Here is a 57,671-nt window from a genome sequence, read left to right as displayed (position 1 = left end):
GAGGCGGACGCGGCGCTGGTGCGGGCCGTCGACCGGGTGAACGGGTCGGGTCCCGACGCGGCGGCGTTCTGCAGGAAGACCTCGCCGCCACCGGAGCCGGCGGAGCCGCCCCCGCCGGGGCTGTTCGTGAGGACGACGGCCAGGGCGGCGGCCGCCACCGCGACGGCGGTGACCGAGGCGACCTTCGGGACGGAACGCCACCAGGGGCGCTTGCCGGCGCCGCCGTTCCCGGGAGCGCCGGAACCGCCGCCCGCAGGGCCGCCGCCTCCGGAACCACCGCCTCCGCCGGACGAGCCGCCACCGCCCGAGCCGCCCCCCGAACCACCGGTGGGCGGTCCGGGCGGCGGTGGGGGACCGGCGGTACCGGGGCGTGTGCTCGGGCCCGAGAGGGGGCCGGAGGGGGGACCTGCGGGAGGAACCGACGGGGGGCCGGACGGCGGGTGGGAAGTCACTTTTTTCCCTTTCTTCCGTTCCGGGCCCATTGTGTGCGCCGAACGGTGCCCTCACGCAAGCGGAGGCCACCGTCCGCGCACGGACGGCTGTCAGCGGTCCTGCGGCCGACCGCCCCCCGTACTAGCGTGGGCAGGGTGAGCAGTCGGCTCCCCACCTCGACGCGGCCCGCCGCGACCCCCACCGGGCTCCTCGCCCGCATCGGCCTCCAGGCCCTGGCGGCCGTGGTCGCCGGGTACCTCGCGATGGGCCTCACGGCCGGCCTCGGCCTCTGGGCCGCGGGCGCGGCCGACCTCCCCGGCGGTTTCGCCGCCGTCCTCGCGGCGGTCGTCGTCATGGCCGCGGGCGGCAAGGTCGAACTCTCCGGCGACGCCGGAGCCCTCGCCGGAACCCAGGCCGAACTGACCGCCATGCCCCTCACCGTCACCCTGGTGGGCGCACTGGTCACCGGCTTCTGCTTCCTGTTCCCCCTGCGCCACCACGCCGTGACCGGCACCCGCGAACTCCTGCTGCGCGCCGCGAGCACCGTCGTGCTCTGGCTGGCGGGCCTCGCGGGCCTCTCCGCGCTCGCCCGGCACGACTTCCCGATCACCCTGGGCGGCGGGGAGCGGGAGGGATCGTCCCTCGAAGACCTCTTCGGCGAGCTGCTCGACGCCGTGAACCCCACCGTCGGATTCCGCACCGATCTCGGACCCACCCTGTTCTACGGCCTCCTGTGGATCCTCGGCGTCCTTCTCGTCGCCCTGCTGGTCTCCCGCAGGACCCCGCTGCCGCCCCGGCTGGTCCGCTACCAGGAACCCGTCCGCCCCGCGGCCCACGCGATGCTCCTCCTGGTGCTCGCGTACGTGGCCGTGGGCCTGGTCATCGGCCTGGTCGTGGCGGCGACCAAGGGGCACGCCGCCGAGACGCTCGCCGTCATGCTGCTCGGCCTGCCCAACGTCGCCTGGCTCGCCCTCGGCGTGGGCATCGGCGGCTCCTGGGAGGGCCGCGTCGAGGGGCCGTTCGGGCTGCCCATGCCGCAGGTCCTCGACGCCGTCCTGCGTCAGGGCGGCGGCACGGGCGACACCCCCGACCTCTCGACGATCGACCTGGGTTCCCTCGCCGCGCAGGACGGAAGGGCCTGGTGGCTGCTGCCCGTCGCCGCCGTCCTGGTTCTCGCCGCCGCCTTCGTCGCGGCGGTCCGGTCCCCGGCCAGGATCCGGCTCTGGCAGCACGCCCTGCACCTGGGGGTGGCGTTCGCGCTGACCATGCTGGTCGTCGCCCCCGTCACCCTGGTCGAGGCCCGCTTCGGCCTCTCGATCCTCGGCATCGGCGACCTCGACTCGCTCGGCGGCGAGGTCGTCCTGCGCCCGCACATCTGGAAGACGGCCGGCTTCGCCCTCCTCTGGGGCGTGTTCTTCGGCTTCCTCGGCGGGCTCCTCGCCTCCCGGGTGCACCGGAGGGGCGAGGTCGACGCACCACCGTCACCGACACCGCCGCCTCCGCCCGGCGCGTAGCCGTCCGGCCCGAGCGGGGAACCCGTCACAGCGCGCGGAAGACCGGCCGCGCCCACGCGGGCGGGTCCGGCGGCGGGCCGAGCGGCTCGGGCGCCTTCGCCACCACGGGCCCGGTAGCGGCGTCGCCCGTGGCCAGGGCGGTACGCAGTGCGGCGACGAACTCCAGGCAGGTGTCGTACCGCTCGTCGGGCGTCTTCGCCAGCGCCTTCGCGAACACCGTGTCCGCCGCCTCCGGCAGTCCAGGACGCACCTCGGACAGCGGGGGCGGCGGATCGTACTGCTGCGCCCACAGCACCGCCCAGTCGGTGTCACGGCGGAACGGCGGCGCCCCCACCAGGGTCTCGAACACCACGCACGCCAGGCTGTACACGTCGCAGCGGCCGTCCACCGGCTTCCCGGAGATCTGCTCAGGCGCCACGTAGTCGAGGGTGCCGACGAACTCGCCCACCGTGGTGAAGCCCGTGAGCGACAGCGACTTCTTCGTCAGCCCGAAGTCCGTGAGGTACACGTGCTCCGGATGGTCGCGGTCGGTGCCCTCGGCGACCAGGATGTTGCCGGGCTTCACGTCCCGGTGCACCAGGTCGTGCGCGTGTGCGGCGTCCAGGGCCGAGGCGATCTGTACGGCGATCCGCCCGGCCTTCACGGGCGGAAGCGGCCCCTCGCGGTCGAGCAGGGCCACCAGGTCCTGCCCCGCCACGTACCGCATGGCGATGTACAGCACGCCCTCCGTCTCGCCCGCCTCGAAGACCGGCACGATGTGGGGGTGGTCGATCGAGGCGGCGACCCGCGACTCGTGCGCGAAGCGCTTGCGGAAGGTGTCGTTGCGGGCCAGTTCGGGGGCGAGGAGCTTGAGCGCCACCGTCCGGTCGAGCCGCAGGTCCCGCGCCCGGTACACGACCGCCATGCCGCCGCGGCCGATCTCGCCCTCCACCCGGTAGCCCGCGATCTCCTTGCCGAGGAGTCCCGAGGGACGGCCCGCGGGGAGGTCGGCGTCGGCGCCGTCGTGCGGCCCGCCGGCCATCAGTCCTCACCGGCCTCGTCGGGGGGCCGCTCCACGATCTGCGTCGGCGGCGGCCCGGTGGCGGGCGGGTCGCCGATCAGCACCACCTGGGTCGGCTCGTGCACGGGGGCGGGCGGGCCGACGGGTTCCTCGGACGGCGCGGCGACGACGGTGGGCGAGGGAGTGGCAGTGGGGGAGGGGGACGGGGACGGTGCGGGGCCCCCGCCCGGGGCCCCGGCGAGCGAGGGCGCGGCGGAGGCGGCGTACGTACTCAGGCCCACGCCGTCGCAGTACACCCAGCGCTCGTGCTCCGCGTCGTACAGCCACACAGACTCGCCGTCGACGACCATGCCCACCCGCAGGCCACGGGTCCGCAGCCGGAACGCCTCGCTGTCGAGGCGGCCCGCCCCCAGCTCCTCGGCGGCGCGCCGGTAGCGGCCGAGGGCGTCCTCGGCGCGGGCGATCAGCGGGCGGGGATCGGCGGTCCTGGTGAGCGGCCCGCCCGCCGCCGGAGGGTCGTCGGGGACGGAGACGAGGAGCCGGGCGTCGACCCACGCCCCCCAGCCGTTGGAGCACAGGATCCGCCCCCAGTCGCCGGCCCGCTCCTCGAGCCGCACCGGAAGGAACGCGTCGAGCGGCACCGTCGGCAGCGCCGGGTCCGGCGCCTCCCAGGCGGCGAGACCGGCACGCGGTACGACGTGGGTGGGCCGGAAGTCCGGCACGTACTGGGGTACGGGGACGGTCACGGGCCTACCTCCGCATGACGACCGGCTCGTGGCGGCGCAGCAGCCGGGCCACGAGCAGACCGAGGACGAGACAGAGCAGCACCATCATGCCCATGTCGAACAGCCAGGCCTCCGCCGTGTGCCGCATCAGCGGATCAGTCGTCTTGTCGCTCGGCGCGACCTTGCCGATGTCGATCGTCGCGCCCATCGCCGCGAACGCCCAGCGCGACGGAACCAGCCAGGCCAGCTGTTCCAGGACCGGGGTGCCGCGCACGGTCAGGAGCGCCCCGCAGAACACCACCTGCACGATGGCGAGGAGGACGAGCAGCGGCATCGTCACCTCCTCCTTGCGGACGAGCGCGGAGACGAGGAGACCGAGCATCATCGCCGTGAAGGAGAGCAGCGCCACGGCGAGCGTGATCTCCACGAGTGGTGGAAGCAGCACGCCCTTGCCGTCGGGCACGTTCAGCGGCACGCCGATCAGGGCCACCAGGGTCAGGACGACCGCCTGCACCACGGTGATGACGCCGAGGACGACGACCTTGGAGGCGAGGTACGCGGAGCGGGACAGACCCACGGCTCTCTCGCGCCGGTAGATCGTGCGCTCCTTGACCAGCTCGCGCACGGCGTTCGCCGCGCCCGTGAGGACTCCGCCCACACAGAGGATGAGCAGGACGTTCAGGGTCGACTCGGGGTTGAGGCTGCCCTCGGACAGGGCTCGTGCCATCGCCCCCATCACGAACGGCAACGCGATCATGATGGCGAGGAAGGTGCGGTCGGCGGAGAGCGCCGCCGCGTACCGCCGGACGAGGGTGCGCAGCTGGGAACCCCAGCTCTGCGCCTTCGGGGGCGGGGCGGGTTCCGGCGGCGGGGCGGCCCCGGGGACGGGTACGTTCGGGCGGGCCGTGGCGTCCGTGATGTACCGGCGGTGGAAGCGGGAGGTTCCGAACTGGCCGGCCCAGTCGCGGTCCCGGTCGTTCTCGAAGGCCTCGAAGGCCTCGGGCCACTGCGCGAACCCGAAGAAGCCGAGGGCGTCCGCGGGCGGCCCGTAGTAGGCGACCCGGCCGCCCGGCGCGAGCACGAGCAGCCGGTCGCACACGTCGAGGCTGAGCACGCTGTGCGTGACCACGACGACGGTCCGCCCGTCGTCCGCGAGCCCGCGCAGCATGTGCATCACCGAACGGTCCATGCCCGGGTCGAGACCGGAGGTCGGCTCGTCGAGGAAGAGGAGCGACGGCTTGGTGAGGAGTTCGAGGGCGACGCTCACCCGCTTGCGCTGGCCGCCGGAGAGGCTGTGGATCGGCTGTTCCACGCGCTCCACGAGCCCCAGCTCGCGGATCACCTCGTCCACCCGGGCCCGCCGCTCGGCCGGCACGGTGTCCTCGGGGAAGCGCAGCTCGGCGGCGTAGCCGAGGGCGCGGCGCACGGTGAGCTGGAGGTGCAGGATGTCGTCCTGCGGGACGAGTCCGATGCGCTGGCGCAGCTCGGCGTAGTCCCGGTACAGGTCGCGGCCGTCGTAGAGCACGGTGCCCCGGTCGGCGGGTCGCTGGCCGGTGAGCGCGTTGAGGAGCGTCGACTTCCCTGCGCCGGAGGGCCCGACGACCGCGAGCAGGCACTTCTCGCCCACCGGGAAGGACACCTCGTCGAGGAGCGTGCGGTGTCCGTGGTCGACGGTGACGGCGAGCTGCTGGACGTCGAGGGAGACCTCGCCGGTGTCGGTGAACTCGACGAGCTGCCCGCCGATCAGGCAGAACGCGCAGCGGCCGATGCCGACGATGTCGTCGGGCGTCACGCGGGCGTCGACGACGGGGACGCCGTTGAGGAAGGTGCCGTTGTGACTGCCGAGGTCATGGATCCAGTACGTGCCGTCGGGCTGGGCCCGCAGCTCGGCGTGGCGCCGCGAGACGACGAGATCGGAGACGACGACGTCGTTCTCGGGAGCGCGGCCGATCTTGATGCTGTGCGCGGGCAGCGGCCGCACGGAGGTCGGCTGCCGGAAAGTGCCGGTGGCGGCGGGGTGCGAGACGGAGGGCGGCCGGAGAGGCGGGGACCCGGCCGGGGACGACGGTGCCGGCTCCGGCACGTGCAGGGGCTCGGGTACGTCCGGCGGTTCCGGTACGTGGTGCTGGGCCTCCGCCACGTCCAGGGGCTCGGGCACGTCCGGCGGTTTCGTTACCTGCAGGGGCTCGGGTACGTCCGGCGGTTTCGGTACGACAACGGGCTCGGGTCCGTCCGAGGGGGCTGGTTCCGCGCGCTCCGCGCGATCCGCCCGCTCCGCCGGTTCTGCTCGATCCATCCGATCTGCTTGGTCCATCCGGTCGGCTCGGTCCGTCCGATCGGCTCGCTCCGTCCGGCTCACGGACGAGAACACCGCGCGCGGCCCGTCCTCCGGATGCCCGAACCGAACGACCGTCCCCGGGCCCACCTCCCGCCGGCCCGCCACCCGCACGCCGTCCGCGAAGGTGCCGTTCGTGCTGCCCTCGTCCCCCAGCGTCCAGTGGCCCCCGGCGGCGCTGAGCACCGCGTGGTGCCAGGACGCACGCGCGTCCGCGAGCACGAAGTCCCCGGTCGGGTCCCGCCCGACGCGGTAGACGCGGCTCGGGTCCATGAGTGTCACGTCCCCGTCGATCTCGAGGACCAGTTCAGGCGCCGCGGGCGCGACGGGTCGCTCTCCCATGCGTGAATTTTATCCGCCGGTGCTCATCCCTGCCCGGGATGGAGCCGCCGGTAGGGTGGGCGTCCGCCGCAGGACGCGGCACCGGACGAGAGGCGAGGAGGAGGCAGCCGTGCCCAAAGGTGTCACCAGGCGGCGGCCCCGTACCCGTGCGGCGCTCCTGAAGGCCGCCCTGGAGGCCTTCGCCGAGCACGGCTTCCACGCGACGACGATCGAGCAGATCTGCGAGCGCGCCAGTTACACCCGGGGCGCGTACTACTCGAACTTCGCCAGCAAGGAGGAGCTCTTCCTCGCGCTCTTCGACGAGCACAGCGACCGGACCGTGCGGCGGCTCGCCGAGGCGATCGACGCGCTGACGCCGGAGGAGTACACCCTGACCCGGCTCGCGGAGCTCGCCGCCCACGTCGACCCGGACGAGCGCGACTGGTACCTGGTCACCACCGAGTTCACCCTGCACGCCATCCGGGACCCGCAGGCCGCCTGGGTCCTGGCGCGCCACGACGAGCGGCTGCGGGCCGAGATCGCCCGCGGCCTCGCCCTCGTCCTGCGGCGGGCGGGGCGCGAACTGACCGTGGACGCGGACCGGTTCGCACGGCTCCTCATCGCCCTGCGCGAGGGCGGTCTCGCGCAGAGCTACGTCGAACCGGAGGCCCTGCCGCCCGGCAGCCTGGAGCGGCAGTTCCTCGTCCCGCTCCTGGAGGCGTCGACGCGGGAGATCCCCACCCCCTAGTCGGCCGGGTAGCGGCTAACTGCCGTAGTGGTAGCGGCAGGACGGGTCGCCGCAGGAGGCGGGTACCTCCCACCGGCCGCTGATGCGGTGCAGGAGGCCCTGATCCGCGGGCCGGGCGGGGAGGTTGCACACGATCTCGGTGGGGGAGTAGATCGGGCGCGCGTCGTCCTCGATGTGCTCGGGGTCGGTGTAGTGGAATTCCTCCCGGCGTTCCCAGGGCGGCGTGATGTGCGGCCGGTGGTCGAGGGGGTTGTCGTCGGCGAAGGAGGGGTGGAACCGCCACTGGGTGCCGAAGGCCCGGTTGTGGACCTCGCCGAGGTACCAGGCCGCGACCGCGACCAGGGGCGTGTCCATCACCTTGCGGGCCTGATCGGGGCTGTCGAACGCGTCCCGGACGAGCGCTTCGAGCCGGGGCAGGGAATCCACGGTGAAGTCCCACGGCCCACGGTCGGCGTGTTCCTCCGCCCAGGCGGGGAATCCGGTGCGCTGCTGTTCCAGCCACTGCTCCAGCACCCGGTTGTGGGCGCTGACGTGGTCTCGGGTCTTCTCTTCGCGCAGGTACTCGGCGTACTCGTCCTCGTCCATGTCGCGCGGGTCGGTCCACTCCATGCCCCGAGACTAGGCCAACCATGTGTGTGCGATGTAAAGATCCCGCGAGGCACGTGAGTTGTCGGTGCACCGTTAGTAACTCTGGCCTGAGCAGGCCGAGTTGTGGTCCTAGGGTGGGTGCTCCCGCAGCGGCGCCGAACTGACCACGGGGGCCCGTGGCGCCGCGCGAGGCAATCTGGCTGACCTGGGGCCCCCAGGGGGATCTCGTGACCCTACACATACGTTCTCGACGCCGCTGGTGGGCGCGGGCGGCGATCGCGCTGGCCTGCGCAGGCGCCGTCTCGCTGACCGGTCTGCCCGGCTGGGACCAGGCCGAGGCGAAGGCGAAACCTCCGCTGAAGCAGGGAAAGCGCTGCGACGAGGAGTACAAGGACTTCTACGACTTCTCCGACGTCGTGGAAGGCGGCCTGCCGTCCGACGGGTACATCCGGCCGGACGCGGACCTCGACGAGTACGACTACGTCAACGGGCAGAAGCAGTGGGACGGTCTGCGCGCGCCGACCCCTGACGAGCTCAAGGAGATCAGCGACAACCCGGACGACTACAAGAAGGGTGACGAGCGGCGGGTCTGGGCCTACTACAAGAAGGCGCAGAAGACCACCCAGTGGAAGGGGGTGCCGTTCGAGACGTACCGGGACGACTTCTACATCCCCAAGGGCGGCAACGACCCCCGCGGCAAGGCGTACATGGCCAAGCTCGTCCACGACTTCGGCCTGGTCGGCCCGGACTGGATCTGCGAGAAGGAGTTCGAGGTCATCGACCCGGACACCAAGGAACGCTACGTACGACGGGCGGACGCCTACAACCAGCGCACCGGTGAGATCGTCGAGGGCAAGTCGAACGACAAGCCCGACCCCACGCAGCGCCCCAAGGACAAGGCGCTCCTGAAGGATCCGAACCACAAGGACAAGAAGATCTCCTACGCCTACGGGCGGGAGACGAAGGGCGGCGCGAAGAACCACGACGCCGACCTTCGGAGGATCGCCCCGGACCGGGTCAAGAAGATCAGCTACAGGGCCTCCGCGGTGGAGAAGGCCCCGAGCGGCACGTCGAACAGCCCGACGCGACGTGTCGACCCGTACATGAACGCCAAGCCCGGCACCGGCACCGGTTCCAGGGGCGGCGGCAACGACATGATCCAGAAGTCGCCGGAGAACCCCAGGCAGCTCGCCGACCGGCTACAGCGCATGGGCCGGATCCCCGGCGTCTCCCAGATGCCCACCCCGGGCGGCATCGACTTCTCCACCCTGGAACTCCAGTACGTCGGCACGCCCGTCAAGGGCAAGGGCCTGGACTACTCCTTCGGCGCCAAGGAGGACCCCGACAACGACACGGTCGGCTGGGGCGGCAAGGCGAAGGCGCAGATGGCCTCGGACGCGTTCTTCACGTGGCTCGCGCTGACGCCGGACAAGTTCTGGGTGAACCTGAACCCGGACACCCCCGGCACGATCATGGACGACAAGTTCGCCTCCACGGACGCCGGCCGGGTGCTCCTTGAGGCCGACCTCCGGCTCAAGCACGACTTCTACAAGGCCATGGACCCCAAGACGGACCTCGGCAAGAACACCTGGGACAGCTTGTCCAAGGTCAACGGCTGGCCGTGCCTGACGTCGATGCGGAACTGGATCGAGCCGAAGCCGGCGCAGGTCCGCGAGCAGGACGGCGGGATCTACATCCTCGACGCGCCGCTCAAGCTCCAGTCCGAGTACGCCGAAGTCAACACCCCCGGCCCCGGCGGCGGCAGGCCCTGCCAGGACTCGCTGACCAAGGCGGAGATCGAGCACAACGAGCGGGTGTTCCGCAGCACGATCGTGCCCGAGGTCGAGAAGTGGATCAACGAGTACCCGCAGTACGCCGACCTGCGCCGCGTCTACAAGTCCCGGGTGGCGGCCGAGTTCGTCCGCCAGCAGGACGCCCGGCGGCCGACCGACTACCGCGCGCTCATCAACAGCAACGACGTGACGCGGTGGCCGATCCGCGCCCCGCACCAGGACTGGAAGAAGACCGACGTCTTCGACAAGTACGTCAAGGTCTTCAAGGAAGGCGAGTTCAAGTACGAACTCACCAAGGGTGAAGAGGTCTGGGTGATCAGCATCGGCGGCGTGGACCTGTCCAAGCAGCCCAAGCGCAACGTCACCCAGGCCGAGTTCCGCCTCCAGAACCGGCACCTGCCCCGACAGACCAAGACCTCGGTCAAGGCCCTGACCGAGGACACGGAGCGGGAGCGGCTGCTCCTCCTCGGCGGGAACTCCAACGGCCAGAAGGACGACGGCGGCAACACCCCGTCGCCGGACCCGACCGACCCGCCCAACCCGACCGATCCGCCGAACCCGACCGATCCGCCGTCGACGCCGGCCCCGGACCCCACCACCCCGGGCCCCGGTGACGGTACGACGGCCCCGCCGGCGAACAAGCCGGACCCGGACGGCGACCTCGCCGACACCGGCTCCGACACCCCCATCGCCCTGATCACCGGCATCGCCGTGGCGATCGTCGCCCTCGGCGGTGGCCTGATGTGGTGGATGCGCCGGCGCAGGACCGTCGGCGAGTAGCCTGAACAGGCGGACTACACGCCTGAGAGAAGGGCCCCGACCCGCACGCCTCGGCAGGGTCGGGGCCCTTCCGCGCTATCGTCCGCGCTCCTGTCCCTTTGCGGTACCGGGGTCAGTCGAAGAGGTCCGGGTCGGACGCGGTGATCTGATCCCACAACGGTCGCGCCTGGAACCAGCCGGCGAGGTGGCCGCCGACCTGGCCGCGGGTGAGCAGGGCCGTCTCGCGGTCGATGAGCTGCGGGGTGCCCGCCGCCATCGCGAGGAGCTGTGCCTGGCAGGACCGCTCCATGGTGACGAACCACCATACGGCCTCGGCGACCGAGTGGCCGACCGTGAGGAGGCCGTGGTTCTTGAGGATGACCGCCTTGTGGTCGCCGAGGGCCTTGGCGACGCGCTCGCCCTCCTCGGTCTCGTTCACCACGCCCCGGTAGTCGTCGTAGATCCCGTGGTCCTCGAAGAACGCGCACGCGTCCTGGGTGATCGGGTCGAGGGGGATGCCGAGGCTGGAGAACGCCTTGCCGTGCAGCGAGTGCGAGTGCGCGGCGGCGACCGCGTCCGGCCGGGCCGCGTGGACCCGGGAGTGGATGACGAACGCGGCCCGGTTCACGGGCCGGCGCCCTTCGATCACGGTCCCCTCGTGGTCCACCAGGATCAGGTCGGAGGCCTTGATCTGGCCGAAGCTCATCCCGAACGGGTTGACCCAGAAGGCGTTCGGATCACCGGGGTCGCGGACGGTGATGTGTCCCGCGACGCCCTCGGAGAAGCCGAGCCTCCCGAAGATCCGGAATCCGGCGGCGAGCTGCTCCTTGCGGTACCGGCGCTCCTCCTCGACGGAGCCGAAGGTGGGCGGCAGCGGCAGGACGACCCCCTCGGGCAGGGGCCCGACGGCGGCGGCGAGCGCGGGCGGCACGGTGTTCATGGCTGCTCCTCGGTGAGCGGGCGGGTGCCCTGGCGCGCCAAAAGATACAGAGACGCATCCGATACGACAACGGATCGGCGTCCATGGGTGCCACGACCGGCCGGCTGCGCTCCCGGGGATCGGGGTTGCGGCCCGGGGCGCGCGGTGGCTACGGTCGGCACGGCGTCCGCAGAAAGCGCTTTCCGCTCGCGCGATCCCCGATCCCCGACCCCCGATCCCCGATCTCCGATCTCCGATCTCCGATCCCCGTATCCCTCACCTGGAGTCCATCGCGTGCCCACCACCGACGTCCTCATCTACACCCGCACCACGGGCTACCGCCACGACTCGATCCCCGACGGCGCCGCCGCGCTCACGGAGCTGGCCGCGGAGCTGGGGTGGGCCGCCGAGGTCACCGAGGACCCGGGCGTCTTCACCCCCGAGCGGCTTGCCCGGTGCGCCGCCGTCGTGCTGATCTCCACGACCGGCACCGTCCTGACACCCGAGGGACGCGACGCCTTCGAGGCGTACCTGAGGGGAGGCGGCGCCCTCCTCGCCGTCCACGCGGCGGCCAACGCCGAGCCGGACTGGCCCTTCTACGGAGAGCTGCTCGGCACCCGCTTCGACGGCCACCCCGAGATCCAGCCGGGCCTGGTCCTCGTCGACGACCACGACCACCCGGCGACAGCCCCCCTCCCGGCCCGCTGGGCCTGGACCGACGAGTGGTACAACTTCACGTCCGACCCGCGGGCGAGCGGCGTACGGATCCTCGCCCGCGCCGACGAGACCACCTATCGCGGCGGCACCCACGGAGCCGACCACCCGCTCGTCTGGTGCCGCGAGGTGGACCGGGGCCGCTTCTTCTTCACCGCCCTCGGGCACGCCCCGGAGACGTACCGCGACCCGGTCTTCCGCGCGCACCTCTCCGGCGCCCTGACCTGGCTGACCGCCTGACCCACGCGTCTCCCCTCCCGGAACCGGTCACCCCACCGCCCCGCCCCTGTTGCGTTCCGCCGTGCTTCGCGCGGATGGTTGCAGACGGGGGCCGATGTCAGGAGGAGACAGGTCATGGGCATCGCCACCGTGAACCCCGCGACCGGCGAGACGCTGCGCACCTACGAGGCCCACGGGCCCGAGGAGGTCGAGCGGCGGATCGCCGCCGCGCACGAGGCGTTCCGCCAGTACCGTACGACCTCCTTCGCCGAGCGCGCCCGCCTCATGCGTGCCGCCGCCACGCTGCTCGACGAGGACACCGAGGACATCGCCCGCACCATGACCGTCGAGATGGGCAAGCCGATCGCGGCCGCCCGCGCGGAGGCCGGCAAGTGCGCCAAGGCCATGCGCTGGTACGCCGCGAACGCCGAGGAACTCCTCGCCGACGAGCACCCGGCCGAGAGCGACGTCCAGGACTCCGGCGCGGACGTGGCCCGCGTCCACTACCGGCCCCTCGGGCCGATCCTCGCCGTCATGCCCTGGAACTTCCCGCTCTGGCAGGTGATCCGCTTCGCCGCGCCCGCGCTCATGGCGGGCAACACGGGCCTCCTCAAGCACGCCTCCAACGTGCCGCGGACCGCGCTCTACCTCGGTGACCTCTTCCGCCGCGCCGGCTACCCCGAGGGCTGCTTCCAGGCGCTCCTCATCGGCTCCGGCGACGTCGAGGGCGTGCTGCGCGACCCCCGGGTGGTAGCCGCCACCCTCACCGGCAGCGAACCGGCGGGCCGGGCCGTCGCCGCCGTCGCGGGCGACGAGGTGAAGAAGACCGTCCTGGAGCTCGGCGGCAGCGACCCGTACATCGTCATGCCCTCCGCCGACGTCGTCGGCGCCGTGAAGACCGCCGTCACCGCGCGCGTACAGAACAACGGCCAGTCCTGCATCGCCGCGAAGCGGTTCATCGTCCACCGGGACGTGTACGACGACTTCTCCGAGCGCTTCACGGCCGCCATGAACGCCCTGACCGTCGGTGACCCCCTCGACGAGTCCACCGACGTCGGCCCCCTCGCCACCGAACGGGGCAGGGCGGACCTGGAGGAGCTCGTCGACGACGCGGTACGGCGGGGCGCCACGGTCCTGTGCGGCGGCCACCGTCCCGAGTCGCCGGAGCTGCGGAACGGCTGGTACTACCGGCCCACCGTCCTCACCGGCATCACGCCGCAGATGCGGATCCACCACGAGGAGGCCTTCGGGCCGGTCGCCACGGTCTATCCGGTCACCGACATCGAGGAGGCGGTGGCCGTCGCCAACGACTCCCCGTTCGGGCTCAGCTCCAACGTCTGGACCCGCTCCCCGGAGGAACTCGACTTCTTCGTACGGGACCTGGAGGCCGGCGGTGTCTTCGTCAACGGCATGACCGCCTCCCACCCGGCGCTGCCCTTCGGCGGTGTCAAGCGCTCGGGATACGGCCGCGAGCTCTCCGGCCACGGCATCCGCGAGTTCTGCAACGCGACGACGGTCTGGCAGCGCGCCTGACCCGGTCTCCTCGGGACCGTGCGTGCTTGACCCGGTCCCTCGGGACCGTGCGCGCCTGACCCGGTCTCCTCGGGAGCGTGCGCGCCTGACACCGGTCCCTCAGGACCTTGGCCGCCTGGTCCCGGGCCCTCAGGACCGTGCCCACTCCAGCAGCCGTTCCGCGGGCCAGGTGTTGATCACCCGGTCCTCCGGGACCCCGCACTCCTCGGCCCGCGCGCAGCCCAGGATCTGCCACTCCAGCTGACCCGGCGCGTGCGCGTCCGTGTCCACCGCGAAGTACGTGCCCGCCGCCACCGCGAGCCGCAGCAGCCGCCGGGGCGGATCGAGCCGCTCGGGGCGGCTGTTGATCTCGACGGCCGTCCCCGACTCCGCGCACGCGGCGAACACCCGTTCCGCGTCGAACTCGGACTCCGGCCGCAGACGTCCGCCCGCCACGAGCCGGCCCGTGCAGTGCCCGAGCACGTCCATCAGCGGGTCGCGCACCGCCCGTTCGAGCCGCCGGGTCATGGACCGCGCGTCCATCCTCAGCTTCGAGTGGACCGACCCGACCACCAGGTCGAGGCGGTCGAGCAGTTCGGGCTCCTGGTCCAGCGAGCCGTCCTCCAGGATGTCGCACTCGATCCCGGTCAGCAGACGGAACGGCGCCCACTCCTCGTTCAGCCGTGCCACCACGTCGAGCTGCTCCCGCAGCCGGTCCGGCGAGAGCCCCCGCGCCACCGTGAGCCGGGGCGAGTGGTCGGTGAGCACCGCCCACTCGTGGCCGAGCTCCGCCGCCGCCCGCCCCATGTCCTCGATCGTGGCGCCGCCGTCGGACCAGTCCGAGTGGAGGTGGCAGTCGCCGCGCAGCGCTGCCCGCAGCGCCTCACCGCCGCTCCCCGGCCCGCCGGAGCGCAGGGACTCCTGCAGCTCCGCCTCCAGCCGTGCCAGGTATTCCGGCACCTGCCCCGCCAGCGCCTCGCGCACCACCGCCGCCGTCTTGGGCCCGAGCCCCTTCACGGCCTCCAGGGTGCCGGCCCCGGCCCGCCGGGCCGCCTCGCCCTCCGGCAGGCCGGCGACCGCGGTGGCGGCCGTACGGAACGCCTTCGCCCGGTAGCCGGGCGCCTGCGCGCGCTCAAGGAGGAACGCGATCCGGTTCAGGGCGGCCACAGGGTCCATGACGTCCCTCCTCAGGAGCCGTTCGCCGTCGCGTCGGCCGGCACCGGCGCAGGGCCGATCTCGCACCACACCGCCTTGCCCTCGCCGCGCGGCTCGACCCCCCACCGGGTGGCCAGCGCGTCGAGCAGCAGCAGTCCCCGCCCCGAGGTGGCGGCCTCGCCCGGGGTACGCCGCCGGGGCCAGGCGCTCGACCGGTCCTGCACCGAGAGCCGTACCCGCCGCACGGGCTCGGGCAGCACCTCCAGGGTCAGCACCGCGCCGCCCTCGGTGTGCAGGAGCACGTTGACGAGCAGCTCGCCCGTCAGCAGTTCGGAGTCGTCGGCCAGTTCCGCCATACCCCAGTCCCGCAGCGCCTGCCCGACGGCCGCGCGCGCGTCCGAGAGGCCCTGCGGATCGGCCTGGTGGATGTACTGGTGGATGCGCGGCGCCCTCGGCGTGCCCGGGTCGGGGCTGCGCCGCAGCACGAGCAGCGCCACGTCGTCGCCCGAGCCCCAGCGCTCCCACAGCCGCTCGGAGAGGTGGTCGGCGAGCGCCTCCGCCTGCGGCGGGCCGCTCTTGATCGCCTCCGACAGCGCGGCGAGACCGGTCTCGATGTCCGAGCCGGGCTGCTCGACGAGCCCGTCCGTGCACAGGACGAGGGTCTCGCCCGGCACGAGGTCGAGCCGGGTCTCCGGGAACTCCTCGTCGCCGAACACCGTCGCGAGCCCCAGCGGCAGCCCGCCCCGCAGCTTGGGCTGCCCGACCCGGCCGTCGGTGTGCCGGATCAGCGGCCCCAGATGCCCGGCACGCACCGCGCGCAGCGTGCCGCTGCCGAGGTCCACCTGGGCGTACGTACAGGTGGCGAAGCGGTTGGTGTCCAGCTCGGCGAGGAACCGGGAGGCCCGTGCGAGGACCGTGGACGGGGCGTGCCCCTCGCCGGCGTACGCGCGCAGGGCGATCCGCAGCTGTCCCATGATGGCGGCGGCGTGGGTGTCGTGACCCTGGACGTCGCCGACGACGATCCCGACCCGGCCCCGGGGCAGCGGGATCACGTCGTACCAGTCGCCGCCGACCTGCCGGCCGCTCCAGGCCGCGTGGTAGCGCACGGCGATCTCGCCGCCGGTGATCGCCGGGATCCGGCGCGGCAGCATCGTCGCCTGGAGCCCGGTCGCGAGCTCCCGCTCCTCGTCGAAGAGGATCGCCCGCTGGAGCGACTGGGCGACGATCGCCGCGAGGCCGAGCGCGAGGTTGCGCTCGTCGGCGTTGAACGAGGTGCGGCCCCGGTAGAACAGGGCCATGCCGCCGAGGGAACGCGCCTGCGCGACCAGCGGCAGATAGCAGGCGGCCCGGAACTCGAGCCGCTCCAGGTACGGGGCGAGTTCGGGGAAGTCGCGCCCCAGTGACGGGAAGGACGAGACGAACCGGGGCCGCCCGCTCAGGACGGCCTCGGCCAGCGGCAGTCCCCGGTCGAGGCGGCGGATCCGGAGGTCGCTGAGCACGTCGAGGGACTCGCCGCTGAGCGCGATGATGTTGAGCGAGCCGTTCTCGACGAGTCCGAGGGCGAGCCCGTCGGCGCCGAGCCTGGCGAGCCCGCCGGGACCGGTCAGCGCGGCCGTCACGTCGTCCACGGTCACCGCGCGCGAGAGCGCCGTCGTCGTCCGCTCGACGATGTTCGTCTGGACCTCGCGCCGCCTCTCCAGCTCCTGGACGAAGGCGAAGCGCGTCACCTCGGCGGTCGTGTCCCGCACGACGCCGACGATCCGCCGCGCCCGTCCGTCGGGCGAGCGCAGGATCCGGGCCTGGACGTGCGTCCAATGGGGTTGCCCGTCGTCCTGCGGGATGGGGAAGTGCGCGGTGTACGAGACCTCCCCGCTGATGACGGCCTGCCGTACGACACCGTCGAGCGCGGCCCGCTCGTCGGGGTCGAGGCGTTCGACGAGCGTCAGCGGACGGCCGTCGAAGGCGTCAGGGGACACCCCGAAGACCAGCAGCCCGGACCGGTCGACATCGATGGTGCCCGTGTCGAGATCCCAGTCGAAGCTGCCGGTCCGGTTCATGGCGAGCCACTCGGCGGGCCCGATCTCGCCATTGCGCGTATGCCGGTCTTCAGCGGTCATCCCCACCATTGTCGAACCCGCACCCCGCCTACGCCATGGCGATGACACGGCGTGGCGCGAGTTCGCCGCGGCGGCGCGGGTGCCGCAGGGGGCACCGGGGCGGGTGGTGCGGATGATGCGGCGGGTGCAGAGACGAACACACGGACCGCGGACCGCCGCCTGCCATCGACGCAGGTGAGGGCGGCGGCTGCGGTACGCGGCCTCCTGAACGCCGGTCGCCCTCTGGGAGGAGTCGGCGCGGGGCGCCGCCGGACCCGCGAGCGTACCCACGACCGCCCCGCCGCTCGCCCCGGATGCGGTCCGGGTGCCCGGACACGAGAATGGCGAGTGCCGGAAGAACACGTAGGAGGCGGCATGAACGCTGAGCCCGACAAGACGTCCCTGGGGGACTTCCCGACGCCCGACCGGCTGCTGCACGCCGGTTCGGAGGGCGAGTTCACGGCGGAGGACCTGGTCCTCGCCTCGGGCCGTGACGTGAATCCGAAGAGCCTCGCCTGGGCGGAACGCCGCATGGCGGAGAAGGGTCGCGCCTCCATGGACGAGCTCCTGCCATAGGGCCGTCCTCAGAATCCGCTCAAGGGGATCCGCCCCGAGGAATCCCTGCTCGCTACCTGTCGGCCCCGGATCGGCACCCCCGACCCGGGGCCGCGGGCTGTCCGGAGCCGTCCCGGCCGTCCGGGGAGTCCCGCGCCTCCCCGAGGCTTCCGCATTTATGGAACACGTTCTACCGTGGCCGCCGTCGGGCGTCGCACCGCACCGAGGACGCCGCAGGACCCGCGCCACGGGAGGCCGCCATGCACCTCGAGTACACGCCCGCCCAGAACAGCCTGCGCGCCGAGCTGCGCACGTACTTCGCCGCGCTGATCCCGGACGACGTCCACACCCTCCCCCATAGCCTCAAGGGCATGGGAGGTGCCCCCATCGCGGACCCGGCGGCGCAGAAGCGCTTCTACCGGGAGACCGTGCGGCGCCTGGGCTCCGACGGCTGGCTGGGGGTCGGCTGGCCGGCCGAGTACGGGGGCCGCGGGCTGACCCCGATGGAGCAGTTCATCTTCTTCGACGAGGCCGCGCAGGCGGGCGTACCCCTGCCCCTCATGGCCCTGAACACGGTCGGTCCGACGATCATGCGGTACGGCACCGACGAGCAGAAGGCGTACTTCCTGCCCCGGATCCTCTCCGGTGAGATCGACTTCGCCATCGGCTACAGCGAGCCCGACGCGGGCACCGACCTCGCGGCGCTGAAGACCAGGGCGGTACGGGAGGGGGACGAGACCACCGGCACGTACACGGTGAACGGGCAGAAGATCTGGACGACGAACGGCGACACCGCCGACTGGGTGTGGCTCGCGGTCCGCACCGACCCGGACGCCCCGCCCCACAAGGGCATCACGATGCTCCTCGTCCCGACGAGCGACCCCGGCTACAGCTGCACGATCATCAACACCCTCGCCTCCCACGACACGACGGCCAGCTACTACGACGACGTCCGGGTCCCGGCCTCCCGCCGGGTCGGGGACGAGAACAAGGGCTGGCGCCTCATCACCAACCAGCTCAACCACGAGCGCGTCACCCTCGCCGCCCACGGCACGATGGCGATCCGCGCCCTCCACGACGTACAGCGCTGGGCCGCCGACACCCCGCTCGCCGACGGCCGCCGCGTGATCGACCTGCCCTGGGTCCGCCGCTACCTGGCCCGCACCCATGTTCGGCTCGACGCCATGAAGCTCCTCAACTGGCAGATGGTGAGCGCCGTCCAGCACGGCACCCTCACGCCCCAGGACGCCTCCGCCGTCAAGGTCTACGGCTCCGAGGCCCGCCGCGACGCGTACGCCGCCCTGATGGAGGTCGTCGCCGCGGCGGGCGCCCTCAAGGAGGGCTCGGCGGGCACGGTCCTCCACGGGGAACTGGAACGCGGCTACCGCTCGGCCGTCATCTTCACCTTCGGCGGCGGCAACAACGAGATCCAGCGCGAGATCATCTCCTGGATAGGCCTGGGCATGCCCCGCGTCCGCCGCTGAGGATGCGTGTGACCGGGCTCGCTAGTTGACACCAGGCCACGTTCACGACCTGCACTGATGCCAAGTAGCTTCAGTGGCCGGAGTCGCAGAATCAGTGAAATAGTTGGCACTTTGGTACAGCACAGGTTATGAGGACGTTTGTCGCCATAGCGGGGCCAGAGATCTCCGGCGGCGACAGCGGCCCGGCTGTTGGAGTGAGGGGCGCGGGTGAACGGGGAGCCGCTCGCCGAGTACCGCATCACGATCGGCGCCGCCCGCACAGTCCAGGCGGACGCGGTACGCGCGCAGCGGGAGAAGTGGCGTCTCACGGATATCCCCGTGGACACTGCCAACCGTCTCCAGGGCCGTGAGTTCGACATCACCCTCGTCTGGCACCCGCTCTCCGGCCGCCAGGCCGCCTCCACCTTCCTTCCGGAGACCGGCCGAGTGTGCGTCCTGCTCTCCCGCCGCTCTTTCGCCTGCATCGTCGTGGCCCGCGCCGGCATCACGGACCTCTTGGACCGGCATCCCCGCAGCAGCCCGGTCTACCTCGACGTACCTCCGAAGCCTGAGCGGTGGTGCGACATCACCAAGGTCGAGCCCTTTCCCCGGTTTCATTACCGACTCCCCCTTCAGCAGCGGACTCGTCTTCGACGACGCTCTCGTCCGTGAGATCTCCGAACGCCACTGCGCCGCCTGGCAAGCGCCGACATCGCCTCCGCCACAACCGAGGCAGTGAATATCTACGCCGACGCCGCCCGGTCGCTGGCCGAGACCGGGCGCTGCCGGGCCGTGATCTGTGCCCGCCCCGAGGAGCTCAACGACCGTGAAGACCACCCACCGTCATCGGAAAGCCCCGCCGAACACGAGGAAGAGCAAGTTGAGCGCAACAGCAGAGGGGACTTTCATGATCTGCTCAAAGCAGCCGCGCTCACGCAGTCAGCGCGGCTGCAACTGATACGCAAGGAGACGTGGACCGGGATCCCGGCCAGGAGCAGCGGGCAAGCCGTCCGGCCTCTGCAGGACGAGGCCACCAGAGCCTGGAACCTCCACACCGCCCTGTATTAGAAAGCCGGCGGGGCACCCTGGCGCATGCCACGTCACAGCTCAGACCTGGCCACCTGCTAGATCGCGTCAGTTTTTACCGCAGCGCGAGCGGGAACGAGCTGCACACCGCCGTCGCCCAGGTGTTCAACGAACGCGGCGACGGCGTCGTCGTCCGCGGCGGCACCGCGCAGATCTCCAAGAGCGACCGCCAGCCCCACCTGACGCTCGCCAATGCCCGGCAGCTGCTGCTGGACGCGCTGGCCGAATACCGCACCACCCACGGCCACCAACCCGCACGCATCGTCGTACACAAGACCTCGAACTTCACCACTGGTGAGATCGACGGCTTTTACGAGGCCGCCGACCTGCGCGACATCGACCACGTCGACCCGCTGTGGATCCAGCGGCGCGGCGCACCACACCTGCACCGCACCGGGCAACTCCCACCGCTGCGCGGCACCAGCGTCCAACTTGACCACCGATCCCTGCTTCGGTACACCTGCGGCTCAGTGCCGTACTTCCGGACCTACCCCGGCCTGTACGTCCCCCAGCCACTGCTGATCCGGCTGGCAACGCACGGCACAGATCTTCTGACCGCCGGCGCCGAGATCCTCGCGCTGACCAAGATGAACTGGAACAACGCCCAACTCGACGAACGTGACCCCCTCACCCTGCGCACCGCCTACGAGTCCGTTCCATCCTCAAACACGTCCCACTCAAGGCTCCCATCGCCACCCGCTACGCCTCTACATGTAGCGCTCAGGACGCCTCACATCTGAAGCGCCTCTTCACGCCGTCTCATTGAGGGGCACTCGCCGCCAAGTCGTTGAGGACAGCGTTGACCGTCGACCAGCACAGATCGGCCGTGTCGAAGTCTGCGCTGTGCTTGGCTCGCTTCTCTGCGAGAGGGTGGACCAGGTTGCGGTAGGTCCGGAGCAGCTCCGAGGCCATCTTCGCGTCCTGGTCGATCCACCCATTGGTGTGCGCGTGCTGGACCAGATCCTGTAACCCGGTGGCGCGTAGCGGCTTGGGAAGGGGCACACCTGCGGTCCTGACTTCGGCTGCGTGGACCAGGACGCCTTCGAGGAGGCTGCCGAGCATGATGACCGCGGACGTGTAGGCGCCGTGTTCTTGGCAGATGTGCGCCTCATCGAGGCGCAGTTGAACTGCGCGGGCCAGATCCGGGTCGGACACGATATCGGTGATGGCTACTTTGAGTGCCACCCGCTGTAGGCTGGGCGGCTCGTCGGGGTCGTACTCGACGAGCACGGGCTGGCCGTTGTGGTAGTCGATGCGGCTGCCTTCCAGCGCCAGGACTTCCTGGAGGCGTTCGAAGACAGGGACGTACTCGCTGGCCTGTTGCTGATACTCCCGACGGTCGGCCAGTCGCAGGACGACGCGTTCTATGTCACCGGCATCGTCCTCCTTCCGTTCACGCAGGAGGTCCAGGATCCAGCGCTGCCGTGGACTGCCGTCGTGGTCGGGGACATCTTCCCAGCCGGCCCGCCGGAGGAAGAGCGCCAGCTCCCATCCACGCCGTCGTTTCATGCCGGGCTCATCTCCGCAGATCATGGCGGCGAGTTCGTCGAGTGTGCTGTCGTCGAAGTTCTCCATGTCAGGCTGCCTCACTGTCGTCGTCGAGCTCGCCGTCGTAAGGGTCCAGGTCTTCGTCGTCGGGCTCGCCCTCGGCCAGTCCGGCCGGTGTCCATGCCGCATGAAGTTCGGTGTCATCCGAGAATGCGGCTGGCGTGGTGCGCGGGTGGATGCCCAGGTCGGTCAGGCGTTTCCACAAAGGGGCCAGGGCCTCTTCCGGTGAGAGCGCGAATGCGCTGCTGCGTACGCGCCAGAATGTCCAGCCGGCGCGGCGCAGTTCGCGTTCTCGCTCGGCGTCGTCGTGAATCTGCTGCCTGGTGGAGTGGTGGGGGCTTCCGTCGCATTCGACAGCGAGGCGCCCGTGGTCTCCGGTGACGACGAGGTCGATCTTTTTGCCGTTGACTTCCCACTGCGGCACCACGTCGTAGCCGCGTTCCTTGATGTGCAGGAAGACGCGCTGTTCGAAGAGCGAGTCGAAGGGGTTGCAGCGTTGGTCTGCGCTGACGTTGGTCGGCTGGTGGGCGTGGGTGTAGGGCGGGGGCGGGCTTTGCATGTAGGTGAGCAGGGAGTGTCGCAGGTCTTTGCTGCTGAGCTGGTCGGCGGTCATGGAGTGGAAGAGCCACATCTGGTCGCGGGCCCGGCTGGCGGCCACGTTGAAGCGTCGTTCGTGGTGGCGGCCGGTCGCGGCGATGACGTTGGCCCCGTCGACGACCATCGACAGCAGGATGACATCGCGTTGGTCACCTTGGAATTCTTCGGGGGTGCCGATCCGGATGTTGTGGCGTTCTCGGGCGGGCATGTCGATGCGCTGGTCAACGAGATCTTGTACGAGCCGGGTCTGGGCGCCTTGGCGCAGGATGATGACGCCCATGCTGCGGTCGGCGTAGGCGGGGTCCTGAGTGAGGCGGTGGAGCTGGTCGACGACAGCTTCTGCTTCTGGCCGGTTGATCAGCTTGTCCCTGCGTCCCTCGCAGTGACCCTCGGACACGTGGACCACTTTCAGCGGGGGAAGCCGGTCCGAGCCGTGCTGACGCAGCAGGACAAGCTGGTTGTCGGGGTAGAACTGCATCGAGGACCACTTGATGATCTCGGGCATGCAGCGGAAGTGCTCGGTGAGGCGGATCACCTCGGTGAAGCGAGATGAGAGCAGTTCATACAGGTTGGACTTGGGGTCGAAGCCTTCGCGCTGCCAGGGTTCGAGCGCAGCCATGCGTTCGTCGAAGATCTGGGTGATCCGGTCGTGCTTGCTGCCGGTGTAGTAGGGCGCGCACTGGCGGTCGTCTCCGACGACGATGATCCGCGGGGCGAGCCAGAGCAGCAGCAGTCCGTTCAGACCGACCTGGCTTGCTTCGTCGACGATCACGACGTCGAAGGAGTCCGGTTCCGGGCCGATCGTTTCGGCTACCTGCCTCAGCGGCATGATCCACGCGGGCACCGCACCCTGGGCTGTTTGCATGGCTGAACGTGCGTGGCGTTGATGGCGTTTGCCGTACTCGGTTGTCCCCTGGCCGGCGTTGGCGATGGCGCTGGCGTAGGCAGCCAGGGCTTGCTTGTGCTTCGTGGTCATACGGCTAATGCAGTGGAAGGCCGCACGGTCACAGACGAGTTGTTCCACCAGATCATCGAGCCGGGCTTCGACCTGGGCCAGCTCCCCCTCCACCTGCTCTTCACGTCCAGGAAGCAGATAGGTGTCAAGGAAATCCTGTGCCTGCCGCCATGCCCAGGCCTGGGGCAAGGCGGTGAACCGGGCGCGCCAGTGCGCCGTGTGGGGATCCGCAGCGAATGCCTGTGCCAGCTCGGGGTGGGCTTCGCTCAGGCGCTGGAAGAGTTTGCCGGTCTCGCGCCGGTCCGCCTCGCGCTGGTACGCCGCTGCCAGTGCCTCCACGGCCAGTGCGTAGGCCTGCGCGTCGCGGGCAGCTGCCGCATCAGCCGCGTGCTGGAGCTCCTCGACACTGTGTGATTGTGGCTGGGGAAGGCTGGCGAGGAGCTCGTCGAGCTGTCGGCCTGCCGTCCTGACCTGCAGCAGCTGCCGGGCCCGTGCTGTGGCGTGGCGAATGTCCTGCCATTGGCCAGGGGTGGTGACCGATGCCGGGATGCCGCTGGCCAGCAGGGTTGAGTGGACTTGGCGGATGACCTCAACACACGTGTCGACGGCCTGCAAGACAGCTGCTCTGTCCAGGAGTTCGGATACCAGCAACTCGGCCGTGTCCTGTCCGACGGTCGATCCGACGCCTGCCCATCGGCCGCGCAGGGTACGGGCATGGGCGCGCATTTCCAGATGGCGAACCACCGCGGCGATCCGCTCTCGGCCGTCGGGAGCCGTGCCTTCGACACGGCACTGTTCCAGCAGGACACGGGCTTGTTTGAGAACGGCCGGCCGTGGCCAGCGCTTGTTCAACTGCCCGCCTTGCAGGACGTACTGCTCCACGTTGCGGCCGCTGATCAGGAGCTCTTTCTCCTCACTTTCGGAAAGCTGCGGTATTTCCACCTCGAGGAAGGAGGCGGCCGCTATCTCCTGCTGGGTCTGCTGGGCACGCCGTGAGGCGTTTCGGACGCTGTCCCACATTTGCTGCCATCGGCGTGCGATGCCGTCTTGAAGTGCACGAGTGGACCACATCTCTTCGTGCCATGACGCAGGATCCGCGGACAGGCCCACACTCTGCAGGGCCTGTTGGGCTTGGTCGAGCAGCGTTTCCAGCACCGTGAGTTCCGCGTCGCCGTGGTCGGCCAGCGTCTGGGCCAGTGGCGTGAAGGGCTCCGGGCCGAGAGCTTCCTCAGCCGCTTCCAGTTCCCTGAGGCGGGCGGCGACATCTGTGGGGTTCGGCAGGGTGGCGGGGTCGGGGCAATGATGGATGTGCGCGTCGAGGATTCCCGGACCGTGCATGGTAACCAACAGCCACAACCGCTGAGCCTCATCCGTGGTCAAAGGCGGCAGCGGCTCCGGCTGCGCGGGCAGGGACGGCAGCCACTGGTATTCAGCTGTGCCGCGCTCGACTGCCTGCACAATCTCGTCGAGCCGGCCACGATATCCCGGCGCGATCTCAGGGTGCTCGTACCACTCGACTTCTCGCACCGCCCGCAGGCGCTCCCGCAACTTTGCCTGTTCCGCCATGAGCTGGTGCCGCTGGGTCTGCTGGTCCTCAATACGCTGCTGCAGCCTGTCGGGATTCGTGGTCGCGCTCAGGTGGGCCAGAGCACCGAGCGACTGGCGCAGATCGGTACTGCCGCCCTGCCAATGGTCGCGCTGGATGACGCACATGCTGCGCAGCTTGGCGGGCAGCTGGTCCCGGAGCACCTTCAATGCCTGGCCCTTTTCACTGGTGACCAGAACTCGCTTCCCATCCGCGAGGAGAGCTGCGATCAGGTTGCTGATCGTGTGGGTCTTTCCGGTCCCAGGCGGTCCCTGGACGACCACACTCGTGTCGTGCTGCAGCCTGTCCAGGACATCCAGCTGGGCCGCATTCGTAACCATCGGGAACAACGGTTCCGGGCCCAGCGCCGGAGGGACGAAGCCGCTCCTGCTCCGCCAGGCCATACGCTCTTCCGGTTCGAGGTCGTACAGCAGCTGCGCCAGCCCCAGAGGAGCAGGTGTTCCGGGACGTTTCAAGGCTCGGGCGATGCCTTCGAAGAAGCCCAGCACCGAGCGCTGGCCGTGTTCGCGGAGGATGAGCGCCGGCGCGTGATGCAGCGAGCGCGTTCGCGGATCCGCAGTGAGGTCAGGATGCTCCCTCCCGGAATCAAACGGAAGCGTTCGTTCGACTCCGAAGGCTCGCTGTGACCACGAGCGCAAGGCCTCCGTCGCCCGGTCCGACAACGGGTGGAAGGCGACGTCATCGACATCGGAACGCACGACCCCCAGCAACTCTGAGGTGTAGCCATCGGACTCGCTGAGGAACTCCGTGTCTTCCAGACGGCCGGACAACCCCGGCACCAAGGACACCGTGATGTTGACCGAATTCGCATCAACCGTGAGCGTGACGGGGGCCGTGACGATGTGCCTGCGCACCCGAGCCGAAACGCGCTCGGCCCCCAGTTGCAAGAGTCCTACCGCCAAGACGACTTCGAACGTGTCACCGTCCTGCTGGATCTTCTTGGCCATCCGGTATAGCTGCTGATGCAGACGACGCTGCGGCTCGGCCGCCAGCTCTTCCTGCGCCCACCGCCTCCATCGCCCGGCCCAGGCATCGTAGGCCTTGCGCACCTCCGACGTACCGATGTCCAACGCCTTTGGGATCTCGCCCTCGCCAGCGGGGACTTCGGCTTGTTCGCCATCGGTCGACGTGTCGTCGATCAGCTGGGGAGGCTCCATAGCAGCAGTGGCAGCGGCCTCGACCGACACGCGGCCGTGCAGGATCGCAGGCAGCCGTGGTGCTTCCAGAGGCGGACGGTGCTTGACCACCATGATCCGGGAGTCCGCGTCCTTGGAACGGCGGACGAGCCCTGCGGGAACGTCCCCGAACCACACCACCTCTGAATACTTGGCACAGTTCCTGACGGGCCGGTAGGCGCCTCGCACCAGCTCCTGCAGACAGTCGACCAACACACGAGTGTCACGGATGGCCTTGGGGTCACTGCCATCGCGTACTGCCGGGCGGGCCATTCCATCCCCCAAACGCCTGCCACCGTGGCAAGCCTTTCAGGCTCCATGACCGACACGAGTCAGGCAATAGGCAGGTCTCAGCCAAGGCTATTTCTCGACACGCAGCGCCTTCCTGCACGAACGCTCCTCTTGGCCGATGGAGCCGACCGATGTCGTTGCTCGGACAGCCGACTCTTTTGACGTCCTTACCTTGGGGGTGCCCTCCGCCTCCACGTCGTCGGTGTAGGCGCCGGACTGCGGGGCGGCCTTGCCAGGCGCCGCTGCTTCCTGCTGTCTACCGAGCGCGGTGGGTCAGCACGGTCCGCGCCGCGGTGGCTTTGTCCTTCTCGTCGGTGAGGGCGAAGAGACTCATCAGTGTGCTGGCGGCGGCGATGTGGCCCACCTGGTCGATGAGGGCGCCGTAGTACTGGGTGAGCGCGGCCTGCAGCGCGGCCTCGGTATCGGCTACGTCCTCCCTGCCGGCGTGCAGGCCTGCCAAAACGAACGGGAGCGATGAGGCCGAGATCCATGGCTGGGTGAGGACCTGCCAAGAAAAGACCTGGAGGTTGCGCGGCCGGTGCGAGGGCAGCGTTGCCCGATACAGGCCGGCGTAGGCGGCGCTGAGCCATGACGAGGCCTCATGCGGCAGGGATCCGATGATCTGGGAGGCAGCGTGTAGGGCGAATGCCGCTGCGGCTTGTGCGTCGGACCATGCGCCTGGCCGTGACACAGCCACGGCGACCGCCTTTGCCTGCCAGCTGTCGGCCCGGGCCGCAGCACCGTAGAGGTCGGCCGAGAACGGGATGTCGACGTAGTAGTTTCGGAGCAGCTCGGCCTTGATGACCAATCCCTCCCAGGGGGCCATCAGATTGCCCTCCATGCAGGCGTCGATGAGAGCAAGCGTGCCGAAGGCGGCCACGCCCTGCGACCGTGCGACAGCGCGCAGGACTCGGTCATCGCACCACAGGATGTGGCCGTGTTCCTTGGCGTAGTCAACGGCCGTCAGCCATGCCGTGCCACGACGGCCGCTGGGCAGTCGCGGAAGGCTGCGCAACTCCGGCCGTGACACTCGAGGAGCGGACTGCATGATCTCCACCAGCCGCGCCGCGGTGGACCGCAGCGCGGCCAGCTGCTCGGGCGTCGAGGTCAGGACGGCGGCATTCGCACTGCGCTCATCCCAAGCCAGTGTCATATCGGACCGCAGCGCAATGGACTCTTTGGCCTGCAGCGCGTCAGCGAGAAGCTGGTCAGTCGTCATCACCACCTGCGAGTGGCCAATCAGCTGCTCGGATACGCCGCCCTCCAGCAGAGCGAGCGTAGCGGCCGCACTGGTATCCAACATCACCCGTCCGTTCCGCGCAGTCTGCACCGCCAGCGTCTCGGCCGGGTCAAGAGGGATGTCAGCGGCGTACGCCACCGGCCGTTCCGCGGTACGGCGCATGCAGGCCTCGGCGTAACTCCGACCCGCGGCCAAGGCGAGCATCCCTACAGGCAGCTCACCGCTTGTGACCTTCTCCCGGATCTCCCTATTGTTCTCGTGGTGGAGGCGTAGTTCCTCGGCCAGGTTTTCGAGAGGGTTCTCCGGCGTTCCCAACGAGACGGCCCGAAAGACAGTGCTGTCCGGGAAGCGCTCCAGATAGCTTGCCGTAGCTTCGCGAAGTTGTTCTCCCTCCTCCTCGGACAAAGGCTCCGCAGGTTCCGCAGCACGCCAATGGAGCGCGCCCAGAAGCCGGCCAAGGAGTTCCTCGTCCTCCGGCCAGCGCTGCATCAAGGCGAGGGCACGACCGGTGAACTGCGGGTCCGCAGAGAAACTTGCGCCCAACCCGACCCATAGCAGAGCTTCGTCCCGGCTGCGGGGATCCAGCGGCTCGCCCTGCTCGGTGAGAATCTGCCAGGCCTGTTCACCCAGCGCTCGGGCGGCGTAGCACTTGACCAGAGCCCAGCGGGCCTCGGGATCCAAGGGTTCGAGAGCAAGTAGTCGGATGGCCGCGTCCGTGGCACGGTCCATCCGCCCATCCGCCGACTCGACCTCGACGAGCAGGGCGTACATGCGGCCCTGCCCCGCCCAGCCGGCCCCGGCCGTCCTGAGCGCAGCGTCGGCGCACTCCCGAGCACGGGAATACTCCCTGGCCTCCTGGAATAACCCTGCAGCCATGGCCATCAGTCGGGCGTCACGCCAGTGATCAGCCCCGTCTTTGAGGGTCTCGGCCGCCAATACGAGATTCCCAGCGCGGTGATAGCGCTCGGCCAGCTTCACCACGATCACCGGGCTTTGGGCGACGTTGGCGCGCAGCACCGCCAACTCGTCGCCCCCGCTGCCCCGTAGTGCCCGGGCGAGCAACTCGATCTCAGCGACAAGGTCAGAGAAGTCCGCCTTGAGATGATCCAGCTCTGGCAGGTCCGCCCCCGCCGCGGCCAGGCCCGCAGCCGCGGTCAGCTGCTCCCCCTCAGTGTCCGCAGCCTCCCAGGCCTGAAGCCACAAGCCCTTCACCTCCGAAGTGCTGGTGTCGTCTGCGAGAAGCGACTCCGCGAGCACCGCCCTGACGTGGGCCCGGCCAAAGGCGTTCGTCATGCCGGCCAGCAACTGCTCAGCTTCGTGCTGACGCCCCGTCATGGCCGTGACCAGAGCTGTCTGCTCCGTCATCCGGTGGTCGGCCGCCTCATGCGGCTGGGCCTCACCATCCGGTTCCGGCTGGGTCAGCTTCCAGGCCCTGGACAGATCTCCGCTTAGCACGGCCGCTTGCACGGCCAGCAGGGCCGCTTCAGTGCTGTCGCCGTACCAGATGCGGCGGCTGTTCCTGGCGCGGACCGCCACCGCCAGAGCCTCTTGGCCAGCAGCCAGTCTGTTCGAGGTGCGGCTCTGAACGGCATGCTGAAGAAGTGCGCTGGCCAGGCTGACAGCGACGCCCGTGAACTTTCCCTCCCGGTCCGCAGCCCGCAACTGGGCCAGCGCCTCGGCCGACCGACCCATCTTGATCAGTGCCTGGGCTTCGAGCTGGACCTTCATGGCCAGTGCCAGCTCGTTGTGCGGCTCCCACCGGCCCAACTGCTCGATTCCCTCGGCCCAGTCCTCGTCCACACATGCCCACAGCGCATTCAGCAGCGACGACGTAGCGTCATGATGCGCCGCGAGGTAGTCCCGCACCCCTTCATCCGTGCGGGAGCCGGCCTGCAGCGCCGCACGCGCCACGAAGAAATCACGGGGGTATCCGCCCTCGCGGGCACACCGCTCGAAAAACAGGCGGGAAGCGCCCTGAGCGTCATAGTCGGCAGCAAGCTGACCGAGCCAGCCCAACGCCTCAGCAGGCGCCCCCTCTAGCCACGTCGGCTCCTGATCGACCCACTGCTGAATGACGGACCCGCGCGCCGCCTCCACCCCGGCCAGAATCCCCGCCGCTCTCTCTACGGCCGGCCACGCCGGGCGAAGACGCCGCGCTTCCTGCGCCGACCAGGGGCTCAACGTGCGCAGAGCATCATCGAAATCCGTGCGGACGTCCATGCGGCCGAGGACATTCTCCCGCAGTTCCTGAACCTGCTCCCGGGTCTTGGCCCCGTCCTCCCGCGTGGTCTGCCGCCCCCAGTCACCGGTGACAAGCGATGCCTCCGAGGGAACTGCCGAACGTACATACTCCTCCATCACGATCTGAAGGACCAGCAGCGCACCCACCTGTCGCTGTCCGGCTTCCCTGCCGGGGATCACATACGTCAGCTGCCGAGCAGCCTCATCGAGAGAGTGCTCGGTGCACTGGCGCAGCTGCTGGGCCGTGTCCGCCCGCGACAGCCACACACGCAGCGACTTCGCAGTGATCGGCACTCCGGCCGCCGCCGCCCTCTTGGCGGCAGCGCGCGCCACTCGCCGATTGCGGGTGAGTTTCTGAATTCCGTTCATGGCGAACCGGCTGGCCATAGGCCCCGCCCACTTGGCCAGTACAGAGGGTGAAACCGGATCCACGCGCTCTCCCAACACAGTACGCGGGCCGCCCACGAGTAGCGTACGGCCCAGCTAGGACCCTACTGGCGGGCACTGACAGTGCCCCCTTTTCGCAGCCGCGGCACAAGATGCGGGCTTCATCACGCATACGCGCCAAGGCTGTTCATCCCGGTCCCCTCTCAACCGACGGTTGAGAGAGCGCAACGGGCTCCGAGGCGGCGCTTCGCGGGGCCGCAGCATTGGCCAGTGCTCCCGGCGCCGATCGATAACGTCAATCTGCGGCACAGCGACAGCTCCATCCCGTCCGAACCACGGCGGCAAGGTCACACAGGCCCCCACGATGTTCGTTCAGCCTAAAGATCCTCGGTACAAGGTGCACTAGCTATGACTGCCCTTTGAGTGCAAAAATTCCACCAACCTCACCGACCAGTCGACGCACTTCAAGAGCTAGCTTGAGCACCGGCGTCTCGATTCTGTCTGCCGCATATTCTGCCTCACACTTGGCAAGTAGAACGGGCCAGAGTAGCTGGGCCAGCTCGACCTTTTCTTCAGCCACTCGCAATCGACCAAGGGGAACCTTGATATCGTAGTGCTTGGCGCGAGCCTCTTGGAGCTGCGCCCGAAGATCCTGCTCCCAGCTCGGTGATGCAGTACGCGGATTCGATTGCATGGCGGCAATTTTCGTGATTGCCGGAACCAGTTCGTCATCCGAAAAATTGGCAATCTCGTACTTATCTGCCCCCCAAACACGGACATGCACCAGAGCGTCAAGCTCCGCTTGACTGATGTCGGCATCCTGATATTTCACTTCTTCGCGAATAGCTTCTTGAAGCTGACGCCGCACCTTGTCCCGCTTAGCTTGGGTTTCAAAGTCGTTCTCGGCATCCATGGCAATCAAAAGCGCAGTCAGCGAGGCGTCAAGCATCCACCGGTCATGAAGCCTCCGCCCAACACGCGGTGTAACACCGTAGCGCGCAATGAGGTGGGCATTAATCTTCGATCCCTTTGTACGCTGCACTCGCACTTGTTGCGGCTGCGTGAGCCCGAATTCCGCCAGTAGTCGCGGCACATGATAGAGCTCGGTTTCACCTTCGACCAGCAATATCACCTTCGGATGGGGAGAGATTCCTAATTCGGCAAGCGCCCGCTCCAGGGTCTTCGCTTCACCGTAGCGAGGAGTCAGCCGGTCATGCTGCGAAGTCCACCATGTTGTTCCCGTGAGATCAGGCAATGGATCAACAGTGCCATCCGTGACAAGATCTTCATGAGCCCGCAGGAGAACCTCTGCAGCAACGCGTCGCCACATAGCGTCAAGCGGTTCCCCCTGCAGTTTCGACCAACCTTCATAGCTGGCATAGCGCATAAGAGACAACCATTTGCCAAGCGGTTCGTTGTGGGCTTGCGCTAACAGGCCGTCAGCTTTCCCCTGAAGGCGTGACGGGTCAAGACCTGCACGTTGAAGCAAATCGTGTACATCCGATACGGCTCGGTACCTCCGCAGGCCGCTTTCGTCCACACCCATGGGCATGTTGAGCCGACCAAGAATACTTGGAAGATACCGTGTCGCCAGAGCCGCCAAGGCGAGGGTAACTTTTCGTTGACGTATCCGGCCCGCATCACTAGATGGGGAAAAGTGGCCGTGTTTGACGAAGCCGTACCGGCTCAACGCCGTCTTTACATCGAGCAACTGCCACGTTGAGTAGATGAATCCATTCCACCACCTGCTATGTTGTTCACTTGGGGGCCGTTTATACGGCCACGCCACCGAATACCCCTCATCGGCTGGATCTCGGAGGCGTCCTTCAGCGGCAGCTTCGAGGACCCAGCCTCGAGGATTCATTCCGTAACTGGGTTCGATATTGATTCGGCGCCCTTCGACCGGCTCGTCACTCACACGGTAGAGCGGCAGAAGCAAACGATGACTGTGAAGCTCTTGAAGAAGATCAAGCGTCAGCTTGTAGCCACGCTCTTTCGCCTTCTTAATGAACCCCTCGGCTGTTAGCAAATCGTCCTGGGTGTAGATGTACGGAACTGTGAGCAGAGCGAGAGATCCGCCAAACGGCGGGGAGATATCCTGCGGCGCGTTCGTCACCGTCACATCATAGAAGCGGGGCAGCGCCTGGTCCGCCTTTGTTTTAACGACTTCGCACCTGGTCGCCCGTCGGCTACGGCTTGTATCTCGTCCTCCAGCGCCCACCCGAACGCCACCCCACCGTTCGGGAAGGTCCAGCCCTCGTGGGATGCGCTGGAGCGCATGGTGGGCTGCGCGAAACCTTCTGGCCAGCGGAAGCGGTCACGCCGTTCACTTCTGGGACCCGACTACCGCCGAACTCCTCCACACGCTGGTCACGGCAGCACCGGTCGAAGCCATCACCTCCCTGCGCGACAAGGACGCCCTTCTCATCGGGGTCGGAGGGCCCGCCGGCATCGCCGTTCTGAGCCTTGCCCCCCGACTCTCATGACCGACCGCCCAGCCGGTCAGGCTCGGCGGCTTCGGTATCGACGGGCCTTCACTGACTGCTGGAGTCGTCGCCGTATCGCCAGCCGACGTCGGATGCCTGCGAGTAGCAGGTGGTGACGCTGAGGTGGAGTCTGAGCGCCCCCAGTTCGTCCTGGACCGCGGCAAGAGTCTTGCCCACGATGCCGGTGGGGATCCAGACGGTCGCGGCAGCCTTGGCGAACTTGATGTCGACCGTCGTCCCCGGCTCGACCTCGCCACCGGAGGCCACCCTCTGTCCAACGACGGTCCCCGACTCGGCTCCTCTCTCGGCCCAGGTCGTATCCCCCAGTCGCAGATCATGATCGGTCAACAGCTTCCGGGCGTCACTGACCGTGTGGCTGGTGAGGTCGAGCACCGTCCTCGCAACTGTGAGCTGGGAGTCTGTGCCGAAGGTCGTCATCGGAACGGACGCGCGGACCGCCCGGTGGAAAGAGATCTGCGAGAAGCCTTCTCGAGACAGGGTCTGGATTCGCGAGCGGGCTGGCAGCTCTCAAGGGCTCGCGGTCCCTACCCGTTGTCGACAGGCATGTGCTGGCATGGGCGCAGTTCGACCTCGTTTGCCTACGGGGAAGGTTCCGGTCACCCCGGCGGTAGTTCGAACCGCAGGCGCAAGGCCGTGCCGACGAGGCGGTAGCCGGCGAGACCAGGAGCGCTGAACGGGTTAGGGAGGGGCGTTATGCGTCGGTGGGTGCTGACGAGGACGTGGGTGACGTAGACGATGGTGTAGGTCTCGTCCGGGCGTAGGTGACTGGCTCGTTCGACTTCGGACTCGCCGAGTTCGAACTCGCCCCGGTCCCCGGTCGAGGCCTTCACCTCGTACAGGAGGGTGCGATCGCCGTCGTGGATCAGGAAGTCGTAGCCGAGGCTGTCGTCGCCCGAGCCGTCGGCGAGGACGTGCTGGCGTAGCCCGGACTTCCAGGATTCTTCGCGGGGGACGCCGTACTGCCGCTCCAGCCAGGCGGCCACGGCCACCTCTCCGGCGAGTCCGACGGCCCTGTCCCTCTGGGGGTCCCGGGGGACGGCCTGGTATCCCCCGCCACGACCGGCGACCGCGGAGGTGGTTCGTTGTCTCGGGAGGGCGGGTGCCGACGGTGTCCCGGGCTGTGGGGAGGCAGCGAGTTGGTCGGGGGTGAGGTCGGCGGCGACCTGTCGGGCAAGGTCGCGCAGGTGGTCGGGGCTGATCGGAAGGGCACGGCCGTTCAGGAGAAGTGACGGGCCCAACGGCGCGGCAGGGAGCGAGGTGCTACCGACGGGCGGGCTCGGCGGGAGGGGCGCGGGTTCGCGCAGACCGAGGTCAGCCGCCCGGTCCGTGGCGGGCATGTCCGCGGGCCAGTGACCGTGGGTCTGGAGCCAGGCGATGAGCGTGCGGGTGCCGATCGGCTCGAAGTCGAGCAGGCCCTCGGCGTCCATCGCCGACGCGACCTCGGTGGCCGACGGCAGGGAGGGGATCTCACGGCCCTGGCGGTTCAGCCAGGCTTCGATGCGGACACGCAGGCGGGGAAGGCGCGCGTGGATGGTGTCGACGCAGTTCTCGTGGATCTCGGCCACCGTGCGCGGGTGGTGCTGCCGGGCCGGTGTCGGGGGCAGGTGCGTGACCGTCCATTCCTCGGCGTGGGCGTCGAGGAGGTCAGCAGGAAGGTCCCAGTGTTCGAGTCCCCACCGGGGGTCCGGCTCCAGTCCGGGGAGCGAGCGCAGCCGAACGTACTCCGTGAGGGGGGCGCCCCCCTTGTGCGTGGCCACGTAGGCGTCACGGACGCGGTCGGCCATTCGGGCCCGGTTCAGCTGCAACCAGGCCTGGAACTGGCGTTGGTGGGTTTCCGCGTTGTCGACGGTCAGCAGACCCAGTGTCTGCCAAGCCTGGTTGGCCTCGGCCAGGGGCACTTCCAGTGCGGACAGCATCCGCTGCCAGTCGGCCTCCTCCACGAGTCCCAGCAACTGGTCGGCGCGGTCGACATCGAGCCGGGCGACCAGCCAGTCGTGGAGTTCGCCGCGATCGTGCAAGGTCTCCTGTCCGCGTTGCAGTTCCTCGGCGAGGGCGAGGTTAACGCAGGCGAGAAGGGGGACGAGTCGGGCGCTGCCGGAGCGGATCGAGGCACGGTCGGCGAGCACCGCCTCCAGGCGCTGTTGCGGGATGGCGAGCACGGAGGCAATGTCCGCCTCGGTGACGTCCGCGACGGTCCGGTCCAGCCGGTTCAGTGCGATGAACGCCAGCTGTACCGCCGTGCTCAGGTAGGGGGCACCGATCAGGGTACTCAGGGCGGTCGCGGCTACCTCCAGCACATGCCAGCCGGAGCGCTGCCCTGCGCACACCACGACGAGCCGGGGTTCGTCCGGATCGTCGTGGAGGAGGGAGCGGTCATCGCCGGAGGCGTCGAGGGCGTGCCCGGCGATATGAGTGACCGCAGTCCGCGCCACGACGACGCCACAGGATCGAAGCCGTTGCTTGACGCGGCGCGCCGCGGGGACCGTGGCGCGGGAGGACCGCTCCTCGTCGAACTCGACCAGCGCGACCATGAGGGTCTCCAGCCAGGGCCCGGCCAGGGCAAACAGCGGTACTCGGGGTGCGTCGGCGATCGGCAGCTGGTCGACCCGCACGTCGAGTTCCGCCTCGCTCGTCGGCCGGATCACGAAACGGCCCTGCGCCTCCAGGTGCTCGTGAACGCGCTGGCCCAGAGCTCTGTCGTCGACCGGCAGGAGCAGCAGGGGTGCCTCGTCGAGCAGCCTCCGCTGCTGGGTGCCGCGGATGTCGGCCACGTAGACCGGCTCCGGCTCAGAATCGGCTGCCAGCACATCCAGTGTCCCGGCCCGGCTCACAAGGAGTTCGGGGAGGACCCCGGACCGCCACCCGCCACCGAACCCGCCCGGAGGAAGGAGGTCCGCCCAGGCCTGTTCGTAGTCCCGCCGCAGCGGATGCCCAAGGCGTCCCTGCCGTAGCCGGGGCACACGGCGGAGTAGGGCGGGCAGGTGGCGGAGCCGGTCCGCGGCGGTCTCGAGATCGTCCCAGCGACGTACGCCGAGCAGCTCCAGGCGTTTGAGCACGCGGTCCGACTGCCGTCTGCGCAGCGTGGCGGAGGCGACGGTGAGGAAGGCGGGCGGCGCCTCCCCCGAGGCCCACCACCACGCCTGCCTGGCCGTGGTGAAAGCGGGGGTGTCTTCGTCGTCACCCGTCTGGGGAATCCACGGGACTCGGAACAGGAAGGCCGCCAGCGGGGTGGGCCACGGTGTGCCCTTCTGATCCGAGCCGCCCGCGAAGCGGAACTCGAGTGCCTCGGCGTCCCAGGTGTCCAGGCCGTGGATAATCAGTTCGGCGTAGAGCCGACGGCTCTCCTCGTCGAACGCGGCGTATTCCCGCTGGCCGGGAAGCACGGCCACCCTCTTGCGGGTCGGGCGGTACTCGACGGTCAGGTAGAGATCGTCGCGGCGCTTGGGCCAGCGCTGAGCCGTCGACTGCCATTGGGTCCGCTCATCCGGGTCCAGGTTCAGGGCCCACAGTCCGGGAAAGCTGGACGGACGGTTGAGATGCTGCCCCTTCACCGCCTGGGACGTTGCCACGTAGGTCGGTAGCAGGCCGTGGCGGACACCCTGGTGTTCGAGGAAGCGCCGCAGAGTCTGCGCGTCGGTGCGGGTGCCGGCGCAGATGTCGTGGGCGGGGCGGACGACCCGATCGGCGGCGGCGACGAGGTCACGGGAGACAGCTTGGGTACGGTCGAAGAAGCGGACCAGTGCCCGGTCGATCCCGCCGTGCCCGCCTGTCCAACCATCTCCAAACATAGCCTCCGTAACGGGCACCCAGGTCTTGCGGCCCGGCACCAACAGCCCCTTGATCACAGGCCGCTTGCCGTGCCGGTCCACGGAGGACGCCCACAGGGCGCAGGCGAACAGGAGGTGCTCGCGCAGAGCCTCGTCGTCCTCACGGACCTTGCGCATGGCGCCGCCCAGCACTTCCAGCAGGGCTTTCGGGCTGTAGTCCCGTACCAGCCCCTGTTCCTCCAGCCAGGTACGACCGCGGGAGCGCCGGCTGGTCTTCCGTCCCGCCCAAGCGATCTCCGTGTGGACGAAGGAGATGCTCTTCGCGAGTCCAGGTGGCAGGGCGGGCAGCGCGGCCGACGGGCCGTCCGAACGGCGGAAGAACAACCCGGGATCGCCGGCCGGAACCCGCTTCCCGTCGACCGTGAGGACGATTTTCCTCCCCTTCAGTTCCTCGCCAGTGCGAGCGAAGCAGACCGAGAGGTCGTGGTAGGAGTCCGCCCACTTTCCGGCGTCGAACTCCCCCTGGGCGAGGGCCGAGGCTACGCTCTCCGCCCAGTCGGCGAGCACGCTGACAGGCGGGACGAGACCCAGTCCACGGGCCGTACCCAGCGCCGCCAGCCGTTCGGCGCGCCGGGGATGGAGTTGTGGGTCGATGACGTGCTTGACCCCAGCGGCAGCCACGGCCTGCGGTGTCAACACGCGAGCCTGGTCGGGGCCGCGCCACAAGTAGCCGCAGCGGTACGCGGTGCGGGTGCCCGCGGGGTGCAGTACCGGCATGAACGGAACGGCGTCGAACTCACGGTCCTGTGCCTTGAAGGCCAGCTCCAGGCGCCGAACCTGGTCGTGTTCCCAGCACATCAGGTCGATGAGGGTGCCTGCGGGCAGCACGACGCGTCCTTCGTCGACCAATGCGGTCGCCCGTGCGCAGGCCTCGGCCGCGGTGTCGAGCAGCAGGTCATTCCATTGCGTGGACTCCGCCATGGTGCGTCGGCTCACGTCCGTGTGGAATGGCGCGTTGACGAACCCGCGCACCGGGCAAATCCTTTGTGTCCCCATGGGCAGGAACGTGTAGAGCCTGCCGCGCTCCAAAGGGTCGCCCGCGGGTACCGCCACGCTGACCACGGCCGAGTTTCCTAGTGCCTGCCAGCCGTCCTTCAGCGGTCCGGATCCCAGGCCGGCGGCGATGGCTTCGCGTGCGCGCTCGCTGTCCACTGCGGCCGTCACCATGATCAGGCGGGTGCGACGGCGCAGCGTGATCTGGTGGATCTTCAGGTCACGAGAGGTGAAGAGGGTGTCCACCTTGCGTGTGTAGACGCTGGGGCGCCCCCGGCCGCCCACCCGGTGCGTGACGGTCACTTTGCCGAGGCGGTCCAGGAAGAGTTCGAACGGCGCCCCGTCATCGGTCAGTTCCCGCAGCTGGCGTACCGCTTCCAGCCTGGCCTCGGCGGACCGCAGCGGGAGCCGGACCACGGTCACCATTCCCCGTCGGCGGAAGGGAGCCACCGCAGCCGGGACGTCGTCCACCGGCACTGGAACCTTCAACGATGACAGGTTCGCGCGCAATTGGTCGGCAGCCTCCGGGTGGCCGGGCGCGACCTGGTCCGCCAACCAGTCGAAGTCGTCGTCCCGGGCGAAGCGGAAGCAGAACCCGTCGAAGGCCTTGGACGCGGAGCTCGTGACGCTGTACATCTCTGGGGCGGAGGTGAGCTGAAGCACGCTCTTGAAGCCGACCCCCTTGTGGCCGATACCCTCGTCGGGTCGCTTGCTCGACAGGCCGATGCTGCACAACGCCTCGAAGTTCTTGTACCCGAGAGGCCTTCCGCCGTTCGCCACGTAGAGGACGCCGTGTTCGCCCTCGTCCTCGTCGAGGACAATCTCTACGCGGCCAACGCCGTGCCGGGCGCGGTGCGCGTCGTGGGCGTTCTGAAGGAGTTCGACCAGCACGCGCCCCTTGTACTCAGGCGAGAGCATCTGTTCGGTGACTTCTTTGAGTTCGCGAGCGGCACGGCGCCCGCGCTTCAGGTCGGCGAGACACCCCTCGGCCTCCATGACCGCCGTCGCTACGACCCGTTTGCGCCTGGCCGAACCGACGCGGCCCGTGGACCGCCCTGCTCGCTTCTGTCCGTCGGTCACTCTTCCCCCCGGAACCCTTCTGACAACTACTCTTCCCGACGATAGGGGTGACCACTGACTTTCGGACGCACAACCCGAAGCACGGTGGTCGGCGAGGAGTCATCGCCCCACCGACCAGTACGAACGCCGGTGCTGAAGGAGTGGCAGCCGGTTCCCGTGAAGGCGTACAGCACACCCCAGGCGAAGATCTCCGTGCGACCCGCTGTGGCGTCCCGGTGGTACTCGGGGCTCAGCCAGCCCGGAGTCCCGGTCGGCGCGCCAGGACGGATGACCACGGTGCCGTCGGCGACGTGGGCGATGCCGAAGTCCAGCACCCGCTCCCCGTCCGGGGCCAGGATCACGTTCGCGGGCTTCAGATAGCGGTGGACCGCCCCATCAGCAGGCATAACCACCTCCTCCTATCACGGCAGTTACCACTTTGATCTGCAAATTTTCAATCTCTGCCGCTACACCAGTCGCAACCACCGCGTCCGGCATTCTGAACGCACCCAATCCACGAACCCTGACTGAAGATCCGGGCCCAGTCCGGAACGTCCGGAGCAACAAGCAGTGTCCGAAAGCGGTGAGTGAATCACCGGCGTGAGCCTCGTCATGGTGCACCTCGCAGCGCCTGTGCCTCGTCACCCGACGGCGCGGCATCACTGCGATGGGCCAGCGCGCCGCCGCTGCCGCCAGCCCTGAAGGGCTGTCCGTCCTTCATCTGGCCTGTTCGTCCGGCCCCCAGGCGTGTCAGGGCGAGCATCAAGCGGGGCTACCCGCTCAGGCCGGTGGGTCGGGCGTGGTGTGTGCGGCGCGGAACTCGGCGAGCGACTGCTCGACACCGGAAATGGTCAGCCGCCAGAATTCCCAGCCGTCGATGTCGTCGCTGCCGGTGGCGGCCCGGGCCGCGGAGTTCGGGGTACCCCAAGGGCGCTTCCAGACGCTGATGCGGCCATCCGCTTGCAGAACACCCGGGTGCGGCTTGTTGTTGTGACGGCCGATCAGTGGGATGCCGGCGGTCAGTTCGGCCGGGTCCAGGTGCTTGAGCAGGTCCCGCACGTCGACGGTCGAACGCCCCGGGTCGATGACCGGGGTGTCGGGATGCTCTGCCGGGGACTGGTCGGGCTCGTTCCTCGTCAGAGCACATGCACGGTGCAGGGCCAGGGCAGCGGCGGCTGCTGCGCTCCATTGCGCTGTTGTCGCAGTTTTCCCGGCAATCAGTGCCTGGACGCTGGGCAGGTCGCCCGGTATCTGGGCGAGTACCGCGATCTCCTTCATCAGGAGGCGGCGTTGGTCTTTGATCTGGGTGGCGTTGAGCGCCAGGATCCGTATGGTCTCGTCGGCGCGGCAGACCCCGCGGTGTGCCTCGGCCTTGGAGTAGGGGGTGTGACTGCGCCGGGCGTAGCCGGCGGTGTCGAACCCGAGCAGGTCGGGATCGCCGATCCGGGCCGGGTCAAGGAGCATCGGCTGCTCCAGGCCCAGGTCGTCGTGCTGGCGCCAGGCGCGCGGCCCGGCCAGCAGCGGGAACCGGCTGCTCTTGGCACGGCCTTCTCGCGCACCGTTGAACCGGGCCCCGCCGCTGTTGCAGTGCTTGCATGCGATGCGGTAGTTGTCGATCGTGTAGGCGAGCCACCAGTAGCCGTCATGGCTTGGTTCGCCGAGCACTTCGGACTTCGGCCGGAAGTGGTCGACGGTGATATCCGCGCGCTGGATTGTGGTCTCGCAGTACCAGCACTTTTGTCCGACGAGCGCGAGCAGGGGGTCGCGTACCTCGTCATCGGTCCAGTGCTCCGTGAAGGCGCGCTTGGTGTTGCTGGCCATCGCGGCCCGCACGGCGTCCAAGGTGGTTTTGGTCTTGGCCGTCCACGCCTGTGGAGTGGAGAGTCCGTTCATGTCCACGTGTCGCATCGGCGTCAGATCACCGACGAGAAGTGCTCGTTGAACAGCTCGGCGACCATGGCCTCCAGGACCTGCGGCGGCGGAGGGTTGGTGCTGGTGGCGGCCTCGACGAGAGCACGGCGCCTGCGGTGGAGTTCGGCGAGGAAGGCCGTCACGAGAGGATCACGGTTCGCGGTGGTAAAGCCCAGTGCGTCGAGCTCGTCGGTGACCTCGCGGAGCTCCGTCTGCAGCACCGCGTCGTGGGCCGCCGCCGGCAGCAGCGTGTACTGGCGGTCGATCAACTCCTGGGTGTGTTCGTCTAGTTGGCTGGGCAGCCCGAACAGATCGGTGGTCAGCAGACCGCCTGCGCCCTGTCCCCGCGGGGTGGCCTCGGGAATTACGGCCGTGGCCTGACCTTCCTGATCGGTGGCGATGATCCGGATCTGCTGGCGGGTCATGTTGGATACCAACAGGGGTTCGTGGGTGGCCGTGATGAACTGCGAGTCCTGATGTGCCCCGAGCACGGTGCGCACGGAGCTGTACCAGCGCCGGCTCCACTCGGGGTGGAAGTGTGAGTCGGGCTCGTCCAGGAGGAAGAGCGACTCCTGTGCGCGCTGGAGCCGCAGCAGGCCCAAAATGGTCAGAAGTTGCTGCTCTCCGGAGCTCAGGTCGTCCAGCCCGAGCATCACCGCGCCGGTCTTGTGCAGGCGGACGTCGACGGTGAGGTATCCGGCGTCGAGCAGGGTGGCGAGCAGCCCGAACATCGACAGATCACTGTCGAAGAGGTTGCGGAAGGCCCGGACGTCCTCGGTGGTGCCCAGCACGATCCGGAACCCGTCGGCGGGACTCCCGGCACCGTCCACCGGGTCGGCGTCGGGAATGGGGCCGAACCGGCCGGACTCGGCCACGGCCGCGAACAGCGTGCGGGCGGGCCCGCCCAGGCCCCAGTACGGCAGCTCGGCCAAGGGCGCCCCCCGCACGGTGTGGGGCGCTTTGACGCGCAGGACGGCCGAGGCGACGTGCTGGATGTAGGAGTGCTCCCGCAGGTAGGTACCGAACGAGTCGGCCCAGTGGGTGGTCTGCGCCAGGAGCAGCAGCGGCAGGTGAGCGGGGGTGCACAGGAAGACGGGGGTGTACAGGGGACAGCGGATGGGCAGGGTGAGCTGTTCCGGCCACGCCTCCTCGGGCGACCGGCTGGCAAGCCACTCGTCAAGGGTCTCTCGCCACTGCCGGCGCCAATCGCCCAGGCGGCGCGTCGCGAAGCGGCGGTGCTGGTCGAACTCCGCGGTCCAGGGGGCATGGGGGTGGGCCTGATAGCCGAAGACGTGATTGGGAAGGTGTTGCGGCCAGTGTGCCCTCGGCACTCTTGTCGGCTCGCGGCCCTCCTGCGCCACGGTCAATTCGGGGGCGGCTGCGTGGGTGGTCTGCACAACCCTCACGGTTGTGCCGCGCAACTCGTAGTGGACGTCGAAGGGGAATGCCGTGCGGTGTTTCGGCCGGTGCAGGGCACCGAAGATCTCAGCGAGCGCGTGCAGGGCCCGCGACTTGCCGCCGCCGTTGGGGCCGATCAGCGTGGCGATGGCATGGCCGCCGTCCACCGCGTCGGTGAGGTCCAGGTGGAAGTCGCGCAGCCCGCGGTAGTCGGGAAGGCTCAGGCGCAGCAGCCGCATGCGGTCCCCCCAGTCGCAGCAGAAATGGTCACGGTCACGTCGCCGGGCCCAGATCCGGGCCGTCGCCGTGTGCACCGTAGGGCCGCAGCGCCTCGGTGAGAGCGGTCAACTCCTCCAGGGCCGAGCGGAGTTCACCGGCGATTTCCTGGGCCATATGGTGCAGGTCGGCTTCGGGCTCGGCGGGGGCGAGCGGATCGTCCGGTGGGTCTGCGGCCAGAAGATCGAAGTTGGTGCGGTCCCGGGCGAGCAGGTCCTCCACGCTGAAGGACCTGAATACGTGGGACTCGACCCGCTCGCTGCGGGGCCGTCCTGGCCGGTAGGCGGACACGAAGTCGTCGTAGTCGGCGCTGGTCAACGTGGTCGTCTTGGTGGACGCGGGGCGGTGGGAGCGCAGGTCGTACACCCACAACTGCTTGGTTGACGGCCTGCCGTCTGGCCGGGGAGCGGCCTTGTCGAAGAACAGGACGTTGGTCTTGAGGCCGGTTGCGTAGAAGACGCCTGGCGGAAGCCGGAGCAGGGTGTGCACATCGCACGCGTCAAGGAGTCGGCGCCTGACATGCTCGCCGGCTCCGCCTTCGAACAGCACGCTGTCGGATACCACGACGGCGGCGCGGCCGTTGAGCTGCAGCAGGCTGTGGACATGCTGGAGGAAATTGAGCTGCCGGTTGCCGGTCTCCGCCCAGAAGTCAGGCCGATAGTACGCGTACGTCTCCCCGGCGATCGTGGATCGCCTGCTGAACGGGGGCGTGGTGAGGACCAGCGTCGCGTGCCGTGTCGGAGTCTGGGCGAGCGCATCGCCGACGGCGATCAGGGGCTGGGCGTCGGCCCGCGTCAGCCCGTGCAGGACGAGGTTCATCGTGGCCAGCCGCGCTGTGGCGTCGACGAGTTCAGTGCCGCTGAACGCGCCCGCAGTGAGTCGGGCGCGCTCGGCAGGGGTGACGCCGGGGGGAAAGTGCTCGACCAGGTACTCGAATGACTTGGTCAGGAAGCCGCCGGTGCCGCAGGCCGGATCGATGATCGTGTCGCCTACGCCCGGCTGGACACACTGCACGATCGCCTCGATCAGCGGGCGAGGGGTGAAGAACTGTCCGGCGCCCGTCTTGGTATCGGCGGCCATCCGGGCCAGCAGGGCTTCGAAGACCGCGCCGCGGCCGGGGCTGCCCTCTCCTGACCAGGGGTAGCTGTCGACCAGGTCGATCAGTCGGCTGAGCTTGGCGGGGTCTGGGATGCGGTTCTGCGCCTTGCGGAAGAGCAGACCGAGGTTGCCCGGACCGTATGCAAGGCGGTCCAGGGCCTGCTCGTAGCGCTCCTGCTGGCCCTCACCGGCGCTCCAGCGGATCTCTGCCCACGCGTCGTAGCCGGTCACCTCCACGGGGTTGAGCGGACGCCGGCTCTGCTCGTCGGCCAGCTTGAGGAAGATCAGGCAGGCGAGCTGCTCGACGTACTCGATGCCCGAGACCCCGTCTTCTCGCAGCACGTCGGCAAAGGACCAAAGGACCTTGGCCAGGTCCTGGTCGGGGCCGGGGTGCGAGGAGGCAGGTGGGTTCACAGCGAGGACTCCTGGTGCCCGAACGGGTGGGCGGCGTGGGACAGCTGGCCGGTGAACGCCCGCTGCAGGAGGTTGCTCCGCAGCCGGTCGGCGACGTCAACCGCTCGTTCGGCCGCGGCGGAGGCGGTCTGCAGGGTGGTGAGGTGCGCGTCGACCAATGCGACCAGCCGTTGCTGCTCGCCGGCCGGCGCGACGGGGACCGGCATGAGCCGGATTTTCCCCAGACCGATGGACGCCAGCCCGGTGACCTGCGTGGCGTTGCGCTGGCACCATTGGCGGCCGAATCCGTTGGCGTGCCAGGCCAGCAGTTTCGGGTGCAGCTGCCGGTCGGTGATGCGTGCGCGGAACAGGTGGTTTTGGTGGACGCAGTCGGGCACCTGCTCCTCCCAGATCCATCCGCGGCCCAGCTGGCCGCGGTCTCCGCCGCCGGTCAGGAGCACGTCACCGGTGCGGAGGCGGGCGGCCTGAGCCCGCTGCGCGGGCACCCGGATCACCTGGATGTCGTCCAGGGCCAGTCGGCCTCGTTGCACGTTGGCGACGCGAAGGCAGGGAACCTCCACGTCTGCGGGATCCCACTGCCGTCTGCTGTTCTTGGCTACCCCGAGGGTCAGCTCGGCGACGGTCTCCAGACGGGTCCACCGCCAGTCGACGGGCAAGGCAGGCAGGGCGCCGTCGTGGGTGCTGGCAGCCGGCAGGCTTCCTGCTGCACGGTCGGTGCCGGACAGGCGGCCCAGGCTGGCCTGGGCGCTCATTGCGTGGACCAGTTCGCCGGCCTGGTCCACTGCCCTGCGGGTGCGGGTCGTGGTGGCGTCGATCCGAGCAAGATGGTCCTCCACCAGGCTGGTGATCCGGGCCTGCTCGCCAGGTGCCGGGAGCGGAAGCAGGATCTGCGCCAGATCACGGTGGTTGATCCGGTATAGCGCGGCGCCCCCCTGCCGGGCCCGGTCCGCGATCTGGCGGCGCACGATCGGCGAGTTCCACAGGTGCGCGAGGTATCGCGGGTCGACCAGGGAAGGCTGTACGCGCACGCGGATCATAGTGTCGGGGAAGGTCGTCGCACGGGGCGGGACGTCCACCAGGGCGCCCTCGCCGACCAGGGACCGGGAGCCGCTGACCCGGCTGACCAGCAGGTCACCGGGTTCGGCCAGGACGGGCGGGCTATTGTGGGCTGTCTCGTCGCCGCCCTTGGTCTGGGTGAAGTCCACCGTCACCGGGCGAAGGGCCGTCGCCCGCAGCACGGGGAAGCCGTCCTGGCGGGCGGGCAGGGACCGGCCGTTGGCCAACGGTTCGTACAGGACGTCAGCCAACTTCACCAGGGTCCAACCGGTAGGAAGGTCACGGTTCAAGCGAGCGCCTCACCCAGGTCGTCGAGGAGGTCAATCGCGGCGTCGGCGCCGAACGTGCCAAGGAAGCCGTCGGTGCCACCCCGGCCCGAGAACGGGACGCTGTCGAGGTCCCGGGGGTCAAATCGGTCCTCGGCTGCGGCAGCCGCCTCCACGATGTTCTCGATCCACCACACCTGGGCCGGGGTGAAGGGCCCGGCCTGCTGCAGGAACGCGGCCAGACGCCGTCGCATGTCCTCGGCGGCCGCACTCTGTCCGGTGGGCTCCCCCGCATCCGGTGTGGCCGGTCGGTCGTAGAGGCGGAGCAGCATCTGCCGCAGCGCAGGCCTGTTGCCCAGCAGCGCACCGGCATCGCGGACTTCCTCATCGAGGGCCTCCGGCCCCCAGGCTGCGCGGACCTGCGCCACGTGGTCCGGATCGACGGTGCCGAGAAGCCGGGCTACCAACCCTTCCAAGGAAAAGCCGGCCAGTTTCCGCACGGCAGCGCCATCGGCGTCGCTCAACACGGGAACGAGCCGGGCAAGCCGCACCCCGAGTTCGGCCGTCTCGTCGGCGGTCATGCCGGCGTCCGCCGTGCGGTTCAGCAGGCGCTCCAGGGCGCGTCGGCCGGCCCGGCCGGACGCATCAGTGACGTTGACGAGCCGTCGGTGATGGTGACGCGAGGTTCCCACCGCGTCGATCACCACGAACTGGGTCTTTGCGAATGCTCCTGGGGTGACCGCGCGGAGCACCGCCGGTGCGATGCGCTGCGCCCCTTGCGCCAGTAGCCGCTCGTAGTAGGCAGCGGAGCGGACATCGCGCAGGAACAGCACGCATTCGACCGCCCGCATGTCGGTGGGGCCGGACATGATGTCCACCACCACGGCAATCCGAAACTGCGGAGCGGTCCGGAAGTCCCTCAGCAGCTGGTCCGGGTTATGACTGCGCATGGTGATCTTCTGGCAGAAGGTATCGCCGGCGCCGAACACCTCGCGGATGTGGTGCACGATGTCTTCCGCGTGCGCGTCGTTGAGTGCGAAGACCACGGTCTTGGGGACGCCCAGCCCGCCCTCGACCGCCCGCTCGGGGAACAGGGCAGGCAGTTCATCACGGAACGCCGTCATCACCGCGGCCAGCTGCTTGGGCCCCACGATCCGTGGGGCGCTGGCCGGTCCGGCGTGAGCCAGGTCCTCGTCCAACTGCTCGTACCAGCTGCGGCGCGGAGCCTTGGCCTCTGCGGTGATGCGCTCGGTCAGCGGCACCAGCGCCGCGCGTCCGGACGGCTCGAACCGTGCCTGGTAGAGGGCGTAGTCCACGACGAGTCCGTCGGCGACGGCCTGTTCGAAGGGGTATTCGCTCACCAGATTGGCGTTGAAGAAGCCGAACACCGGGGCGACCGGTGTCGCGGTGAATCCGATCACAGGAGCGTCGAAGTACTCCAGGAGAGCACGCCCTCGTCCGTAGACCTGGTGATGGCAGTCGTCGACGACGATGAGGTCAAAGGAGTCAGGCGGAAGGGTCGGGGAGTAGGTCACTTCGAGCGGCACGGTGTCGGACTGCGAGACCTGCTCGGCGGTCTCATAGGTCGATACGCGGGCGGATCCGTCCTCCGGCTCGGGCGTGCCTGCCAGCATGCCCTCCAACCGTTGTGCCATGGCCACGACGATGGATGCCGACGGAGGCACGCCTGCCGATGTCAGCTCTGCGACTTGGTACACATCGGCCAGGCTCCGACCCGTATCCGGGAGAGTGAACTGCCGGAACACGGCTCTCAGCTGATGGGCCATCACCACGCGGTCGACGACGAACAGGATGCGGGCGGCCCTGGCGTCTTTGAGCTGGCGGTAGGCCGCGAAGACCTCGGTATAGATCCGTCCTGTGCCGGTAGCCATCTGGACCAGAGCACGGCGGTCTCCGGCCGCGAGGGCTTGCTCGACTGCCAAAACTGCCTTGAGCTGCGGCTGGCGCAGTTGCCCGGCCGCCTGCGTGCCCTCCTGCAGAGGCGGCAGGGCCGCCATCCTGGCGCGATAGGTTGGCGCCTCACCGTCTGCCTCTGCTTCACGCTGCCAACGAGCCAACGTGGCCGGCCGGTGGAAGCCGCTGACCAGCCGGCCGCGCGGTTCTGGATCATTGGCGTCGTAGAAAAGCAGCCGTCGGCCGTCGCTCACGTACCGATAGGGCAGCGGAGAGCGCCAGACCGACCACGGCGAGGCGTCCGTCACCGTGGCGGCCAGCCTCCCCGCCTGCTCCATGGCCGTGCTGAGATCCGCGCCGTCCTTCTTGCACTCGATGATGCCCACTACCTGCCCGCCAACCAACAGCAGCAAGTCGGCACGGCTGCCGCCGGGCAGACGGGGCTCGATCAACACGCAGCCGAGCGAGTGGTGCCGGTCATCATCCGCATCGGGGCCCAGAACATCCCACCCCGCCTTGGTGAGCCCGCGCTGCACCTCCGCCGCGATCGCCTCTTCTGCCAACGGCTCATAGGCAGCGTCGCGGGCGCTGACGATCAAGTGTTCGCGCTCGGAGGCCGGCAAGGAAGTTGGCCCCACCCGACGGTCGAATTCCCGGCGCAACCGGGGCAACACCGCGTCAAGCGGGGCCACTAGCTCCGCCACCACACCGAGGTCGGACGGGCTGGTGTGAACCAAGGACATCGGCTCCTTGTCGGAGGTCTGAAGACGGAAGAACCAGACCGCCAGCTCGAAACAGCGCTGCACCAGGTGAGACGCGGCCGCCGCTCCCTGGTCACCCTCTGAGGAACCGCGGAGGTCGGTGAACGCGGCAAGGACTCGTGCCGACAGCAGCCCGGCTCGGGTCAGCACCCGCAGACGGGCCGACTGGTCCGCCGTCGGCGGCCGCACCCCGGCCACGTGGCCAAGCTTGGCGGCGAGAACCTCACCGAACTGACGCGCCGACGTCACCGCCACAGCAGGAGCAGTGGACGCACGAGCCTCGGCCGAGGCTCCATAGAGCACGAGGAGCGGTTCGTAGGGAAGAAGAAAACCGAAATTGGCTGAGGCGAGCGCCAGGTCCGTGAACCGGCTTTCGAGGTCGCTCGACTCCCGAGCCACGCCAGCCCTCCCTGCCTGCCTGACCTGCCTGGTGATGCGGTCGGCGGCGTGGTGCGCGCTACAGACCGGTCCCTTACCCTATCGCCCGTCAACCGTGTGGAACATCGAGGTTTCGCTTGATGCAGATCAGCGCCGCCCCAAGGCGAGCCAGCGGATGGCGAGACCCGTGAGGTGCCCACTGCGGGCCGGTGCCGGGTACGGAATCCGCCCGCGGAACACCTGCGCTTGGCAGCGACGACCACAGCGGCTCGCACCGGTCCCGACTCGCCGAGCGGCTCGGCGTGACGTTCTGGCTCATGGTCCCCCAGAAATGACGCTTTGAGGAATGCATCATTCCCAGCAATGAGGGCGTATGGGGGCGTTGTGGCGAAACTGGGCCCACACGGTTGGCCGCAGCGACTTCTCGCCCCACTCCGCGGCGTCGCCCTGCTGATGACCTGACCGCACAGCATGAAGCCCACGCCCGACTTCGGTTCAAGGGGCCGTTGCAACACCGCTTCTCTGTAGCGTGAGTGGGTGATCGTTGAGGACTTCTGCGGGAGTTCACCAGCCGAGTCTCTTGCGAGAGCGAGAATTGAGGGCGGAGGCGACGGCCCGCTCGACCCCGTGCGCCCTGGAGGGGCAGAACCCCGGTCCACCCACAAGCGAATGCCCGCTGATATATCGATGCGGAGACTATAGCCGCCTCTCTGCCAGTGCGCCGGGACGATTGGCAGCATAGGTCCAACCGACCCACCACCCGTGTCAGTCCCGCTCGCCATCATGTAGCTCCGTACATCGGAGGTCCTGTGTGCGAAACCCCGCCCGACTCTACGGGCCAACGGCGGCCCACGGCCGGTTGGCGCCGGATCAGCATCACCATAGCCGCGGTCGCGGTCATCGCTGGGGTTTAGTGTCGAGGCCAAACGAACTGGGTGTGCGGGCGAAGACATGTACGCCGACATCTCTAGGACAAACTCATCGGCCTCGGCAGCTCAAGAGCTCTTCCTATACAGAGCAGACCAATACGGTTGACCTCGGTGGTGCTGGGGAACTTCCGAGTTGGTGAGCGCCACCTGCTCGACCGTCACGCCCGGGCCGCGGTTCCTCGCGACCCGTACGACATACTCGCGGAGCTTTTCCGGATAAGGCTTGGGCGCAGCGTCATCCTTACCACTCGCCCCACAGGATAAGCCAGTTCAGATGTCACCCGATCATGCACCAGACCCGACGACACCCACCTGGCGAGGAGATAGAAGATAAAGGGCAATCCACCTAGATGACGTCTGCGGCCAGTTCCTTTCGGCTTGTCTCAGTCTCTTCTCGGCGGCGCTTCCGTCTGCTGGCAGGCAGAGTTCGGGTCGTTGTCAGGGTTCGCTTCAGTTTCGGAAATGCCGTGTTGAGTTCGGCGTAGCCGGTTTCGCTCAGTTGAACCTGCCAGGTCACGGTGCAGGTCGCATGCCGTGGTGGTTGGTGGCTGAGATTTCCTCGGACCAGAAGCACCGTGCGTGCACGCCAGTGGCCGTCCTCTCCCCTCCATGTGAAGAGTTCGCATGGGTCATGCTTCCATCCAAGTTCGGCGCCGACGGCTGGATGGAGCGCGAGCCAGTCTCTGTGTTGGGCGTCCGTCCAGTCTTCGTAACCGTGGACAACTAGCTCCTTGTCCGCCCAGTCAAGACTTCGACCGGCCGGGTACCGGGCGAATTCGGCATGGAATGCTTCCCAGGCCCGACGTTTGGGAAGATAGAAGGCAGCACCGAGCGCGTTGCCGTGCGTCGTGTGGACTCTGCGTTCCTCTTCCGGTCTTCCCCATTCCAAGCTGCACCACTGACCGCGTTCAGCCAGTACGTACGGTCTGGCCGCAGCGTATGCGCGCGCGTACTCATCCACAGCTGGCCCTGCTTCGGCGCACCAGTTATCGACGTCGTAGGAGGAGGTCCCTTCCGGTCTCCAGATCGGCGGCATCCATCTGGGGAGTGGCTGGGGTCCAACGGTGACCATCTGCTCGTCGATCAAGCCGAAGGAGTACGCGGGAAGTGCTGGAGCGTCCCCTAGCGTGTCGGAGTCAAGCAGCTCACCCATGACGGTTCCAAGAGCTCGGCGGCCAGCCATATACGCCCACGGGCGATAACTGTGGCGCTGATGGCGCGAGGTGAGGCGCTGTGCGAGAGCGTGGTGACCTCCCGCAGTCCAGCGATCGGCGTTGGACCTGGCAATCTGGGCGGCCCGGTGGAGTACCGCCGAGTCTTCCAGCCCGGAGGCCTCGGAGAGCATCTGAAGAGCAAGGTCGAACGGGCCGAGCATGTGACGTGGATTGTGAGCGTCCAGGTGCGGGGTACCGTGCCGGTCCTCTTCTGGAACTGTGCGTTCGGGAAGAGCAGGAAGGGCCAGGCCGTATGCGGCAGGACGGGCTCGGCGCGGCGGATTCTCCAGCTCAATGTCGTGCTGCCGGGCGAAACGGCGGGCGAGGTCTCGGGAGATGCCGTCGGCCCCAGTGGCAGCGGCCTCCAGCGCGGCAACGAGTTCGGCGGACACATGGTCTGCCCGTTCGTCGTTGGGCGTGGTGATCAAGGTGAGCAGGGCAGCTTCACATGCCCATCCTCCTCGCGAGATATTTGCGGCGAGGATGGTCTGGATCACGTGCTGGTGGCGGGTGCCCAGCAACTGAAGGGCACGTCGTGCGCCGAAATCGAGAGAGCGGACCGGGTGGCCGAGATACAGCCCGACCCATCGTGCCAGCGCCTCGACAGCTGAGATGGCTGCTGCTGGAGCAGCGGGGATGTCCGTGGTGTCGGTAGCAGCGGGCGCTACCTCATCGAGGTAGGCCTCAACGTCGGGCCAAGCTCGGGCGACGGTTCCGGGTTCTGTGACCAGTTGGGTGATGTCTCGGATGTCGTCGGGCGACAACTGCACGGACAGGGAGCCGGTGAGGAAGGCGTTGGCGAGGTCTTGTCGGGCGAGTTGCACGAGGGCGGGGTGCCGGTAGCGGAGGGCGGTGTGGAGGACGGCCAGCCGGGTTCCCCCGTCGTAGTGGCGCAGCCATCCATACGCCGGAATACGGCTGAGCGCGTCTTTGAGGGCGTCTGCGGCTGCGCCGGATTCCCCCGATTGTGCAGCCAGTGCCGCGAGTCTGCCCAGGGCTGATCCTGACAGGCGCAGCCGCCCGGCCTGTTCCAGCAGAGCACGGGCCTGAGCCGGAGTCGTGGACGTAATGGTGGCGGTTGCATGCTCAACGGCTAGATCCCAGCCCTCCCGCGGGGAGGTTGCTGCTGTTGGTGCGGTTCGAAGAACGGTGAGCAGGCTGCCCAAGGTCTGGACGGGCGGTGGAGCGTCTGCAGTATCTGCAGACGCCTCTTCGATGGCCTCTCGGCCAACTGTCTGTTCGGCTGCGTCGCGGTTCAATTCCTCGACGGCCCAGAGCTGCTGGGCGTGCTCCAGGGCCGACACAGCGTCGCCTCCAGAGCTCTCCGTCCTGCGAGCGTGTACGGCTTTGGCGATTTCCTCAGTCGGCTCGGGCGTGATCGAGAACAGCAGATGGACCGCGACGGCCGTGCTGTCCGGGACCGGAATATCTGGGTGGTGGCACGCGGCCAGCACCACGGCTTGGACGGCGTCGGTTTCGGCGAGCGTTCCCACGGCGCACAGCCACTCAGCCAAGTCGCAGGCCAGAGAGGGATCACGGGGAAAGGTTGAGGCGATGAGTTTCTCCGCTGCGCCTGAGGCGTGATGGCCTGCGTCGGCAGAGGAGATACGAGAGGCGTATGTGAGGACCGTCGCGGTGAACTGCGTGGGAGACATGTCTCCTTCATCTGCGGCGGTGACCAGCCAGTCGAACCACTCGACCAATTGCCGGTCATGATCGCTGGCATCGATGCCGAGGGAAGTGTCGACAGCGCAGCGAGTCGCGTGGCGGGCTGCCTGTTCATCGCCAGCGAGCGCCCAGACTCGCGCTTGTGCCAGCCACAGTGACACCCGGTCGTGTGGGTCGGATGACCAGTCGTTGATCAGAGCATCGAGCCGTTGGAGTTGTTCCACGGCCCACGAAGTGGCGTCGGCGTGAGCTTTGAGGGCGGCTTCAATGACCGCTTGTTGGCGCTGGGGTGCCCAGTAGCCGGCCCGATCTTCGCTCGCCCAGGCGGTGTCGAATCGCGAGAGCAGGCGTTGCAGGTCAGCGCTGCCGTGTTGTTTGGCCGCGAGGTCCACTACTCTGCCGAAGAGACCCAGGGCAGCGTCGCGAACGATGTACCAGCCTGTCCAATCACGGGTGTCCTCGGAGGGGACTTCGAGAAGGCGGATGATGGGATCCGCCTGTGCCGGCACATCGGGCGGGTCTCCGAGACCGGCGGAGGCAGCAAGTCGCTGGCCCTCCAACTGGGCCAGGACACGCAGTGCTCGCCGCAAACGCTCGTTGCCAGCTTCCCGCGATGTCCAGTCCGAGGTCGGCATGGGGTCTGGCTGTGTCGAATCGGGGTGGACGTACCGGAGTCTGTTGAGCCCGATCAGTGTCCGGAAGGGTTCCAGGCCTTCTTGCCCGGACACGGTGGATGGCCAGGCAACGGCCGTGCCAGGGGGCACGAGTTCATCGATTTCGGGCGCGCTGTTGAATCCGTTTCGGACGAGCAGTTCGGCGGCGGCGATCCGGATGCTGAGGTGTACAGCAGGGGCGGAGCCGTTGGCCGGCAGTTCCTCATCGTCCGCCTCGTCTGCATCCCCTTCCTCCGCGTTGATGGCGATGATTTCGCGCACCCATCGCAGGAGATCGGTTTGCGCTTGGTCCTCTGAGGCGGATTGGGCCCGCATGTAGCGTGCTCGTGCGCGCCAACTGGGTGTGGCTTCGGCATCGATCACGGCCGTCAAGGCGTCGAGAGCCACCTCGTCACGGGTCTCAACGAGGAGATCGAAGCAACGGGCATGAGCGAAGCTGCGACAACTGATCGTGCTCGCCTCGCGCTCCTGCTGATCGCGGAGCAGCGCCCGCCGCGAGGATTCCGCCTCCTCGACGCCTGCGGGCTCTTCAGGTCGTTCGGTGCTGAGCGCCAGCTCATCCGCGTTGTCTGGAGGGTGGGGAAGTTGGTGGTCGAGTGCGGCCAGCACCGCGTCGAGACCGGAGAGGTTCCATGTCGCTTCGGCCCAATCGGCGACGGCCTCCGGCGACGGGTCTTCCTCGCCTGCGATTCCGGCCAGGCCACCGCAGGCATGCAGGATTCTCTGGACCGCATCCACGTTGCCGCGGTTGGCAAAGGTCACGGCATGGGCAAGGGCCGCCTTCCGCGTGATCCGCAGTCGTCCGCCTCGGGCGATGTGGTCCAGGGCCAGTCGTGAGTCAAAAGTGTGCACCGCTTCCGCGAGCGGCTCCCTCTCCAAGACCATTTCGCGCAGCCGTAGTTCGCTGAGGAACACCAGCGTGCGCACGAAGGCCTGCGAATCGTCCAGCAGGCTGGCGGAGCGAAGCGCCAGCAGTGCGTGATCTCTAACCGTGGCCAGGGGCCGCAAGTCGATCAGGGACTGGCGCAGCTTCTGCGGCGCAGCAAGGGCCAGAACGCGGTCGTACTGACCGGCCAAGAACACCAACGCCGAAGCGCTCTTTCCCCGTCTGGCCTCCGGCGCCCCCTCACCGGTCCCGGTCCGACCGGCCGCGATACACCTGCGGCAGACCGCCCGATGCAGCGCCGCCCGCTTCGACTTCAAGCTCGTCCAGCCCGGCCGACTGAAAGCCGGACCCAATGTCTGCAACCCCGGCCCCCGGCCCCGCGATCGACAAAGACCAGGACAGTGAGGGTGCCGTCGCCACCGGCCGGGCCGGCCACCAGGGCGTGCTGCTCGCCATGTGTCTGTCCCTGGTCCTGGTCGTCGCCTCCGTCACCGTCACCACCGACTACAGGCCAGACCCCAAAAATTGACACACCCGACAAAACCACTCGTTCGTGTGAAGGTCGCCGATCTACCCAAGTCGCATCCGGTGATGGTCGTAGCGTCGAGGCCGGTCTTGGCGGGCGTGTCTCAGGAGCGGTGGACGTGCAAAAGAAGGACTTCGTGGCGAGTTCCGTTCGTCAGGTGCCGGAAGGGCCACGGAGGGAGACGTGGTCCGACTCCTGCCGCCTGGAGGATCTGGCCTTCCTGCATCGGGGATTCACCGAGTACGCGCACCAGCTGGACCTAGACGAACGATGGTCCCGGCGCTGGACGACGAGGTGGAAGTTCGGGCGGGACGTTGCCGCCACGTACTCGTTGCGCGACCTCAACGAAGTGGATGTCTCACGCACCGTGCCGGTGCGTCGGTTCACTTGGCGGACCGATCAGTACCACCGGCCCGGACTGGAGTACATGGTGTCCACGCGTCGGCACCACGGTTGTGAGAGCTTTGAGGAGGAGTGTCTGCTCCTGGTCGCCGACTTCGCGGCAGTGCGTGAGGCGCTTTCGCAGCCGTTCCGGCTTCGCTTCTACGCGGGCGGCAAGCGGGTGGATCACACGCCGGACTACCTGCTGCTCACCGACCGTGGTCCGTTCTTGATCGATGTGCGGCCGACTGGTCGCATTCGCCCCGATGACGAGCTGAAGTTCGCCGCCACGTTCGAGGCCGCGCTGGCCGCCGGATGGCGCTACGGCGTGGTGACCGGCTGGCGTCGGCACGTGTGGGAAGCGGTGAACGCGTTCTCCGCCGAGCGCCGACCGTTGGCCAATGTGCTCGATATGCAGGGCCAACTGCGTGCGGCTGCCTCCCAAGGCCCTCTTTCGTTGAAGAACTTGGTTGATCGGTGCTCCATTCCCGCAGTGGCCAGGGCCCATGCCCTGCACTTGCTGTGGCGCAGAGAGCTCGGTGCGGACCTCTCCGTACCGTACGGGGACGCGAGCCTGGTCCGGCTCGCACCTGGAGAGCTCCGCGAGGCGCGGTCGTGAGCAATGGGACGGAATCGACATGGGTGCTGGAGCCTGGCACCGAGCTGATCATCAATGGTGAGGTGTGGCGGGTCGAGACGTGTCTGCCGCATCTGGGCCGCGTGACTCTGATCGGTGACGAGGGCACGCCGTGGAAGGTGCAGCTGAGCGAGCTGATCCACCGCCCCGGTTGTCGGCCGTCGTCCCGAACCCGCAAGGATCTCCCGGCTGCCAGCCGGGGCCGCCAGCCGAAGTCGATCGCAGACCTCCTGCCGGTTCAGCAAGAGCACGTGATGCGGCGGCTGGAGCACATCCGGGAGGTCGAGACCGGCTACCGCAGTGGTGATCCGGACGCCGCGCTGCCGCACGAGCCTCTCCCGCAGTACGACCCGGAGAGCACGACGCTGACGCAGCGCCGCAAGGCGAAGGAGGCCGAGCTGCGCAGGGCGAGGGCCATGGATCCCGCGCTGGCGAAGGCACTGGCCCTACACAAGGTGAGCACGCGGACCCTGGTGCGCTGGGACATGGCACGGCGCAGGCTCGGGCCGATCGGCCTCGCGGACGACCGGTGGCTGCGGGAGGCGACCGGGCACCGGATCACCACGGAGGTACGCGAGGCGCTGTTCGCCGTACGTGACGAGAGCCTGCGGCGGGCGAAGCTGACGGCGCGGGACCGCGAGCGCCTCATCCACCAGTACGTACGGGAGGTTTTCGGCGAGCAGACCAAGGTTCCCAGCTACGACGTGCTCAGCAAGGTGTGGCGGGACTGGTTCGGCTCCAACGGCGGGCGGCAGCGCTACGCACGCTCGGCGGCCATGGCGCAGAAGTACGCGACGGGCCGGCACGTGGTGGTGCACCGGCCCGGGCAGGTGGTGGCCCTGGACACCACCGTGCTGCCGGTGAAGGTCCTGGAAGACGTGTTCGGCGATCCCGTCTCCGTGCACCTCACACTGGCGCTCGACGTGTACACGCACTCCATCGTGGCGTTCCGGCTCAGTCTGGTCTCCGACTCGTCGATCGATGTGGCGATGGTGCTGCGGGACATGATGATGCCCTTGCCGATGCGCCCCGACTGGGGCGAGAGCATGGAGTGGGCCTATCCCGGCATCCCAGGCGTCGTGGTGTCCGACTTCGCCGGGTACGAGGTCGCCGGGCTGCCGTTCTTCGCGCCGGAGACTGTCACGACCGATCACGGAGCGGTCTACCGCAATCACCACTTGGTCGAGGTCCAGCGGGTCATCGGCGCGAACATCAAGCCAAGCCGGGTCCTGCGCCCTACCGACAAGAAGGCGGTGGAGCGGACCTTCGGTGCCATCCGGTCGCTGCTGTTCGCTGTCCTGCTCGGCTACCAGGGAGTGGACACCGCCGACCGCGGCGAGGATCCGGAGGCTGATGCCTGCCTGACCGTGGCGCAGATGGAGCACATCATCGCCACCTGGGTCGTCAAGATCTGGCAGAACCGTCGCTTCGACTCTTACGCACCGAGCTGGGACCCGGGCGGCGATCACAGCCCCAACAGTCTGTTCGCCGCCTCCATGACGCAGGGCGGATTCGCGCTGCGGATCCCGGCGCCCGAGTTGTACTACGAGCTCCTGCCCAGCCACCGGATCATGATCCACGGCAAGCGTGGGGTGAAGATCAAGAATCTGTGGTATGACGGCAAAGCCCTCGACCCCTACCGTGGTGAGCTCTCCCGGCGTGGCGGGAAGAAGGGGAAGAACCGGTACGTGATCCACCGCGACCCGCGAGACCCCAGCTTCGTGTTCTTCCGCGACCCGCTGACGCACGACTGGCACACCCTGCGCTGGGTCGGCCTGCCCGAGGAGGGTCAGTTTCCTGCCTTCAGCGACGCCCGCGTCCGTGAGGCCATGCGCGAGCTGCGCAAGCGCGGCCTGGCACCGAAGTCGGACAAGGAGCTGCTGCCTGCCCTCCTTGAGGTGATCGGCGGGAACATCCCGGTAGAGAAGTGGCCGACCCAGCTGACGAAGAAGCAGCGAACCGAGCACGCACGTGAGGTGACTCAGGCCGCAGCCGCTGCCGCCGACCGCCCTGCCGGTGCCGGCTCGGCCGCGCCAACACCGGCCGCAGCGCCACCGTCACCGGCCCGCGTGCCTGCGGCCCGTACCGGCGCGGATGACGGCGTTGTGGTCCCGCTGCGCTGGCGCGAGCGTGCCCAGCAGGGGCAGGACGCAGTGACCAGCGAACGGCGACGCCGACGTGAGGCCGCGGTCCCCGAACGCCCTGCCCCACCACCGCAGGATCTGTCCGAGCGGCTGCGCGCCACCAGCCTGCTGGCGCTGCCGGACGACGACTTCGACGACCTGGACGACGACCGCGGCGTGGCAGCAACGACCGCAGCCGAGGAAGGAGACAGCCAGTGAATACCCCGTACGACGGTCCGTCGTTCCTCCCCGGCCCTCCGATCGACCGCACGACCTGGGAGGGCTGGCGACGATGGTGTGCCACGCGCCAGGCATTCGTGCCCGCACCGGTGCTGACGGCCGAGGAGTTCGGACGGAAGTCACGTCGCCAGCAACGCCTGTACAACCTGCACCGGCTCGCCACGCACAGCAGTCTGCCCATCGACGTCACGCCTATGAGCGAGCGCGCCGCCGACGCCGTCCTGGCCCGCGTCGAGGACGGCGCGTTCAGCCACAAAGCCTGCACACGCGGCGGCATCATGGTCAACGGCGACGGCGCCCAGGGCAAGACCGAGACCGTGTGCGAGGCGCTGGCCGTCTTCGAAGAGACGTGGATGGCCCTGAACAATTACATGAACCCCGATGCCATGCCCGGCACCCGCGACCTGGTCGCCCCCGTCGCCTACGTCCGCTGCCCGGTCAAGGCCACCCCCATCTCCACCTGCCAGCGCATCCTCGACTTCTACGGCGAGGACTACAAAGGCATGCGCCTTGAGGATCTGGTCCGCACGGTCAAGACCGCCATCGTCGAGCACGCCACCC

The 57,671-nt window shown here is 68.7% G+C and carries 34 protein-coding genes and 1 pseudogene (2 of these 35 cut by a window edge); 14 read left to right on the top strand and 21 right to left on the bottom strand.

The features are described 5' to 3' along the window. A pseudogene (locus tag ACIA8N_RS29020) lies at window positions 1-482 on the bottom strand (DUF6777 domain-containing protein) (its annotated part extends 883 nt beyond the left edge of the window); the annotation flags it as partial. Window positions 483-587: 105 nt separating this feature from the next. Between ACIA8N_RS29020 and ACIA8N_RS29015 the strand changes: the two are divergent. Beyond that, the gene (locus ACIA8N_RS29015) at window positions 588-1,946 is read left to right on the top strand and encodes a streptophobe family protein (protein ID WP_399416818.1); all 1,359 of its coding nucleotides are present in this window, start codon (window positions 588-590) and stop codon (window positions 1,944-1,946) included. Window positions 1,947-1,971: 25 nt separating this feature from the next. Here ACIA8N_RS29015 and ACIA8N_RS29010 read toward each other — a convergent pair whose 3' ends face one another. From ACIA8N_RS29010 to ACIA8N_RS29000, 3 genes are read right to left on the bottom strand one after another with little or no spacing between them, the layout of a single operon-like run. Then, window positions 1,972-2,967, bottom strand: coding sequence for a serine/threonine-protein kinase (locus tag ACIA8N_RS29010; RefSeq protein WP_365781274.1), 996 nt, complete (start codon window positions 2,965-2,967; stop codon window positions 1,972-1,974). Continuing rightward, window positions 2,967-3,692 carry a hypothetical protein gene (locus ACIA8N_RS29005; protein WP_365781275.1) on the bottom strand — a complete coding sequence of 242 codons (726 nt, stop codon included), beginning with the start codon at window positions 3,690-3,692 and terminating at the stop codon, window positions 2,967-2,969. The genes ACIA8N_RS29010 and ACIA8N_RS29005 overlap by 1 nt, the downstream gene beginning before the upstream one ends. 4 nt (window positions 3,693-3,696) lie before the next feature. After that, window positions 3,697-6,348 (bottom strand): FHA domain-containing protein, encoded by a 2,652-nt coding sequence (locus tag ACIA8N_RS29000; RefSeq protein ID WP_365781276.1) that lies wholly within the window; start codon window positions 6,346-6,348, stop codon window positions 3,697-3,699. A gap of 109 nt (window positions 6,349-6,457) precedes the next feature. Here ACIA8N_RS29000 and ACIA8N_RS28995 point away from each other — a divergent pair, with 109 nt between their 5' ends. Beyond that, window positions 6,458-7,075 (top strand): TetR/AcrR family transcriptional regulator, encoded by a 618-nt coding sequence (locus ACIA8N_RS28995; RefSeq protein WP_365781277.1) that lies wholly within the window; start codon window positions 6,458-6,460, stop codon window positions 7,073-7,075. Window positions 7,076-7,090: 15 nt separating this feature from the next. Here ACIA8N_RS28995 and ACIA8N_RS28990 read toward each other — a convergent pair whose 3' ends face one another. Next, window positions 7,091-7,684 carry a hypothetical protein gene (locus ACIA8N_RS28990; protein ID WP_365781278.1) on the bottom strand — a complete coding sequence of 198 codons (594 nt, stop codon included), beginning with the start codon at window positions 7,682-7,684 and terminating at the stop codon, window positions 7,091-7,093. 206 nt (window positions 7,685-7,890) lie between these two features. Here ACIA8N_RS28990 and ACIA8N_RS28985 point away from each other — a divergent pair, with 206 nt between their 5' ends. Next, window positions 7,891-10,236, top strand: coding sequence for an LAETG motif-containing sortase-dependent surface protein (locus tag ACIA8N_RS28985; RefSeq protein ID WP_365781279.1), 2,346 nt, complete (start codon window positions 7,891-7,893; stop codon window positions 10,234-10,236). Window positions 10,237-10,348: 112 nt separating this feature from the next. On the opposite strand, the gene ACIA8N_RS28980 is transcribed toward ACIA8N_RS28985, so the two are convergent. Further along, window positions 10,349-11,155: a class II aldolase/adducin family protein gene (locus ACIA8N_RS28980; RefSeq protein ID WP_365781280.1), complete on the bottom strand. Its 807-nt coding sequence runs from the start codon at window positions 11,153-11,155 to the stop codon at window positions 10,349-10,351. A gap of 273 nt (window positions 11,156-11,428) precedes the next feature. Between ACIA8N_RS28980 and ACIA8N_RS28975 the strand changes: the two genes are divergently transcribed. Both ACIA8N_RS28975 and ACIA8N_RS28970 read left to right on the top strand, forming a co-directional pair. Next, entirely contained in the window at window positions 11,429-12,088 is a 660-nt protein-coding gene (locus tag ACIA8N_RS28975) for a ThuA domain-containing protein (protein ID WP_365781281.1), read from the top strand. 114 nt (window positions 12,089-12,202) lie between these two features. Beyond that, complete coding sequence (locus ACIA8N_RS28970; protein WP_365781282.1) at window positions 12,203-13,600, top strand: NADP-dependent succinic semialdehyde dehydrogenase; 1,398 nt, start codon at window positions 12,203-12,205, stop codon at window positions 13,598-13,600. Window positions 13,601-13,729: 129 nt separating this feature from the next. Here the strand turns inward: ACIA8N_RS28970 and ACIA8N_RS28965 are convergent, their stop codons facing one another. After that, the gene (locus ACIA8N_RS28965; RefSeq protein ID WP_365781283.1) at window positions 13,730-14,755 is read right to left on the bottom strand and encodes a PHP domain-containing protein; all 1,026 of its coding nucleotides are present in this window, start codon (window positions 14,753-14,755) and stop codon (window positions 13,730-13,732) included. An 11-nt stretch (window positions 14,756-14,766) separates the two neighbouring features. Continuing rightward, window positions 14,767-16,851, bottom strand: a complete 2,085-nt coding sequence (locus ACIA8N_RS28960; protein ID WP_365781284.1) for a SpoIIE family protein phosphatase — start codon at window positions 16,849-16,851, stop codon at window positions 14,767-14,769. Window positions 16,852-17,205: 354 nt separating this feature from the next. Between ACIA8N_RS28960 and ACIA8N_RS28955 the strand changes: the two genes are divergently transcribed. The 5 genes from ACIA8N_RS28955 (at window position 17,206) to ACIA8N_RS28935 (ending at window position 20,674) form a co-directional block, all read left to right on the top strand. After that, a complete protein-coding gene (locus tag ACIA8N_RS28955; protein WP_030216321.1) occupies window positions 17,206-17,406 on the top strand; it encodes a hypothetical protein in 201 nt (66 codons plus the stop codon). 239 nt (window positions 17,407-17,645) lie between these two features. After that, window positions 17,646-18,869 (top strand): acyl-CoA dehydrogenase family protein, encoded by a 1,224-nt coding sequence (locus ACIA8N_RS28950; protein ID WP_365781285.1) that lies wholly within the window; start codon window positions 17,646-17,648, stop codon window positions 18,867-18,869. 207 nt (window positions 18,870-19,076) lie between these two features. Beyond that, window positions 19,077-19,520 carry a hypothetical protein gene (locus ACIA8N_RS28945; RefSeq protein WP_365781286.1) on the top strand — a complete coding sequence of 148 codons (444 nt, stop codon included), beginning with the start codon at window positions 19,077-19,079 and terminating at the stop codon, window positions 19,518-19,520. 63 nt (window positions 19,521-19,583) lie between these two features. Continuing rightward, a complete protein-coding gene (locus tag ACIA8N_RS28940; protein WP_365781287.1) occupies window positions 19,584-19,916 on the top strand; it encodes a hypothetical protein in 333 nt (110 codons plus the stop codon). Window positions 19,917-20,035: 119 nt separating this feature from the next. Next, complete coding sequence (locus ACIA8N_RS28935; protein WP_365781288.1) at window positions 20,036-20,674, top strand: hypothetical protein; 639 nt, start codon at window positions 20,036-20,038, stop codon at window positions 20,672-20,674. Window positions 20,675-20,693: 19 nt separating this feature from the next. On the opposite strand, the gene ACIA8N_RS28930 is transcribed toward ACIA8N_RS28935, so the two are convergent. From ACIA8N_RS28930 to ACIA8N_RS28870, 13 genes are all read right to left on the bottom strand, one after another. Beyond that, complete coding sequence (locus ACIA8N_RS28930) at window positions 20,694-21,509, bottom strand: hypothetical protein (protein ID WP_365781289.1); 816 nt, start codon at window positions 21,507-21,509, stop codon at window positions 20,694-20,696. 1 nt (window position 21,510) lies between these two features. After that, window positions 21,511-26,031, bottom strand: coding sequence for an AAA domain-containing protein (locus ACIA8N_RS28925; RefSeq protein ID WP_365781423.1), 4,521 nt, complete (start codon window positions 26,029-26,031; stop codon window positions 21,511-21,513). A 331-nt stretch (window positions 26,032-26,362) separates the two neighbouring features. Continuing rightward, on the bottom strand, window positions 26,363-29,956 hold the full coding sequence (locus ACIA8N_RS28920) for a hypothetical protein (RefSeq protein WP_365781290.1): 3,594 nt from the start codon (window positions 29,954-29,956) through the stop codon (window positions 26,363-26,365). Between the two features lie 424 nt (window positions 29,957-30,380). After that, window positions 30,381-32,090, bottom strand: coding sequence for a hypothetical protein (locus ACIA8N_RS28915; RefSeq protein WP_365781291.1), 1,710 nt, complete (start codon window positions 32,088-32,090; stop codon window positions 30,381-30,383). Window positions 32,091-32,508: 418 nt separating this feature from the next. Continuing rightward, window positions 32,509-32,898, bottom strand: a complete 390-nt coding sequence (locus ACIA8N_RS28910) for a PASTA domain-containing protein (RefSeq protein ID WP_365781292.1) — start codon at window positions 32,896-32,898, stop codon at window positions 32,509-32,511. A 179-nt stretch (window positions 32,899-33,077) separates the two neighbouring features. Then, the gene (locus ACIA8N_RS28905; protein ID WP_365781293.1) at window positions 33,078-38,297 is read right to left on the bottom strand and encodes a sacsin N-terminal ATP-binding-like domain-containing protein; all 5,220 of its coding nucleotides are present in this window, start codon (window positions 38,295-38,297) and stop codon (window positions 33,078-33,080) included. Window positions 38,298-38,407: 110 nt separating this feature from the next. Then, window positions 38,408-38,767 carry a hypothetical protein gene (locus tag ACIA8N_RS28900; RefSeq protein ID WP_365781294.1) on the bottom strand — a complete coding sequence of 120 codons (360 nt, stop codon included), beginning with the start codon at window positions 38,765-38,767 and terminating at the stop codon, window positions 38,408-38,410. A 373-nt stretch (window positions 38,768-39,140) separates the two neighbouring features. After that, window positions 39,141-40,253, bottom strand: a complete 1,113-nt coding sequence (locus ACIA8N_RS28895) for an HNH endonuclease signature motif containing protein (RefSeq protein ID WP_365781425.1) — start codon at window positions 40,251-40,253, stop codon at window positions 39,141-39,143. A 20-nt stretch (window positions 40,254-40,273) separates the two neighbouring features. Next, window positions 40,274-41,908: an AAA family ATPase gene (locus ACIA8N_RS28890; RefSeq protein ID WP_365781296.1), complete on the bottom strand. Its 1,635-nt coding sequence runs from the start codon at window positions 41,906-41,908 to the stop codon at window positions 40,274-40,276. Between the two features lie 34 nt (window positions 41,909-41,942). Then, window positions 41,943-43,457: a class I SAM-dependent DNA methyltransferase gene (locus tag ACIA8N_RS28885; RefSeq protein WP_365781298.1), complete on the bottom strand. Its 1,515-nt coding sequence runs from the start codon at window positions 43,455-43,457 to the stop codon at window positions 41,943-41,945. Beyond that, window positions 43,454-44,764: a hypothetical protein gene (locus ACIA8N_RS28880; RefSeq protein ID WP_365781300.1), complete on the bottom strand. Its 1,311-nt coding sequence runs from the start codon at window positions 44,762-44,764 to the stop codon at window positions 43,454-43,456. Before ACIA8N_RS28880 ends, ACIA8N_RS28885 begins: the two co-directional genes overlap by 4 nt. A gap of 35 nt (window positions 44,765-44,799) precedes the next feature. Then, complete coding sequence (locus ACIA8N_RS28875; RefSeq protein WP_365781302.1) at window positions 44,800-47,853, bottom strand: DEAD/DEAH box helicase family protein; 3,054 nt, start codon at window positions 47,851-47,853, stop codon at window positions 44,800-44,802. Window positions 47,854-49,107: 1,254 nt separating this feature from the next. Further along, window positions 49,108-53,403 carry a hypothetical protein gene (locus ACIA8N_RS28870; RefSeq protein ID WP_365781304.1) on the bottom strand — a complete coding sequence of 1,432 codons (4,296 nt, stop codon included), beginning with the start codon at window positions 53,401-53,403 and terminating at the stop codon, window positions 49,108-49,110. 152 nt (window positions 53,404-53,555) lie between these two features. Between ACIA8N_RS28870 and ACIA8N_RS28865 the strand changes: the two genes are divergently transcribed. The 4 genes from ACIA8N_RS28865 to ACIA8N_RS28850 form a co-directional block, all read left to right on the top strand. Beyond that, window positions 53,556-53,732: a hypothetical protein gene (locus ACIA8N_RS28865; protein WP_365781306.1), complete on the top strand. Its 177-nt coding sequence runs from the start codon at window positions 53,556-53,558 to the stop codon at window positions 53,730-53,732. 115 nt (window positions 53,733-53,847) lie between these two features. Further along, complete coding sequence (locus ACIA8N_RS28860; protein ID WP_365781308.1) at window positions 53,848-54,729, top strand: TnsA-like heteromeric transposase endonuclease subunit; 882 nt, start codon at window positions 53,848-53,850, stop codon at window positions 54,727-54,729. Further along, window positions 54,726-57,089 carry a transposase gene (locus ACIA8N_RS28855; RefSeq protein WP_365781310.1) on the top strand — a complete coding sequence of 788 codons (2,364 nt, stop codon included), beginning with the start codon at window positions 54,726-54,728 and terminating at the stop codon, window positions 57,087-57,089. The genes ACIA8N_RS28860 and ACIA8N_RS28855 overlap by 4 nt, the downstream gene beginning before the upstream one ends. Further along, a protein-coding gene (locus ACIA8N_RS28850) for an AAA family ATPase (RefSeq protein ID WP_365781312.1) crosses the window boundary here: on the top strand, window positions 57,086-57,671 show its 5' portion. The gene runs 668 nt beyond the window's last position; 586 of the gene's 1,254 nt are visible here — the first part of the coding sequence; its start codon is at window positions 57,086-57,088; the stop codon falls past the right edge of the window. The genes ACIA8N_RS28855 and ACIA8N_RS28850 overlap by 4 nt, the downstream gene beginning before the upstream one ends.

This window comes from Streptomyces sp. NPDC051822 (genome assembly GCF_044452745.1).
GTDB lineage: Bacteria > Actinomycetota > Actinomycetes > Streptomycetales > Streptomycetaceae > Streptomyces.
Note: the sequence above shows the minus strand (reverse complement) of the source record. Positions and strands in the feature narration are given on the sequence as shown.

Excerpts from the sequence above, each read along its gene's own strand:
- ACIA8N_RS29010 (WP_365781274.1), bottom strand. The coding sequence starts at position 2,967 with ATGGCCGGCGGGCCGCACGACGGCGCCGACGCCGACCTCCCCGCGGGC.
- ACIA8N_RS29000 (WP_365781276.1), bottom strand. The coding sequence starts at position 6,348 with ATGGGAGAGCGACCCGTCGCGCCCGCGGCGCCTGAACTGGTCCTCGAG.
- ACIA8N_RS28990 (WP_365781278.1), bottom strand. The coding sequence starts at position 7,684 with ATGGAGTGGACCGACCCGCGCGACATGGACGAGGACGAGTACGCCGAG.
- ACIA8N_RS28980 (WP_365781280.1), bottom strand. The coding sequence starts at position 11,155 with ATGAACACCGTGCCGCCCGCGCTCGCCGCCGCCGTCGGGCCCCTGCCC.
- ACIA8N_RS28970 (WP_365781282.1), top strand. The coding sequence starts at position 12,203 with ATGGGCATCGCCACCGTGAACCCCGCGACCGGCGAGACGCTGCGCACC.
- ACIA8N_RS28965 (WP_365781283.1), bottom strand. The coding sequence starts at position 14,755 with ATGGACCCTGTGGCCGCCCTGAACCGGATCGCGTTCCTCCTTGAGCGC.
- ACIA8N_RS28960 (WP_365781284.1), bottom strand. The coding sequence starts at position 16,851 with ATGACCGCTGAAGACCGGCATACGCGCAATGGCGAGATCGGGCCCGCC.
- ACIA8N_RS28955 (WP_030216321.1), top strand. The coding sequence starts at position 17,206 with ATGAACGCTGAGCCCGACAAGACGTCCCTGGGGGACTTCCCGACGCCC.
- ACIA8N_RS28950 (WP_365781285.1), top strand. The coding sequence starts at position 17,646 with ATGCACCTCGAGTACACGCCCGCCCAGAACAGCCTGCGCGCCGAGCTG.
- ACIA8N_RS28930 (WP_365781289.1), bottom strand. The coding sequence starts at position 21,509 with ATGGAGAACTTCGACGACAGCACACTCGACGAACTCGCCGCCATGATC.
- ACIA8N_RS28920 (WP_365781290.1), bottom strand. The coding sequence starts at position 29,956 with ATGAACGGAATTCAGAAACTCACCCGCAATCGGCGAGTGGCGCGCGCT.
- ACIA8N_RS28910 (WP_365781292.1), bottom strand. The coding sequence starts at position 32,898 with ATGACGACCTTCGGCACAGACTCCCAGCTCACAGTTGCGAGGACGGTG.
- ACIA8N_RS28905 (WP_365781293.1), bottom strand. The coding sequence starts at position 38,297 with ATGGAGGCCGAGGGGTGTCTCGCCGACCTGAAGCGCGGGCGCCGTGCC.
- ACIA8N_RS28900 (WP_365781294.1), bottom strand. The coding sequence starts at position 38,767 with ATGCCTGCTGATGGGGCGGTCCACCGCTATCTGAAGCCCGCGAACGTG.
- ACIA8N_RS28895 (WP_365781425.1), bottom strand. The coding sequence starts at position 40,253 with ATGAACGGACTCTCCACTCCACAGGCGTGGACGGCCAAGACCAAAACC.
- ACIA8N_RS28890 (WP_365781296.1), bottom strand. The coding sequence starts at position 41,908 with ATGCGGCTGCTGCGCCTGAGCCTTCCCGACTACCGCGGGCTGCGCGAC.
- ACIA8N_RS28865 (WP_365781306.1), top strand. The coding sequence starts at position 53,556 with ATGTCTGCAACCCCGGCCCCCGGCCCCGCGATCGACAAAGACCAGGAC.